Source organism: Rhodococcus sp. BP-241 (genome assembly GCF_019836145.1).
In the GTDB taxonomy this organism is placed as follows: domain Bacteria; phylum Actinomycetota; class Actinomycetes; order Mycobacteriales; family Mycobacteriaceae; genus Rhodococcoides.
The window spans coordinates 1-57671 of sequence record NZ_JABUEI010000014.1 but is presented as its reverse complement, the minus strand read 5'-3'; the positions used below and the strand labels follow the sequence as shown (position 1 = coordinate 57671).

The 57671-nt window shown below is 69.1% G+C and carries 54 protein-coding genes, 1 other RNA gene and 1 riboswitch (1 of these 56 running past the window's edge); of the genes, 27 read left to right on the top strand and 28 right to left on the bottom strand.

All coding sequences use genetic code 11. The features are described 5' to 3' along the window. The 4 genes from HQ308_RS20870 to HQ308_RS20860 all read right to left on the bottom strand — a co-directional run. Nucleotides 1-85, bottom strand: the start of a protein-coding gene (locus HQ308_RS20870) for a hypothetical protein (RefSeq protein WP_222630548.1). 314 nt of this gene lie to the left of the window's left edge; only the first 85 of its 399 coding nucleotides appear in the window; it begins with the start codon at nt 83-85; the stop codon falls past the left edge of the window. Beyond that, on the bottom strand, nt 78-1304 hold the full coding sequence (locus tag HQ308_RS20865) for an ArsA-related P-loop ATPase (RefSeq protein WP_308115850.1): 1227 nt from the start codon (nt 1302-1304) through the stop codon (nt 78-80). The genes HQ308_RS20870 and HQ308_RS20865 overlap by 8 nt, the downstream gene beginning before the upstream one ends. Nucleotides 1305-1333: 29 nt before the next feature. Beyond that, nucleotides 1334-1771 carry an SRPBCC family protein gene (locus HQ308_RS22800; protein ID WP_027505826.1) on the bottom strand — a complete coding sequence of 146 codons (438 nt, stop codon included), beginning with the start codon at nt 1769-1771 and terminating at the stop codon, nt 1334-1336. Between the two features lie 124 nt (nt 1772-1895). Then, a complete protein-coding gene (locus HQ308_RS20860) occupies nt 1896-2273 on the bottom strand; it encodes a polyketide cyclase / dehydrase and lipid transport (RefSeq protein ID WP_222630538.1) in 378 nt (125 codons plus the stop codon). A gap of 135 nt (nt 2274-2408) precedes the next feature. Here HQ308_RS20860 and HQ308_RS20855 point away from each other — a divergent pair, with 135 nt between their 5' ends. Then, nucleotides 2409-4217, top strand: a complete 1809-nt coding sequence (locus HQ308_RS20855) for a long-chain fatty acid--CoA ligase (protein WP_027505824.1) — start codon at nt 2409-2411, stop codon at nt 4215-4217. Here the strand turns inward: HQ308_RS20855 and HQ308_RS20850 are convergent. From HQ308_RS20850 to HQ308_RS20830, 5 genes are all read right to left on the bottom strand, one after another. Further along, on the bottom strand, nt 4205-5329 hold the full coding sequence (locus HQ308_RS20850; RefSeq protein WP_222647744.1) for a glycosyltransferase family 4 protein: 1125 nt from the start codon (nt 5327-5329) through the stop codon (nt 4205-4207). The two genes, HQ308_RS20855 and HQ308_RS20850, sit on opposite strands and share 13 nt — an antisense overlap. A gap of 26 nt (nt 5330-5355) precedes the next feature. Continuing rightward, on the bottom strand, nt 5356-6672 hold the full coding sequence (locus HQ308_RS20845) for a hypothetical protein (RefSeq protein ID WP_308115848.1): 1317 nt from the start codon (nt 6670-6672) through the stop codon (nt 5356-5358). Beyond that, on the bottom strand, nt 6642-7643 hold the full coding sequence (locus HQ308_RS20840; protein WP_081821287.1) for a C40 family peptidase: 1002 nt from the start codon (nt 7641-7643) through the stop codon (nt 6642-6644). Before HQ308_RS20840 ends, HQ308_RS20845 begins: the two co-directional genes overlap by 31 nt. Before the next feature lie 290 nt (nt 7644-7933). Then, on the bottom strand, nt 7934-8503 hold the full coding sequence (locus HQ308_RS20835) for a C40 family peptidase (protein ID WP_027505820.1): 570 nt from the start codon (nt 8501-8503) through the stop codon (nt 7934-7936). Nucleotides 8504-8519: 16 nt separating this feature from the next. Then, a riboswitch (cyclic di-AMP (ydaO/yuaA leader) is annotated at nt 8520-8685 on the bottom strand. Between the two features lie 113 nt (nt 8686-8798). Further along, nucleotides 8799-9089 carry a hypothetical protein gene (locus HQ308_RS20830; RefSeq protein WP_261769350.1) on the bottom strand — a complete coding sequence of 97 codons (291 nt, stop codon included), beginning with the start codon at nt 9087-9089 and terminating at the stop codon, nt 8799-8801. Between the two features lie 175 nt (nt 9090-9264). On the opposite strand from HQ308_RS20830, the gene HQ308_RS20825 reads away from it, so the two are divergent. Together HQ308_RS20825 and HQ308_RS20820 are read left to right on the top strand one after the other, a co-directional pair. Then, nucleotides 9265-11007: a DEDD exonuclease domain-containing protein gene (locus HQ308_RS20825; RefSeq protein ID WP_231476318.1), complete on the top strand. Its 1743-nt coding sequence runs from the start codon at nt 9265-9267 to the stop codon at nt 11005-11007. Between the two features lie 64 nt (nt 11008-11071). After that, entirely contained in the window at nt 11072-11347 is a 276-nt protein-coding gene (locus HQ308_RS20820; protein ID WP_027505818.1) for an Lrp/AsnC family transcriptional regulator, read from the top strand. 1 nt (nt 11348) lies between these two features. On the opposite strand, the gene trpD is transcribed toward HQ308_RS20820, so the two are convergent. Both trpD and HQ308_RS20810 read right to left on the bottom strand, forming a co-directional pair. Next, complete coding sequence (gene trpD / locus HQ308_RS20815; protein WP_222647742.1) at nt 11349-12392, bottom strand: anthranilate phosphoribosyltransferase; 1044 nt, start codon at nt 12390-12392, stop codon at nt 11349-11351. An 11-nt stretch (nt 12393-12403) separates the two neighbouring features. Then, nucleotides 12404-12895, bottom strand: a complete 492-nt coding sequence (locus HQ308_RS20810) for a hypothetical protein (RefSeq protein ID WP_027505816.1) — start codon at nt 12893-12895, stop codon at nt 12404-12406. Nucleotides 12896-13182: 287 nt separating this feature from the next. On the opposite strand from HQ308_RS20810, the gene HQ308_RS20805 reads away from it, so the two are divergent. The 4 genes from HQ308_RS20805 (at nt 13183) to HQ308_RS20790 (ending at nt 17704) form a co-directional block, all read left to right on the top strand. After that, a complete protein-coding gene (locus HQ308_RS20805) occupies nt 13183-13797 on the top strand; it encodes a heme-copper oxidase subunit III (RefSeq protein ID WP_027505815.1) in 615 nt (204 codons plus the stop codon). 78 nt (nt 13798-13875) lie between these two features. Beyond that, the gene (locus HQ308_RS20800) at nt 13876-14757 is read left to right on the top strand and encodes a c-type cytochrome (RefSeq protein ID WP_056446281.1); all 882 of its coding nucleotides are present in this window, start codon (nt 13876-13878) and stop codon (nt 14755-14757) included. After that, nucleotides 14754-15989: a ubiquinol-cytochrome c reductase iron-sulfur subunit gene (locus tag HQ308_RS20795; protein ID WP_081821261.1), complete on the top strand. Its 1236-nt coding sequence runs from the start codon at nt 14754-14756 to the stop codon at nt 15987-15989. The genes HQ308_RS20800 and HQ308_RS20795 overlap by 4 nt, the downstream gene beginning before the upstream one ends. Continuing rightward, nucleotides 15986-17704 (top strand): cytochrome bc complex cytochrome b subunit, encoded by a 1719-nt coding sequence (locus HQ308_RS20790; protein WP_222647740.1) that lies wholly within the window; start codon nt 15986-15988, stop codon nt 17702-17704. Before HQ308_RS20795 ends, HQ308_RS20790 begins: the two co-directional genes overlap by 4 nt. A gap of 255 nt (nt 17705-17959) precedes the next feature. Here HQ308_RS20790 and HQ308_RS20785 read toward each other — a convergent pair whose 3' ends face one another. The 4 genes from HQ308_RS20785 to HQ308_RS20770 form a co-directional block, all read right to left on the bottom strand. Beyond that, on the bottom strand, nt 17960-18310 hold the full coding sequence (locus HQ308_RS20785; protein WP_222647738.1) for a hydrolase: 351 nt from the start codon (nt 18308-18310) through the stop codon (nt 17960-17962). Continuing rightward, nucleotides 18280-18846 (bottom strand): alpha/beta fold hydrolase, encoded by a 567-nt coding sequence (locus HQ308_RS20780; protein WP_222647737.1) that lies wholly within the window; start codon nt 18844-18846, stop codon nt 18280-18282. The genes HQ308_RS20785 and HQ308_RS20780 overlap by 31 nt, the downstream gene beginning before the upstream one ends. Before the next feature lie 229 nt (nt 18847-19075). Continuing rightward, the gene (locus tag HQ308_RS20775) at nt 19076-19492 is read right to left on the bottom strand and encodes a cytochrome c oxidase subunit 4 (RefSeq protein WP_027505813.1); all 417 of its coding nucleotides are present in this window, start codon (nt 19490-19492) and stop codon (nt 19076-19078) included. 6 nt (nt 19493-19498) lie between these two features. After that, nucleotides 19499-20545 carry a cytochrome c oxidase subunit II gene (locus HQ308_RS20770; RefSeq protein ID WP_371831725.1) on the bottom strand — a complete coding sequence of 349 codons (1047 nt, stop codon included), beginning with the start codon at nt 20543-20545 and terminating at the stop codon, nt 19499-19501. A 295-nt stretch (nt 20546-20840) separates the two neighbouring features. Between HQ308_RS20770 and asnB the strand changes: the two genes are divergently transcribed. Continuing rightward, a complete protein-coding gene (gene asnB / locus HQ308_RS20765; protein ID WP_027505811.1) occupies nt 20841-22766 on the top strand; it encodes an asparagine synthase (glutamine-hydrolyzing) in 1926 nt (641 codons plus the stop codon). Nucleotides 22767-22780: 14 nt separating this feature from the next. Here asnB and HQ308_RS20760 read toward each other — a convergent pair whose 3' ends face one another. From HQ308_RS20760 to HQ308_RS20750, 3 genes are all read right to left on the bottom strand, one after another. Then, nucleotides 22781-23755, bottom strand: a complete 975-nt coding sequence (locus HQ308_RS20760; RefSeq protein ID WP_027505810.1) for a carbohydrate kinase family protein — start codon at nt 23753-23755, stop codon at nt 22781-22783. 166 nt (nt 23756-23921) lie between these two features. Further along, the gene (locus HQ308_RS20755; protein WP_027505809.1) at nt 23922-24302 is read right to left on the bottom strand and encodes an iron-sulfur cluster assembly accessory protein; all 381 of its coding nucleotides are present in this window, start codon (nt 24300-24302) and stop codon (nt 23922-23924) included. 97 nt (nt 24303-24399) lie between these two features. Continuing rightward, entirely contained in the window at nt 24400-25449 is a 1050-nt protein-coding gene (locus HQ308_RS20750) for a glycerate kinase (protein ID WP_222647735.1), read from the bottom strand. An 85-nt stretch (nt 25450-25534) separates the two neighbouring features. On the opposite strand from HQ308_RS20750, the gene HQ308_RS20745 reads away from it, so the two are divergent. The 4 genes from HQ308_RS20745 to cobS are packed head-to-tail and all read left to right on the top strand — an operon-like array spanning nt 25535 to nt 28582. After that, nucleotides 25535-26203, top strand: a complete 669-nt coding sequence (locus HQ308_RS20745; protein ID WP_027505807.1) for a DUF3043 domain-containing protein — start codon at nt 25535-25537, stop codon at nt 26201-26203. Between the two features lie 11 nt (nt 26204-26214). Then, the gene (locus HQ308_RS20740; protein WP_308115847.1) at nt 26215-26781 is read left to right on the top strand and encodes a bifunctional adenosylcobinamide kinase/adenosylcobinamide-phosphate guanylyltransferase; all 567 of its coding nucleotides are present in this window, start codon (nt 26215-26217) and stop codon (nt 26779-26781) included. Next, nucleotides 26775-27830: a nicotinate-nucleotide--dimethylbenzimidazole phosphoribosyltransferase gene (gene cobT, locus HQ308_RS20735; RefSeq protein ID WP_037185716.1), complete on the top strand. Its 1056-nt coding sequence runs from the start codon at nt 26775-26777 to the stop codon at nt 27828-27830. The genes HQ308_RS20740 and cobT overlap by 7 nt, the downstream gene beginning before the upstream one ends. Before the next feature lie 5 nt (nt 27831-27835). Continuing rightward, the gene (gene cobS, locus HQ308_RS20730; RefSeq protein WP_222647761.1) at nt 27836-28582 is read left to right on the top strand and encodes an adenosylcobinamide-GDP ribazoletransferase; all 747 of its coding nucleotides are present in this window, start codon (nt 27836-27838) and stop codon (nt 28580-28582) included. Nucleotides 28583-28586: 4 nt separating this feature from the next. Here cobS and HQ308_RS20725 read toward each other — a convergent pair whose 3' ends face one another. Then, nucleotides 28587-29690 carry a branched-chain amino acid aminotransferase gene (locus tag HQ308_RS20725; RefSeq protein WP_027505804.1) on the bottom strand — a complete coding sequence of 368 codons (1104 nt, stop codon included), beginning with the start codon at nt 29688-29690 and terminating at the stop codon, nt 28587-28589. A 33-nt stretch (nt 29691-29723) separates the two neighbouring features. Then, nucleotides 29724-30839 carry a glycine cleavage system aminomethyltransferase GcvT gene (gene gcvT, locus HQ308_RS20720; RefSeq protein ID WP_222647733.1) on the bottom strand — a complete coding sequence of 372 codons (1116 nt, stop codon included), beginning with the start codon at nt 30837-30839 and terminating at the stop codon, nt 29724-29726. A 105-nt stretch (nt 30840-30944) separates the two neighbouring features. Between gcvT and HQ308_RS20715 the strand changes: the two genes are divergently transcribed. Beyond that, nucleotides 30945-32453, top strand: a complete 1509-nt coding sequence (locus HQ308_RS20715; RefSeq protein ID WP_222630518.1) for a leucyl aminopeptidase — start codon at nt 30945-30947, stop codon at nt 32451-32453. 22 nt (nt 32454-32475) lie between these two features. On the opposite strand, the gene HQ308_RS20710 is transcribed toward HQ308_RS20715, so the two are convergent. Further along, nucleotides 32476-32808, bottom strand: a complete 333-nt coding sequence (locus HQ308_RS20710; protein ID WP_222647732.1) for an oxidoreductase — start codon at nt 32806-32808, stop codon at nt 32476-32478. A 310-nt stretch (nt 32809-33118) separates the two neighbouring features. Between HQ308_RS20710 and sucB the strand changes: the two genes are divergently transcribed. The 5 genes from sucB (at nt 33119) to HQ308_RS20685 (ending at nt 38672) form a co-directional block, all read left to right on the top strand. Then, nucleotides 33119-34957 (top strand): 2-oxoglutarate dehydrogenase, E2 component, dihydrolipoamide succinyltransferase, encoded by a 1839-nt coding sequence (gene sucB, locus HQ308_RS20705; protein WP_222647730.1) that lies wholly within the window; start codon nt 33119-33121, stop codon nt 34955-34957. 138 nt (nt 34958-35095) lie between these two features. After that, nucleotides 35096-35983 (top strand): TIGR01777 family oxidoreductase, encoded by an 888-nt coding sequence (locus tag HQ308_RS20700; protein WP_056445658.1) that lies wholly within the window; start codon nt 35096-35098, stop codon nt 35981-35983. 24 nt (nt 35984-36007) lie between these two features. After that, nucleotides 36008-36775 carry a lipoyl(octanoyl) transferase LipB gene (gene lipB / locus HQ308_RS20695; RefSeq protein WP_222647729.1) on the top strand — a complete coding sequence of 256 codons (768 nt, stop codon included), beginning with the start codon at nt 36008-36010 and terminating at the stop codon, nt 36773-36775. 24 nt (nt 36776-36799) lie between these two features. Beyond that, nucleotides 36800-37837, top strand: coding sequence for a lipoyl synthase (gene lipA / locus HQ308_RS20690; RefSeq protein WP_027505797.1), 1038 nt, complete (start codon nt 36800-36802; stop codon nt 37835-37837). Nucleotides 37838-37919: 82 nt separating this feature from the next. Further along, the gene (locus HQ308_RS20685) at nt 37920-38672 is read left to right on the top strand and encodes a DUF4191 domain-containing protein (RefSeq protein WP_056445665.1); all 753 of its coding nucleotides are present in this window, start codon (nt 37920-37922) and stop codon (nt 38670-38672) included. A gap of 61 nt (nt 38673-38733) precedes the next feature. Here HQ308_RS20685 and HQ308_RS20680 read toward each other — a convergent pair whose 3' ends face one another. Then, complete coding sequence (locus tag HQ308_RS20680; protein WP_027505795.1) at nt 38734-39207, bottom strand: RDD family protein; 474 nt, start codon at nt 39205-39207, stop codon at nt 38734-38736. Between the two features lie 226 nt (nt 39208-39433). Between HQ308_RS20680 and glnA (HQ308_RS20675) the strand changes: the two genes are divergently transcribed. The 5 genes from glnA (HQ308_RS20675) to HQ308_RS20655 all read left to right on the top strand — a co-directional run bounded on the left by glnA (HQ308_RS20675) (nt 39434) and on the right by HQ308_RS20655 (nt 44740). Next, nucleotides 39434-40870: a type I glutamate--ammonia ligase gene (glnA, locus tag HQ308_RS20675; protein ID WP_027505794.1), complete on the top strand. Its 1437-nt coding sequence runs from the start codon at nt 39434-39436 to the stop codon at nt 40868-40870. A 238-nt stretch (nt 40871-41108) separates the two neighbouring features. Then, nucleotides 41109-41759 (top strand): ABC transporter permease, encoded by a 651-nt coding sequence (locus HQ308_RS20670; RefSeq protein ID WP_027505793.1) that lies wholly within the window; start codon nt 41109-41111, stop codon nt 41757-41759. Continuing rightward, nucleotides 41752-42957 carry an ABC transporter ATP-binding protein gene (locus tag HQ308_RS20665; protein ID WP_056445669.1) on the top strand — a complete coding sequence of 402 codons (1206 nt, stop codon included), beginning with the start codon at nt 41752-41754 and terminating at the stop codon, nt 42955-42957. Before HQ308_RS20670 ends, HQ308_RS20665 begins: the two co-directional genes overlap by 8 nt. Further along, a complete protein-coding gene (locus tag HQ308_RS20660; RefSeq protein WP_027505792.1) occupies nt 42954-43766 on the top strand; it encodes an ABC transporter permease in 813 nt (270 codons plus the stop codon). Before HQ308_RS20665 ends, HQ308_RS20660 begins: the two co-directional genes overlap by 4 nt. Further along, on the top strand, nt 43766-44740 hold the full coding sequence (locus tag HQ308_RS20655; protein ID WP_027505791.1) for a glycine betaine ABC transporter substrate-binding protein: 975 nt from the start codon (nt 43766-43768) through the stop codon (nt 44738-44740). The genes HQ308_RS20660 and HQ308_RS20655 overlap by 1 nt, the downstream gene beginning before the upstream one ends. An 87-nt stretch (nt 44741-44827) precedes the next feature. Here the strand turns inward: HQ308_RS20655 and HQ308_RS20650 are convergent, their stop codons facing one another. The 3 genes from HQ308_RS20650 to HQ308_RS20640 all read right to left on the bottom strand — a co-directional run bounded on the left by HQ308_RS20650 (nt 44828) and on the right by HQ308_RS20640 (nt 51051). Next, nucleotides 44828-47842, bottom strand: coding sequence for a bifunctional [glutamine synthetase] adenylyltransferase/[glutamine synthetase]-adenylyl-L-tyrosine phosphorylase (locus tag HQ308_RS20650; RefSeq protein ID WP_222647728.1), 3015 nt, complete (start codon nt 47840-47842; stop codon nt 44828-44830). Nucleotides 47843-48017: 175 nt separating this feature from the next. After that, nucleotides 48018-49358: a type I glutamate--ammonia ligase gene (gene glnA, locus HQ308_RS20645; protein WP_027505789.1), complete on the bottom strand. Its 1341-nt coding sequence runs from the start codon at nt 49356-49358 to the stop codon at nt 48018-48020. 103 nt (nt 49359-49461) lie between these two features. Then, a complete protein-coding gene (locus HQ308_RS20640; RefSeq protein WP_308115846.1) occupies nt 49462-51051 on the bottom strand; it encodes an alpha/beta hydrolase in 1590 nt (529 codons plus the stop codon). Nucleotides 51052-51185: 134 nt separating this feature from the next. Here HQ308_RS20640 and panB point away from each other — a divergent pair, with 134 nt between their 5' ends. The 4 genes from panB to HQ308_RS20620 all read left to right on the top strand — a co-directional run bounded on the left by panB (nt 51186) and on the right by HQ308_RS20620 (nt 55051). Then, the gene (gene panB / locus HQ308_RS20635; protein ID WP_222647725.1) at nt 51186-52022 is read left to right on the top strand and encodes a 3-methyl-2-oxobutanoate hydroxymethyltransferase; all 837 of its coding nucleotides are present in this window, start codon (nt 51186-51188) and stop codon (nt 52020-52022) included. Nucleotides 52023-52091: 69 nt separating this feature from the next. Then, entirely contained in the window at nt 52092-52508 is a 417-nt protein-coding gene (locus HQ308_RS20630) for a hypothetical protein (RefSeq protein ID WP_308115845.1), read from the top strand. A 2-nt stretch (nt 52509-52510) separates the two neighbouring features. Further along, nucleotides 52511-53476 (top strand): prolyl aminopeptidase, encoded by a 966-nt coding sequence (pip, locus tag HQ308_RS20625; protein ID WP_027505785.1) that lies wholly within the window; start codon nt 52511-52513, stop codon nt 53474-53476. A gap of 39 nt (nt 53477-53515) precedes the next feature. Then, nucleotides 53516-55051: a CYTH and CHAD domain-containing protein gene (locus HQ308_RS20620; protein ID WP_222647723.1), complete on the top strand. Its 1536-nt coding sequence runs from the start codon at nt 53516-53518 to the stop codon at nt 55049-55051. A 66-nt stretch (nt 55052-55117) separates the two neighbouring features. Here the strand turns inward: HQ308_RS20620 and HQ308_RS20615 are convergent, their stop codons facing one another. The 3 genes from HQ308_RS20615 to rnpB all read right to left on the bottom strand — a co-directional run bounded on the left by HQ308_RS20615 (nt 55118) and on the right by rnpB (nt 57629). Then, a complete protein-coding gene (locus HQ308_RS20615) occupies nt 55118-56533 on the bottom strand; it encodes an RNB domain-containing ribonuclease (RefSeq protein ID WP_222647722.1) in 1416 nt (471 codons plus the stop codon). Nucleotides 56534-56549: 16 nt separating this feature from the next. Next, the gene (locus HQ308_RS20610; protein ID WP_037185713.1) at nt 56550-56735 is read right to left on the bottom strand and encodes a hypothetical protein; all 186 of its coding nucleotides are present in this window, start codon (nt 56733-56735) and stop codon (nt 56550-56552) included. Nucleotides 56736-57205: 470 nt separating this feature from the next. Further along, nucleotides 57206-57629: RNase P RNA component class A (gene rnpB, locus HQ308_RS20605), an RNA gene on the bottom strand. Between the last annotated feature and the right edge of the window lie 42 nt (nt 57630-57671).

The window sequence follows — 57671 nt, the reverse complement described above, 5'->3', positions numbered from 1 at the left end:
GGCGCAGCACCGGCTCGACCCGGTCGATGAGCAACTCGGCCAGCACCCGGAGCTCGGCCGCCAGGTCCCGCCGGCCCTCATCCATCGCCGGACTCCCCCGGTACGTCCGTCTTCTGCAGGTTCTCCGGCCACAGCGCCGGGTCGGGGGCGAAGGTCACGGACAGCACGCCGTCGTCGACGCCGGCACCGGTGACCACGCACCGACGCAGCACCGACGCCAACCGCAGTCGTCGTCGACTGCCCTGCGCACTCACGATCACGTCGTCCTCCACCCGACCCACCGCCACCGAGTCCGTGTCGACGAACGGCAGCGGGACGTCCATCACGTACACCGAGTCCAGGCCCTGCCCGGACTCGTGCCGCACCCGCGGCGACAGCGCGGGCAGCGCGCCGCCGTGTCCGGCCGCCACCTGCCCGTTCAGGTCGGCCGCGACGGCCCCCAGAGCAGTCGACCCTACCGGCTCGGTGGGCTGGGCCGACACGACGTCGACGCGGAGGTCGCCCACCGCGCCGCGGAACTCCGCCAGCGCCGCGCGATGCTCCGCGTGCGCCCGGTCCATCCAGAACACGCCGGGATGCGTGCCCAGCACGGACGACGGCGCCCCGGCCCCGAGGTCCGGGATCACCCCCACGGCCACCACACGATCGACGCGGACGCCGTGGAAACTGGTGACGGCCACCAGCTCTCGCGCCGTTGCGAAGGACCGCGCGGTCGGACGCGAGACTACGACGGCATAGGTCCGTCCGTCGTCCTCGAGCACGGCGGTGACCGACGTCGCCGCCGCCACGACACGATCGACGAGCTCCACCAGGACGGCCGCGCGGACGTCCTGGCCCGTCGAGGCCACGACGCGGGCATGACGTGGCCAGATGCGTTCGACGTACCCCGCGACAGCTCCGGGGGTCGCGACGATCTCCCGCCAGGACATCGGTCCGGGGCAGTCGACGATCACGTCGTCCCACTCGCCGCTGTCGGCGACGCGCACCACCTCGAGCAGCGCGGTGAGCGGCTCGGCGCCCGGCAGCGACGTCAGCTCCTCGGGATCCGGCAGCGTCGGACCGGCGCCGTGGTCGTGGCGTCCGGCCATCGCCAGAGCCGTGGTCAGCAGGCGGTACTGCGATTCGAGAACGGCCGAGGGGTCGATGCGCAGCACCTCGACGGCGACGTCGGGCACCAGGTCCGACGGATCCGCGCCGTCGACGGACGCGAGAAGCACACGCCGACCGGCGCGGTGTGCGTCGACGGCCAGGGCCGCGGCGACGGTGGACTTGCCCGCACCGCCGGCTCCGACGACGAACGTGATCCGCGCGGCGGTCTCGGGAACGCGATCGCTCAGCCTTCGACTCGCTTCTTCAATTCCTTCAACGCGGTGTCGGTGATGACCTTCTCCGCCTTGCGCTTGAACAAGCCGATCATGGGAATGGCGAGATCGACCGTCAGTTCGTAGGTCACCTCGGTGCTTCCGGCACCTTTCTCGGTGAGCACATAGGACCCGACCTGGGACTTCTGCATCTCCCCCGCGACGAGCGTCCACGACACCGCGGTGCCGTCCGGCCGCCAGTCGTACTCGAGCTCGTAGGTGTCCTTGACCATGCCCGCGTCGAGCACGAACCGGACCCGGCGAGCCCGGCCGGACTCCCCCTCCTCGAGGATCTCGACCGACTTGGCCGCGGTGACCCATTCCGGATACCTGGGGAAATCGGCGATGACCGCCATCACCTCGTCCGGCGCCGCTCCGACGACGATCGATTTCGTGGTCTTGTCTGCCATGGAACTCGTTCCCTCCGCGCCGCGTGCCGTCACCTGATCGGCGTCCGTGTACCCACATGATCGACCGTCCGGTGGCACCGCCCGAACGGCGGGGTCGGTTCCTGTCGCCGCGAGTACCCGCGAGTCAGGACCGAAGCCCCGGGACCGGCGGTTCTCCCGCCGCCCGCCCGGCCTCGAGGAGCGCCTTGATCTCGAACGACATCTGCTTGCCCAGTACTCGTCGGCGGTGGGTGGACGGTTCCTGCACTCCGTCGGTCGGCTCCGCGTGCAGGAAGTAGTGGAGTACGACGCCGTCGAGCATCGGCTCGAGCCACACCTCCATGGTTCCCCGGAGCTGTCCCGCGACGACCCATCGGACACCCTTCTCGGCCCGGTCCTCCTGGACCGTGACGGTGAGACCCGGGAACCAGGCCCGCCATCGACGGGTGTCCGACACGAGCGCCGCGACGTCCTCGGCCCGCGCCGCGACGAACGTCTGGTCGGCGACCTGCACACTGCTCATGCGGACCAGAATCCCACGTGCCCTCGTCGACGGCGTCGACGACCTCGGTCGACGAGCACGTGCCGGTGACATCCGGGGAATGGACAGGATTACTGTGAAGCCTCGTCCGAAACCGCTACGACATCGGAGGAATCCGTGCGCGAGTTCACCGTCCCGGCACCATTCACCATCGAGGACGACGCGTCGGTGGTCGACGCCGTGTTCGCGCACGAGAAGACTCGGCCCGACGTCGTGGTGTACCGCCGCGCCACCCGCGACGGGTGGTCGGACGTCCGCGCAGCGGACTTCGCGGCCCAGGTTCGCGCGGTGGCCAAGGGGCTCATCGCATCCGGCGTGAAGCAGGGCGACCGGGTCGCCCTCATGTCGTCGACCCGCTACGAGTGGCCCCTGCTCGACTACGCGATCTGGTCCGCCGGCGCCGTCACGGTTCCGGTGTACGAGACGTCGTCGTCGGACCAGGTGCGGTGGATCCTCGAGAACTCGGGCGCCGCCGCGATGATCGCCGAGACGGTGGCCCACACGAACATCCTCACCGACATCCTTCCCGTGCTGCCGGGTGTCGCGACGGTCCTGCAGATCGACGCCTCCGCCGAGCGGCCCGGCGCCATCGACGTCCTCACCGACGCCGGTGCCCAGATCACCGACGCGACGGTGGCCGACCGCGTCGCGGCGCTGCGCTCCTCGGACCCGGCGACGCTCGTCTTCACCTCCGGCACCACGGGACGGCCGAAGGGCTGCGTGCTCACGCACTCCAACCTGATCGCCGAGTCCCGCGGTATCGCCGCCAGTTCCATCGGCCGCATGCTCACCGAGGGACGCACCACCCTGATGTTCCTGCCGATGGCCCACGTGCTGGCACGTGCGGTGTCCATCGCCGCCTTCGACCAGGGCGCGACACTCGGGCACACCCACGACATCCCGCACCTCGTCGACAACTTCGGCTCGTTCCGACCGCACTTCATCCTCAGCGTCCCGCGCGTGTTCGAGAAGGTGTACAACACCGCGCGTCAGAAGGCTCACGGCGACGGCAAGGGCAAGATCTTCGACGCGGCCGCCGACACCGCCGTCGCCTACAGCGCGGCGCGGGACACCGGTGGCCCGTCGATCGTGCTGCGCGCCAAGCACGCTCTGTTCGACCGTCTGGTCTACGGCAAGCTTCGCGCAGCGCTCGGTGGGCAGTGCGAACTCGCCATCTCGGGCGGCGCCCCGCTGGGTGAGCGCCTCGCGCACTTCTACCGCGGCATCGGTGTGACCATCTACGAGGGTTACGGCCTGACCGAGACCACCGCTGCGGCAGCGGTGAACACGCCGGACGAACAGCGCATCGGCACCGTCGGAAAGCCGTTGCCGGGCAACGCCGTCCGCATCGCCGACGACGGCGAGATCCTGCTCAAGGGCGGCGTGGTCTTCGAGGGCTACTGGAAGAACGACGACGCCACCGCCGAGGCGCTGACCGACGGGTGGTTCCACACCGGCGATCTCGGCGCCGTGGACGAGGACGGCTTCATCGCCATCACCGGGCGCAAGAAGGAGATCATCGTGACGGCGGGTGGCAAGAACGTCTCACCCGCCGGCCTCGAGGACTCGCTGCGGGCCAGTGCGCTCATCGGTCAGGCCATGGTCGTCGGTGACCAGAAGCCGTTCATCGGCGCGCTCATCACCATCGACCCCGACGCATTCCCCGGCTGGAAGCAGCGCAACGGCAAGGACGAGGGCGCCACCGTCGCCGACCTGACGAAGGATCCCGACCTCGTCGCGGAGATCGATGCTGCCGTGGCCGAAGCCAACAAGACGGTCTCGCACGCGGAGTCCATCAAGAAGTACCGGATCCTGCCGGCGGACTTCACCGAGGAGGGCGGCGAGCTGACCCCGACGATGAAACTCAAGCGCGCCGTGGTCCAGAAGTCCTACGCGAGCGACATCGAGGCCATCTACAGCAAGTGAGCCAGTCGGGCGGCGAGGTCGTCCCACCGCCACTCGGTGGAGACGAACTCGCGTCCCGCGGCCCCCATCGCCGCGGCGCGGTCACGATCGGACAGCACGTCCACGACGGCGCGCCGGACGTCGTCGACCGAGGTGCCGTCGACGGTTGTGCCGGTGACGCCCTCGACGACGGTCTCCGGCGCTCCACCCGACCGGCCCGCGACCACCGGCACGCCGGACGCGGACGCCTCGAGGAACACGATGCCCAGGCCCTCGACGTCCAGACCGGCACCGCGGGTGCGACACGGCATGGCGAACACGTCGGCGAGGGTGTGGTGTGCCGCCAGTTCCTCGGCCGGCACCGACCCCGTGAACACGACGTGATCCGCCACCCCGCACGACTGCGCCAGAGCCCGCAGGGTGTCGCCGTACGGACCGCCGCCGACGACGACCAACACGGCCCCGTCGATCTCCGCACGAATCCCCGGTAGCGCCCGGATCAGCATGTCCTGTCCCTTGCGCGGCACCAACCGCGACAGGCACAGGACGGTCGGCCGATCACCCAGGCCGTAGCGCGCGCGCAGTGTCTCCCGTGCCGACGTGTCGGGCGCGAACACGGTCGAGTCGACCCCCGGCGGCACGTGTTCGAGGGCCGCGTCCGCCCCGAAGGCCGCGGCGAATCGGCCGCGCGTGTAACGGCTGACGAAGGTGACGACGTCCGCCGTCGAGCCGATACGACCGAGCACCTGCCGCGCCGCCGGCAGCATCGACCAGCCCACCTCGTGACCGTGGGTGGAGGCCACGACGCGCTCGGCTCCGGCACGGCGCAGGTGCGGTCCGAGCACGGCGAGCGGAGCAGCGGCCCCGAACCACACCGTGTCGCACTGTCGGTCGGCCACCAGCCTGGCCGCCCGACGGGCAACGTCCGGTGTCGGAAGCATCAACGTCGTCGGGTGCCGCACCACCTCGAAGGGCTGCTCCGCGTCGAACCGCACGTGGGAGTCGCCACGCCACCGCGGTGCGTAGACCACCAGTTCGTCCGCGGGCAACAGCTGGGCGAAGGTGTGCAGATACGACTGGATGCCGCCGCGCCGCGGAGGAAAGTCATTGGTCACCAGCAGCGTTCGACGCATGGGACCACCGTAGACGGAGACCGCCGTCAGCTCTGCCCGGCGGCCTGTTCCGCCACCCACTGCCCCCACTGCGCGAGGAAGTCGACGGTGCCGAAGCCCAGCGTGGCCGAGAAGACCGAATCGGTCACGGTGGGATCGGTCGGTCCGGCCGCGAAACGGTCGTACAGCTGCCGGAGCACCGGCTCCCCGAACCGGTCGGCGACGAACGAGGCCACCGACCAGGCGGACTCGTACGCGATCGATCCGCGACTGCCACCCGCGGCGAAGTCCGAGTCCTCCGGGAGGACCCTGGGCGGTCCCGCCGCGCGGACCACGGCCGCGAGGGTGGGCGCGATCTCGTCGAAGGACAGTCCCGAGCCTCGATAGCCCGAGTAGTCGGCGAAACCCTCGAGCATCCACAGGGGCGCGTCCTCCCCGGTGACCGCGCGCATGGCCACGTGGGTGAGCTCGTGGCGCAGCACGGTGCAGCGGGTCGAGTCGGTGAGCCGGTCCGGCGCAGTCGGGCCGAAGACGATGCGCTGGCCGGTGACCAGGCCCCCGCGGACCGGATCCGCGATCGTCGAGGCCGCGACATCGGTGGACGTGAATCCGTCTGCCGCACTGATGAACTCGGCATCGGAACCGGTGACCGTCAGGACCGCGCGGCGAGACCATCCGAGCCCGGCGAACTCGGTCACGGCCGCCACCGCGGAGGGCAGCTCCGCCGCGAGGTCGTCGATGAAGGCGCGCTGCGCCTCGTGACCCACGACGAGCGACGTGGTCGACCCGGTGGCGACTCGCTCCGTGACCACCGGCCCGAAGTCCCACGGGCCACGCCACGTGGTGCGCCCGTACTGCGGCAGGTCGGCATCGGAGACCAGACGCCACGTGTCGCCCCGACGAGCGACGACGAGTGCGATGTCGCGACTCGTGGAACCGATGTCGGCGTCGGCCCAGGCGTAGCGCAGTGCGACGTTCGGCGCCCACACCTCGGTGGCCGCGAGTGCATCCGCCCGATCGACCGGCACCGGAGTCTCCGGACCCGGAGTGAGCTCGTAGCCGAAGTCGGACAGCGGCAGACCGCGCAGCGCCTGCGCGCGGGCGATCTCGCGATCAGCGAATCCCGGGTCCGCGTCGGAGTCGATCAACTCGCGCAGCGCGGCCTCGTCGTCGGAGCGGAGTGCGGCCGTCCAGGAATCGAGCAGTGCCGTGACACCGACGGTGCGGGCGTCCGGGCCCGCAGTCGTCGTGGGCGTCTGCTCGTCGGGTGCCGACGGCGAACACGCCACCAGAAGGGAGAGAACCAGGCCCAGCGCCGCCAGGGCGCGGACCGTCAGTAGCGGCGAGCGCCGTAGAAGGGCCACGATGCCATCGACTCGACACGAACGGGAACACCGAAGGTCGATGCATGGACCACGTTGCCGTTACCGGCGTAGAGACCCACGTGCGATGCGTCGGGATAGAACAGGACCACGTCGCCGGGCTGGAGGTTCGCCTTGTCGACGGGGGTGCCGCCGGCGGCCTGCGCCTGACTCGACCGCGGGAGAGTCTTACCGATCTGCTTGTAGGCCCACACCACGAGGCCCGAGCAGTCGTACCCGTCGGGGCCGGTCGCACCCCACACGTACGGCTTGCCGATCTGCGTGAACGCGGCCGACAGTGCTCCGGCCTGCGATCCCGGCGGGAGGGCGCCGAGGATGGCGGAGGGATCGAAGCCCGGCGGGAACGCGGCGCCGGCCAGCCCCTGCTTCTCCGTGTCGGACAGCGAACCGAACGCGGCGACGACATCGGCGATCTCGCTCTGCAGACGGCTCTGCTTGCCCTGCAGGTCGTCGCTGACAGCCTTCGCCTGCTCCGTGGCCACCCGGGCCGCGTCGGCGGACTGCTGTGACGCCGCCTCGGCTGCCGCTGCGGCGTCGCTGGCCTCCCGGAAGGTGCCGACGGTGGCGGCCGCGTCGGTGGAGATGATGTCGAGAGCGGACATCTGGTCGAGCAACTGCTGCGGGGAATCACTGACCATGACCGCGAAGAGCCGGTTCGTCCGAGCGCCCTGGTAGTTGGCACGGGCGATCTTGTCGACGGCGGGCCGCACCGTGTCGATCTGCGCCGTGGCCGCGTCGAGGGCGGCACGGTCGGCGTCGTGTCGAGCGTCCGCCTCCTGCTGGGCGGCGAGCTTCGCGTCGAGCTCGATCTGGGCGTTGTGCATCGCCTCGGTGGTCTGCTCGGACTCGCGCGAGAGATCGGTGAGCTTCGTGACCGCCTCGGAGGCGGACGCGCCGGGAACCGGGTCGGCGCCGGCGGGACCGGCGGGGAGGACGGCGATCGCCGCTGTCATCGCACTCGCGATCACCAGTCCACGCAGTCTCGTACGAGAAGTGGGACGAACGCGGGGGTGGACCGATGACGGCACGATGAACGGTTCTCCGATCTGGACGAGTCCGGGTCGCTCGGCGGCGCGGATGATGGCCGAGGACGTCACGGAAAGATTACGACGCGAACGATGATTCTGTCCACGAAGCCCGAGAACCCGTCGAAAACGGCGGATTCACCGACTGACGCCGCACGGAACCGACCGGGAGATCGGTTTCGTGCGGCGTCAGGGTGTCGAGCGAAGGTGTCGCTGCGTCAGGCGTAGCGACGTGCGCCGTCGAAGGGCATCGACGACAGCGGAGCGATCTTGACGGGCTGGCTCTCGGTGGACGCGTGGACGACGTTGCCGTTGCCCACGTACATGCCGGAGTGCGAGCCGCCGTAGAAGGACACGACGTCGCCGGGCTTCAGATCCGCCTGCGAGACGGGCACGCCGGCCGCGGCCTGGTCGTAGCTCGTGCGGGGAAGCTCGATACCGGCCTGCTGGTACGCCCACTTCATGAGACCGGAGCAGTCGAACGCACTGGGGCCTGCGGCTCCGTAGACGTACGGTGCGCCGACCTTGCTCTCGGCTGCCTGCACGGCGACCTGCGCGGCGCTGGACTGCGGTGCGGCCGGGCCGGGAAGCGCGGGGACCTGCGGCATGGGGGGAAGCTGGCTCAGGATCTGGTCCGGGACCTCGAAGGTGCCGATACCGGGGATCTCCACCGGTGCCGCGAAGGCGGGGGCGGCGGGGATGGCGACAGCGCCTGCGGTGAGCGCGCCGGCGACGAGAACGTTGCGGACCGGCCGCGAGGCAGTGCTGGGTTTGCGGTGTTTCGCCACGAAAAGATGTGCTCCGTTTCTTCCTGATATCCGCCGACCGAGTTAGCTGACGGGTTCGGGCTGGGAAGATCAGCCCTACCCGACGAGCCGCTGGTGCGACTGCGACGGGATTCACCCCGGTGTAACGGTGGGTTCCCGGTACGACCACCCGGAAGAGGTGGCCGATTAGGCGGTGACCTTGCGGCGCAGTCCCTGGTGGCTCTGCTCGACTCCGCAATGTCTCGGAAAGATTACGAAACGGCATCCCCGATGTCGAGCCCAGCCGACTCGTGTCGCGAAACGATCACGGTCCGACTCACCCCGCGGCGTGCTCCGGCCCCGCAGCGGGTCGGTCGTGGCCGGTCTCCTGCGGTGAGGGAATTTCTCTGCCTACCAACCGCAACCGGGGCACCAACCCGCTTTCCGCCAGAACGGCCATCGCCTCCTGTTCGTCCTGCTCGAGACGCATTCTGCGCGTGGCGAAGGGGGTGTCACGCGGGCCGCCGGCCGACGCCGCGGGCATGCCCGGCACCCCCAGCAACACCGAGACGACACAGTCCGAACACGCGTCTCCGCGCACGGTGCACTCGCCGCAATCGACAATCATGTGATCTCCGTCTCATTGTGGTTCACGGTCTCTCGCCGTGATGTTCAGCCCGGATCACACCCGATCCGACGCTCGATCACGCCTCGGAAACGGACGCTAACGACGTGCACCGACACGGCGTGCTCGTCGTGGACGGACCGGGTTCCTGTCGGTGGGACCACCTACGGTGACGCACGTGACTGATGGGGCGACTGTGGTGTCGGGGCATGCACGCGGTGTGCAGCTCGCATTCGACGAACTGGACCAGTCGTTGCGGGACACGACCTTCGTGGTGGTGGACCTCGAGACCACCGGAGGCCGACCGGGCGAGGACGCGATCACCGAGATCGGTGCCGTCAAGGTTCGCGGCGGCCGGGTGATCGGTGAGATGGCGACGCTCGTGGACCCGGGCCGGTCCATTCCGCCCGCCATCGTCGCGTTGACGGGCATCACCGGTGCGATGCTTCTCGACGCCCCTCGTATCGAGCGGGTCCTTCCCACCTTCGTCGAGTTCGCCCGCGGCAGCGTGCTGGTGGCGCACAACGCGCGCTTCGACACCGCGTTCCTCCGCGCGGCGGCGACGCGAATGGATCTGGCGTGGCCGTCGTTCCGGGTGCTGTGCACCGTCACGCTCGCCCGGCGGGTGCTCACCCGTGACGAGGCGCCCTCGGTCAAGCTGTCCTCGCTCGCCACCCTCTTCCAGGTGTCCACCAGGCCCACCCACCGGGCTCTCGACGACGCACGGGCCACGGTCGACGTGCTGCACGGGCTGATCGAACGGGTGGGCAACCAGGGCGTCCACAGCTACGCCGAACTCGTCGACTACCTGCCGACGGTGTCCTCGGCGCACCGCGCCAAACGCACGCTCGCGGCGGGCCTTCCGCACGCCCCCGGTGTCTATCTCTTCCGCGGACCGTCCGACGAGGTGCTCTACGTCGGCACCTCGCGCAACCTCCACCGCCGCGTCCGGAACTACTTCACGGGATCCGAGACCCGCGGACGCATGAAGGAGATGGTCGCCCTCGCGACCCGGGTCGACCACGTCGAGTGCAGCCATGCCATCGAGGCCGGCGTGCGCGAACTGAGGCTCATCAGTGCGCACACGCCCCCGTACAACCGTCGATCGAAGTACCCCCGCAAGGGCTGGTGGCTGACCCTGACGAGCGAGGCGTTCCCGCGCATCTCCATCGTCCGGACACCGGCGCCCGGCGCGCTCGGACCGTTCTCCGTTCGCGGGGCGGCCGCCGAGGCCGCCGCTCTCGTCGCCGAGCACACGCGGTTGCGCTCCTGCACCCACCGCATCGCCGCCTCGGCGGTGCACGACTGTTCCACCGAGGCCGTCGGTGGATGCACGGCGGCGACGGCGAGCCCGCTCACTCCCGAGGAGTACGCCGACGCGCCCGTCGCCTTCCGCGCTCTCACCGAGGGTGCCGACGCAGCGGTGCTCGATGCCGTCGCCGCCCGGATCGACGCACTGTCCGAGGATCTGCTCTTCGAGTCCGCGGCCCGCCTGCGCGACCGCGCGGCCACCCTGTTGACGGCCCTGCGGTCGGTGCAGCGGCTGCAGGCACTCGCGGCCATCGAGCAGTTGATCGCCGCGCGCCGCGCCGACGACGGCGGGTGGGAGTTCGTCGTCGTCCGGCACGGACGTCTCGCCAGTGCCGGTCGTTCTCGCCGCGGCGTCGCGCCCATGCCCGTGGTGGAAGCACTCGTCGCCGGTGCGGAGACCGTCGTGCCGGACGCCACTCCCCTACGCGGTGCCACGCCGGAGGAGGTGGCGCTGATCGCGCGGTGGCTCGAGTCGGGTGGCGTCCGCATCGTCGACACCACGGACGGATGGTGCGAACCGGCGCACGGAGCGGGGCGATGGGCACAGTGGTGCGCCGCCGTGCGCGACGTCGGACGCCGCGAGAAGGAACGCACGATGGCCTGGGGATGACCGCACGGCCGAGAACTAGGCTGACCCGCAGTTCGCCCTCTCACGACAGTTCGGAAGGTTCACCATGATCACCGCCATCGTTCTGATCCACGCCGAGGTGCACTCCATTCCGGAGACCGCGCGTGCCGTCGCCGACGTACCGGGTGTGTCCGAGGTGTACTCGTGCGCCGGCGACGTCGACCTGATCGCCGTGGTCAAGGTGCGTACGCACGAGGAGATCGCCGAGGTGATCACCGAGCGCGTCAACCGCGTCACCGGCGTGGTGCGGACAGACACGCACATCGCGTTCAAGTCCTACTCGAGCGCCGACGTCGACGCGGGCTTCTCCATCGGCGAGTGACTCAGGCCGACGTGAACGCCGCCCACCGCGTCAGCAGGGTCTGAGCGGCTCCGTCGTCCACCGCGGCGGCTGCCGTGGTCAACGCACCGGCCATCGCGTCCTCGAGCGAACCGTCGACGCCGCGGAACGCCGCGATGGCACCTGCTGCATTGAGCAGCACCGCGTCCCGCACGGGGCCTCGTTCGCCGCCGAACACCCGACGCGCCACGTCCGCGTTGTGTGCGGCGTCCCCGCCTCGGAGGGCGTCGAGGGACACCCGCTCGATACCGAGATCGCGTGGATCGAGCACCGCGTGGTCGACGACACCGTTCCGGACGATGCGCACCGAGGTGGTCGTCGACGTGGTGATCTCGTCCAGCCCGTCGTCGCCGCGCACCACGAGGACGGAGTTGCCGCGCGCCGCGAACACGCCCGCGACGACGTCGATGAGATCGTCGAACGCGCATCCCACCAGACCGGCGCGCGGACTCGCAGGGTTCGTCAGCGGCCCGAGGACGTTGAAGGCCGTGGGGATGCCGATCTCCTTGCGAGGCGCCGCAGCGAAGCGCAGCGCCGGGTGGAACACGGGCGCGAAGCAGAACCCGATGCCCAGCTCGGCGACACTCGCCGCGACCCGCTCCGGCCCCTGGTCGATACGCACGCCCAGCGCTTCCAACACGTCGGCTCCGCCGCTCTTGGACGAGGCGGCCCGGTTGCCGTGCTTGACCACCCGGATTCCCGCGGCCGCCACGACCACCGACGCCATCGTCGAGATGTTCACCGTGTGGGACCGATCGCCGCCCGTACCGACGATGTCGACGACGTCGTCGTCCACGGGCACGCGCTTGGCGTGGCCGAGCATCGAGTCGGCCAGTCCGCGCAGTTCGTCCGACGTGGGGCCCTTCATCTTGAGGGCGACACCGAAGGCAGCGATCTGGGCCGCGGTGGCGTTGTCCGACATGATCTCGTCCATCGCCCACGCCGTGTCGGCACCCGTCAGGTCCTGGCGTGATGCCAGGGCCCCGAGGACCTGTGCCCATGTACGCGTGCCATCCCCAGCGCTCATGAGCGGGAAGCCTAGTGCTCCGGCGATGCGTCCTCGGCAGCCGGCTGGAGGGCGTCCCAGCCCAGTACCACCCCGTCGCGCCGTTGGGCCAACCCCGCCATCCGTGAACGTTCCTGCGAGCAGTGCAGCGCGTCGAGCACCTGCACCCGCTGCAGCACCAGGACGGTCGCGTCGGAGACACCGCCGGGCAGATGCCCGGGAGTCTGCGCCATGGGACCTGCGGTCGCCTCGCTGTATCCGTCCTGCGCCGCCACCGACACCGCGTCGGCGATCTGATCGGCGGGGAGGAGCAGGTGGTGGCGCAACACCACGTCGTCGTCCGCGGACCAGAGGGGGTCCGTGTGCGCCGCGCGCTCGAGGGTCGTCGAGCACGCCTCCACGTCGTCGAAGCACGACGCGACCACGACGAGGTCGGTGCGAGTGGGGTCGAGGGGCTCCGGAGCCGCCCGGCCGAACAGCCGCTGCCACCACCGTGTCCGCCCACGACCAGAGCCCGAAGTCATGTCACGACAGTGCCAGATGCCGCTGGAACCGGTCCCGGAGTCGCTCGGGAGGCATCGAGTCTGAAGCTCGGGTCGAGACTCCGGCGTGCGGGATACATCACGGGCGCGGGGGTCGACGGAACCCGGTCCGACGTGCACAGACGAGTACTATTGAACAGAAAGTCCAGGAAGACGGGCCGACCGGACCACGAGGAGGCATTCTGTGTCACGCGCGCGCGAACGATGCTCGACTCGCCAATACCGCCCCGGCTATGCCATCCGTACTACGACGAGTCATACTTCTCGATGTGACGAGCGCAGTAGGTACTTCGGGATCCGCCATCACCCAGCGTGTCCACTCGCTGAACCGACCGAACATGGTCAGCGTGGGCACCATCGTGTGGCTGTCCAGCGAGTTGATGTTCTTTGCCGGCCTCTTCGCGATGTATTTCGTCGCGCGGGCTCAGGCCGCTCCCGGCCAGTGGCCGCCGGAGCCGACCGAGCTCAACCTGACGCTGGCCGTCCCCGTGACCGCGGTGCTCATCGCATCGTCCTTCACCTGCCAGCTGGGCGTGTTCGCCGCCGAGCGTGGCGACGTGTTCGGACTGCGCCGCTGGTACACGATCACTCTGGCCATGGGCGCGTTCTTCGTCGCCGGCCAGGGCTACGAGTACTACCACCTCGTTCACGAGGGCACCTCGATCTCGAGCAGCGTCTACGGCTCCGTCTTCTACATCACCACCGGCTTCCACGGCCTGCACGTGATCGGCGGTCTGATCGCCTTCGTCTTCCTGATCGCCCGCACCCTGGTCAGCAAGTTCACGCCGGCTCAGGCCACCGCCGCCATCGTCGTGTCGTACTACTGGCACTTCGTCGACATCGTCTGGATCGCGCTGTTCGCGACGATCTACTTCATCCGCTGACCGAGCAGGCGTCGAATACCCGATGACAGCCTCATCGGTCGCATCCGACAAGCCGTCCCGACACGACAAGGGATACAGATGAGTTCCTCTCCCCCCGCCACTCCCGACGACGACGGCACTGTCGTGTCCGCCGGTACGCCAGACGCCTCGGCGACCAAGGCGCGTCGCAAGCGTCGTACCCGTCGCCGGGTCAGTGGCGCCATGGCGCTGTTCATGGGTCTCGTCGGCGCGGGCTTCCTCGCCGCCGCCCTCACCCCCGACGCCCAGGTCGCCACCGCGCAGGAAGACAGCGCGGCCATGGTGCGCGAAGGCCAGCAGATCTACGACACGTCCTGCGTGACGTGCCACGGCGCCAACCTCCAGGGTGTCCAGGACCGCGGACCGTCCCTCATCGGCGTCGGCGAAGCAGCCGTCTACTTCCAGGTCTCCTCCGGTCGCATGCCGATGGCGCGCAACGAGGCCCAGGCCGAGCGGAAGCCCCCGAAGTACAACCAGTCGCAGGTCGACGCTCTCGGCGCCTACATCCAGGCCAACGGCGGCGGACCCACGGTGGTGCGCACCGACAACGGTGAGATCGCGCAGGACTCACTCCGTGGCGGCGACATCGCCCGCGGCAGCGAGCTCTTCCGCCTCAACTGCGCGTCCTGCCACAACTTCACCGGTCGCGGCGGCGCGCTGTCCTCGGGCAAGTACGCACCCACACTCGACCCGGCGAACGAGCAGCAGATCTACCAGGCGATGGTCACCGGCCCGCAGAACATGCCCAAGTTCTCGGACCGCCAGCTCACGCCCGAAGAGAAGAAAGACATCATCGCGTACGTCAAGTCCTCCTCCGAGACGCAGCCTCCCGGTGGATACGGACTCGGCGGCTTCGGCCCCGGTACGGAAGCCATCGCCATCTGGGTGGTCGGCATCGGAGCGGTCGTCGCAGCAGCACTGTGGATCGGAGTGAGGTCATGAGCGACGACAACCGCAAGGACGACGGCGTGCCCGGCGATCCGAACAAGTTCCCCGAGGGCTTCGACCCGGACCGCAAGTACACGGACGAGGAACTGGCCGCCATGAGCCGCGACGAGCTCGTCGCACTCGGCACCAACCTCGATCACGTGGACGTGGCGTTCCGTCGCGCACGCTGGCCCGTCCCCGGAACCAAGGCCGAGAAGCGCGCCGAGCGCAGCGTCAGCCTCTGGTTCTTCCTCGCGGGTGTGTCGGCCGTGGCCTTCATCGCCATCTACCTGTTCTGGCCGTGGCAGTACGCCGGCATGGGCGAGGACAGCTACGGGCTGTACAGCCTGTACACACCGCTGATCGGTCTCACCATGGGTCTCGCGATCATCGGTGTCGGCGTCGGCGCCGTGCAGTTCACCAAGAAGTTCATCCCCGAAGAGGTGTCCATCCAGGACCGCCACGACGGTGGATCGAGCGAGGTGGACAAGAAGACGGTCGTCGCCGAACTCAGCGACTCCTTCGACACCTCCACGCTGGGTCGACGCAAGATGATCAAGCGCAGCCTCGTCTTCGGCGGCGGCGCGCTCGGCGTCATGTCGATCCTCCCGCTCGGCGGTCTGATCAAGAACCCGTGGGCCGAGGGCGACGAGTCCTCGCTCTGGGTCTCGGGTTGGACGCCGAACTACGAGGGCGAGACCGTCTACCTGCGTCGCTACACCGGACGCGTCGACGACATCGTTCTGGTCCGCCCGGAGGATCTCGACGCCGGCGCCATGGAGACCGTCTTCCCGTTCCGTGAGTCGGAGCGTGGAAACGAGGAGGAGCTCTCGCACGCACTGAAGGGCATCCGCAACGCGGTCATGCTCATCCGTCTGCGCACCGAGGACGCCGACCGCACCATCAAGCGGAAGGGCCAGGAGAGCTTCAACTACGGCGACTACTTCGCCTACTCGAAGATCTGCACCCACCTCGGGTGCCCCACATCGTTGTACGAGCAGCAGACCAACCGGATCCTGTGCCCGTGCCACCAGTCGCAATTCGACGCGTTGGAGTACGCCAAGCCGATCTTCGGACCGGCCGCCCGCGCTCTTCCGCAGCTGCCCATCACGGTCAACGACGAGGGCTACCTCGTCGCCGCGGGCGATTTCATCGAGCCGCTCGGACCCGCCTACTGGGAACGTCCGGCCGGAGTACACGAGCAGGAGAGCGCTTCTGCTGCGTCGTCATCGGAAGGTTCACGATGAGTCCATCCATCGCCACGCTCGCTGCGAAGCAAGCCGAGGACGTCGACTCCCGCTATCACCTCTCAGCGGGTATGCGTCGTCAGATCAACAAGGTCTTCCCCACCCACTGGTCGTTCCTGCTGGGTGAGATCGCGCTGTACAGCTTCGTCATCCTGCTGCTGTCCGGTACGTACCTGACCCTCTTCTACGACCCTTCCATGACGGAGACCACCTACCAGGGCGCCTACGCTCCCCTGCGCGGTGTCGAGATGACCAAGGCGTACGCCACCACGCTGGACCTGTCCTTCGAGGTGCGCGGCGGTCTGTTCATCCGTCAGATCCACCACTGGGCAGCTCTGCTGTTCGCCTGCTCGATCATCGTGCACATGATGCGCATCTTCTTCACCGGTGCGTTCCGTCGCCCGCGTGAGGCGAACTGGGTCATCGGCTCGCTGCTGCTCATCCTGGCGATGTTCGAGGGCTTCTTCGGCTACTCGCTCCCCGACGACCTGCTGTCCGGTACCGGGCTGCGCGCCGCGTTCTCGGGCATCACGATCTCCATCCCGGTCATCGGAACGTGGATGCACTGGCTGATCTTCAACGGTGACTTCCCCGGCACGCTGATCATCCCGCGCCTGTACGTCGCGCACGTGCTGCTCCTGCCCGCCATCATCCTGGCGCTCATCGCAGCTCACCTCGCGCTCGTCTGGTACCAGAAGCACACGCAGTTCCCCGGCCCCGGCCGCACCGAGACCAACGTGGTGGGTGTCCGCATCCTCCCGGTCTTCGCGGTCAAGTCCGGCGCCTTCTTCGCCATGACCTTCGGTGTCCTCGCGGTCATGGGTGGAGTACTGCAGATCAACCCGGTGTGGGCCCTGGGCCCGTACAACCCGTCGCAGGTCTCGGCCGGCTCGCAGCCCGACTTCTACATGATGTGGACGGACGGCCTGGCTCGACTGTGGCCCGCGTGGGAGCTCTACATCGGCAACTACATGATCCCGGCCGTCTTCTGGGTCGCCGTCATCATGGGTGCGGTGTTCGCGATCATGATCGCGTACCCCTGGATCGAGAAGCGCTTCACCAAGGACGACGCTCACCACAACCTGCTGCAGCGTCCCCGCGACGTTCCGGTGCGTACCGCGGTCGGCGCCATGGCGATCGCCTTCTACGTGGTCCTGACGCTCAGCTGCGTCAACGACATCATCGCGTACAAGTTCTCGATCTCCCTGAACGCGATGACTTGGATCGGCCGCATCGGCCTCGTGGTCCTGCCTCCGATCGTCTACCTGCTGACCTACCGCTTCTGCATCGGTCTCCAGCGCAGCGATCGCCAGGTGCTCGAGCACGGCATCGAGACGGGTGTCATCAAGCGTCTGCCCCACGGCGCTTACGTCGAGATCCACCAGCCCCTCGGCCCGGTCGACGATCACGGCCACCCGATCCCGCTCGAGTACCAGGGTGCTGCGATCCCGAAGAAGATGAACAAGCTCGGTTCCGCCGGCAAGCCCGGCTCGGGCAGCATCTTCACTCCGGACTCGGACGAGGAGCACCGGCTGCACGAGCGTCTGTCGCACGAGGGTGAGCACGATCAGCTCACCATGCTCCGCACCTACCAGGCGAAGATCCTGTCGCAGGGCAACGGGCACTCGAACGGCAACGGCTCGTCCAACGGCCACTCGAACGGCAACGGCTCGTCCAACGGCAACGGTCACGGACCGGAGTCCAACGGGCACTGAGCGACCCGCTGAACGGTAGAAGAGGCGCCACCCACTCGGGTGGCGCCTCTTCTCGTCTGTCCCCTCCCCCACCGCTCGTTCCCGCACCCGTCGTCGCTCGGCGAGGCGGGGTGTCAGCGCAGTCCGAGATCCGCGCCGGCGGATCGGGATGCCACCCACCCCTCTTGTGTGCAGTGATCCGCGCCCACCGCGGATCACTGCACACGAACGCCCCGCTCCAGCAGATCCGGTGCAGTGGACCGTGTGGAGCGCGGGCTACTGCACTGGATCCCACCGCTCCGCCGAGGCGAGGAACGGCAACAGCGCGTCGACGAGGTGGTGCGGGGCCTCCTCGGCCATGTGGTGTCCCGAATCGATGCCGTGCCCCACGACGCCCGGCGCCCATGCACGCCAGATGGTCAACGGGTCGCCGTACAACTCCTCGAGGTCGTCCCGTGTGGACCACAGCACCTGCACCGGCACGGCCAACGTCCTTCCCTGCGCTCGGTCGGCGCGTTCGTGGTCGGCGTCGACAGTGAGTCCCGCTCGATAGTCCTCGAGCATCGCGTGTACGACATCGGGATCGTGGATCGCCGTCAGCCACTCACGGTGGTTCTCCACTCCCATGAGGGCCGGATCGCCGCGGTACCACGAAGAGGGATCGGCAGTGATGGCGCGCTCGGGGAGGTCGGGCTGGGCGTAGAAGAACCAGTGCCACCATCGGGTCGCGAATCGACTGTCCGCCCGGTCGAGGTGCTCGCTGACGGGATGCAGTCGAGCAGGGACAGCGCGGCCACGAGGCTCGGGTGGTCGAGGGACAGGCGCAGGGCCACGTAACTTCCACGGTCGTGACCGACCACGGCGAAGCGTCGGTGCCCGAGTGCGGCCATCACCTGCACCATGTCCGAGGCCATCGCCCGCTTCGAATGTGCGGAGTGGTCGGGTGTCGGCGCCGGGCCCTGCGAGCGGCCGTACCCGCGCAAGTCCGGGCAGACGACCGTATGTCCTGCGTCGACCAGCAGTGGGGCAACACGGTGCCACGTCGCCGACGTACGCGGGTGCCCGCGCAGCAACAGCACCGGGAGATCGCCCGCGCCGCAGTGCCGGGTGAGGATCGACGCGGCCTCGACCTCGATCATCGATTCGTCGAAGTTCTCGAACACGTCGTCATCATCGCGCGAGCGGCCGGCAGGGCACCAGTTCCCGCACCCTTCCTCGCGTCACGCATGCGTGTTGCTCGGCAAGGCGACGTGCGACGTGCGACGTGCGACGGCGCAGCGTGGGTACGGGAACACCCGGGGGCGCGAGAAGCCCACCAGAGGGGCGCAATCCCACCCCACCGACGCCGAACGCCCCCGACCACAGGCCGGGGGCGTTCGGGGTGGAGCTGTGTCAGTGCTTCTCGGGTCCCACGTGGTACTCGAAGACCAGTCCGGCTGCGGCGGCGATGATGGCGAGGGCGCCGACCGCGAGCATCCAGGGCTCGTAGAACGCGAATGCCAGGGCCATGAAGGCGGCGCATCCGGCGAGGATGATGGGCCAGAAGCTACCGGGGCTGAAGAAGCCCAGGTCGCCTGAACCGTCGGCGATCTCCGCGTCGTCGTAGTCCTCGGGACGGGTGTCCAGTCGACGAGCGACGAACCGGAAGTACGTTCCAACGATCAGCGTCAGGCCCGCCGAGAGGGCGATGGCGGTGAGGCCGGCCCACTCGATGCCGGTCCGCGAGAAGCCGGTGAACACGCCGTAGAGGATTCCGACGAGGATGAAGAACCCGGTCAGGATCTCGAAGAGTTTCGCTTCGATCTTCATGGGATGTCAGTTTCCTTCTGCCACGGTCGCAGCCTTGACGGTGCGGTCGGTGTTGAACGGCGAGGTGGAGGTCGCGCGAGGCTCTTCGCCGATGGACTCCAGCGCCTGAGCGTTGGTCTGGCCGTCGCGACGCGCCGCCATGTAGTTCTCGAAGGCCTCGGGGCTGACCGCGCGAACCTCGAAGTTCATCATCGCGTGGTACGTGCCGCACATCTCGGCGCAGCGCCCGACGAAGGCACCCTCACGCTCGATCTCGCTGATCTGGAACACGTTGTCGGAGTTGTTCTCGTCCGGGTTCGGCATGACGTCGCGCTTGAACAGGAACTCGGGAACCCAGAACGAGTGGATGACGTCGGAGGACGCGATCTCGAACTCGATGCGCTTGCCCGTGGGCAGCACGAGGATCGGGACCTCGGAGCTGGAGCCGACGGTCTCGACCTCGTTGTAGTGCAGGTAGGACTGGTCGGACTTCTCGCGGCCGAAAAGGGGGCCCGGCTCCTCACCCTCGGGGGTGCCGGCCTCCTCTGCTGCCTGCTCGCGCTCCTGGTCGGTGCCGTCGTACAGCGGCTGCCCGTCCTTGAGGTCGACGGTGCGGTAGCCGAACTTCCAGTTCCACTGGAACGCGGTGACGTCGACGACCACGTCGGGGTTGTCCTGCTTCTCCTGGACGTAGTTCTGCACGACGACCGTGAAGTAGAAGAGGACGGCGATGATGACGAACGGCACGGCCGTGTAGAACAGCTCGAGCGGGACGTTGTACGCGGTCTGGCGCGGGAACTCCGGCGAGTCCTTCTTCTTGCGGTGGAACGCCACCGTCCAGAAGGTCAGGCCCCACACGATGACGCCCATGATGAGCGCCGCGATGACGGACCACGTCCACAGCTCGCGCATCCGCTCGGCCTGCGGCGTGACGCCCGACGGCCATCCGAATCGAAGTACGGAATTGTCGATGCCGCAGCCCGACAGCACCACGGCGGCCACTGCAAGAGAGGCCACCAATCCGACTCGTCGTGTCGTCCGACGACCGGATCCACCACCACGCTGCGCCACGATCACGCCTTCCTGATTGCCAGATGGAGAGTACGAGAACCGTCCGGACGAGCCACCGAAGTCGCTCACACGCACGAGGTACTCGTGTACTACGCAGCGTAGACCAAAGCGGGCTCGGTTCTCGTGTCGGGTCGGGTGCGAGTTGGGCGGCGACACCGGGCCCGGCCGGTCACTTCGGCGTTCCCGCCGCACTGCGGCATACTCGGACCGATGCGCGTCGGGCCGTCGAGGTCCCGGCGACGCCTGTGACCAGGCCCGCTACCGGGCCGACACCCGAACGAAACGAGGCGTACCGACCGTGTGTGGACTGCTGGGACTGCTGACGTCGAACGCATCCGCGGAAGATGTCGTCGATGCCGTCGGCCACGCGTCGCACTGCATGCGACACCGCGGGCCGGACGAGCCGGGAACGTGGCACGACGACGATCTGGCGCTGGGCTTCAACCGGCTCTCGATCATCGACATCGAGCACTCGCACCAGCCGCTCCGCTGGGGCCCCGCGGAGAGTCCGGAGCGCTACGCGCTGGTGTTCAACGGCGAGATCTACAACTACCTCGAACTGCGCGAGACGTTGGCACGCGAGCACGGCGCGACGTTCGCCACCGAGGGTGACGGCGAGGCCATTCTCGCCGCGTTCCACTTCTGGGGCGACGACGCCGTTCGACGCCTGCGGGGCATGTTCGCCTTCGCGCTGTGGGACACCGAGAAGCGGGAACTGTTCCTCGCGCGTGACCCGTTCGGCATCAAGCCGCTGTTCTACTCGACAGGCGCCGCGGGCACCGCGTTCGCGAGCGAGAAGAAGAGCATTCTCGAACTCCTCGAGTCGTTGGGCGTGTCCGACGAGCTCGACCCCCGCGCCCTGGAGCACTACACGGTGCTGCAGTACGTGCCGGAACCCGAGACGCTCCACGCGGGCATCCGTCGCCTGGAGTCCGGCTGCACCGCTCGCCTGACTCCCGGCTCCGAGCCGACCGTCACTCGCTACTTCCGGCCGACGTTCCCGGTGCGTCCCGTCCCGTCGGGCACCGAGGCGGCGCGCTACCGCGAGATCGCCGAGGCGCTCGAGGACTCCGTCGCCAAGCACATGCGTGCCGACGTCACCGTCGGCTCGTTCCTGTCCGGCGGCATCGACTCCACGGCGATCGCCGCGCTCGCCATGCGGCACAACCCGGATCTGGTCACCTTCACCACCGGTTTCGAGCGTGAGGGCTACTCCGAGGTGGACGTCGCGGCCGAGTCGGCCGCCGCGATCGGCGCCAAGCACGTCATCAAGGTCGTCGGGCCCGAGGAGTTCGCCGCGGCGATCCCCGAGATCGTCTGGTATCTCGACGATCCGGTGGCGGACCCGGCGCTGGTGCCGCTCTACTTCGTCGCCAAGGAAGCACGTAAGCACGTCAAGGTGGTGCTGTCGGGCGAGGGTGCGGACGAGTTGTTCGGCGGCTACACCATCTACCGGGAGCCGTTGTCGCTCGCACCGTTCGAGAAGCTGCCACCCTCCCTGCGACGCGCCGCCGGTCGACTGAGTGAGCGCATCCCGGAGGGCACCCGCGGCAAGAGTCTCCTGCACCGCGGGTCGATGAGCCTGGAGGAGCGCTACTACGGCAATGCGCGCAGCTTCAACGATGCGCAGTTGCGGTCGGTGTTGCGCGAGTTCCGGCCCGAGTGGACCCATCAGGACGTGACGGCGCCGATCTACGCGCAGTCCGCCGGCTGGGACCCGGTGGCGCGGATGCAGCATCTGGACCTGTTCACGTGGCTGCGCGGCGACATCCTGGTGAAGGCCGACAAGATCACGATGGCCAACTCGTTGGAGTTGCGCGTGCCGTTCCTCGACAACGAGGTGTTCCGGGTGGCGGAGCAGTTGCCGCTGGAGCAGAAGATCACGAAGTCGACGACGAAGTACGCGCTACGCAAAGCACTCGACGGCATCGTGCCCGATCATGTGCTCAACCGCGCGAAGCTGGGTTTCCCTGTGCCGCTTCGGCATTGGCTGCGTGGCACCGAGCTCTTCGACTGGGCGCACCAGCAGATCGCCGATTCCCAGACCGATCACCTGCTCGACAAGGCCGCGATCACCCGCATGCTGAACGACCACCGCGAGGGACGCAGCGATCACAGCCGCCGGTTGTGGACCGTGCTCATCTTCATGGTGTGGCACGGCATCTTCGTCGAGAAGCGCATCGTGCCGGCCATCGCCGAACCCACGTACCCGGTTCGGCTCTAACCGGCAGACGCGAACTACTGCGGGAGGATCGCGGCGATCTCGGCCGCGGCCTCGTCGCCGTACGCGTCGGTGAGGCGCTTGATCGCGTCGTCACGGACGAGCGTCCATTCCTGGGTGCCGGTGGTCTCGAGCACGAGCACCGCGATGAACGATCCGAGCTGGGCGGCGCGCTCGAGGCCCAGCCCGTTGGCGCGGCCGACGAGGAAGCCGGCGCGGAACGCGTCACCGACACCGGTGGGGTCGACCTTGCTGGTCTCCGGGACCACGGAGACGCGAATGTCCGTGCCGTCGGCGCCGACGATCTCGACGCCGTTCTTGCCGAGCGTGGTCACGCGCAGCCCGACGGTGTCGCGGATCTGGCGTTCGGTCAGCCCGGTCTTCTGACGGAGGAGGCCCCACTCGTACTCGTTGGTGAACAGGTACTCGGCACCCTGGATGAGCTCGGTGGCCTGCGTTCCGTCGAGGCGTGCGAGCTGCTGCGACGGATCCGCGGCGAAGGGGATGCCCAGTTCGCGGCACTCCGCCGTGTGGCGCATCATCGCGGCCGGGTCGTTGGCGCCGACCAGGACGAGTTCCAGGTCGCGACCCTCGGCCACGGTGTGGACGGAGATGTCGCCGGCCTCGGTCATCGCGCCGGGGTAGAACGAGGCGATCTGTGCCATGTCCTCGTCGGTGGTGCAGACGAAACGCGCGGTGTGAGCCGTCTCGGAGAGGGTGACGGCGGAGCAGTCGACGCCGTTGTCCTCGAGCCACGTCTGATACTCGGCGAAGTCGGGACCGACCGAGCCGACGAGCAGCGGTGCGCCGCCCAGAACACCCATGGCGTAGGCGATGTTGCCGCCCACCCCGCCCTTGCGGATGACGAGGTCGTCGACGAGGAAGCTCAGCGAGACGTGTGCCAGCTGATCGGCGAGGAACTGGTCGGCGAACCGACCGGGAAACCGCATCAGATGGTCGGTAGCAATGGAGCCGGACACCGCAATGGTCACGTCCGAGGGCCTTTCGCAGCAGGTGGAGGAGAACTGCTGTGAACCTTACCCGGGTGACGAGTGGGTGAACCCCATCAGACGGACGCCCCGGGACGACGCACCCCGGACACACGTCGTCCCCGGCACCCACGCAGGGTGCCGGGGACGGCGGGAGACTACTCGGGACTCAGTTGAAGGAGTCACCGCACGCGCACGAACCCGTGGCGTTGGGGTTGTCGATCGTGAAGCCCTGCTTCTCGATGGTGTCGACGAAGTCGATCGATGCGCCCTCGACGTACGGCGCGCTCATCCGGTCCACGGCGAGCGTGACGCCACCGAAGTCCTTGACCAGGTCGCCGTCGAGCGAGCGGTCGTCGAAGAACAGCTGGTAGCGCAGCCCTGCGCACCCGCCGGGCTGAACCGCGATGCGCAGCGCCAGGTCGTCGCGGCCTTCCTGATCCAGCAGTGCCTTGGCCTTGGACGAGGCCGCTTCGGTCATCAGGACGGCGTGCGTCTCGGTGTCGGTGGTGGTCACGTCACTGGTGGCGACGTCGTTCTGCACAGTCATGGGTTCTCCCTATCGTTCGTGCCCTCTCGGCGACAACGCCGGCGAACACAGTCAACGGTACTCCCGACCCCGCTATTCCACACGATCGCCGGGGCGGTCACGCCCACGAGCCGGTGCGGGCGACGTCCGCGGCGAGGCCGGTCAGCTGGGCACGCGCGTCCGACATGGCGAGGTCGACCGATCCGGCGAAATCGGTCACCGAGTGCGCCGACTCGATGCCCGCCGCGCGCATGTCGTCCTCGCCCAGACGCACCTGACCGGCGAGGACCACCGTGCGCACACCGTGCTCGCGAGCCGCCCCCGCGAGAGCGGTCACCACCTTTCCGCGCAACGACTGCGAGTCGAACTTCCCCTCGCCCGTCAGCACCACGTCGACCGTCGGCATCACCTCGTGGCGACGGGTGCGCTCGGCCACCAGATCGGCCCCGGACGTGCGGGTCGCTCCCAGCGCGAGCAACGCGGCGCCCAGGCCACCGGCCGCACCCGCCCCCGGCAGGTCCGCCACCGCGCGCTCTGCGACGCGATCGAGCTCGACGCACCAGTCGGCGTTCCGCTCCTCCAGGACACGCACGGTGTCCGCGTCCGCACCCTTCTGCGGTCCGAACACCGCGGCCGCACCGGCCGGACCCAGCAACGGATTGTCGACGTCCGTGGCCGCGACGAGGTCGACGTCCGCGAGAGCCGCGACCGCCGCGTCGGGTCCCCCGAGAGCCTCGATCATGCCCGCGCCGCCGTCGGTCGAGCTGCTGCCACCGAGACCGACCACCACGGTGGTCGCACCACGGGTCAGCGCCTCCGCGACGATCTGCCCCACTCCCCTGCTGGACGCCGCGACGGCCGACTCCGGATCCGGCGAACGACCGAGCAGTCCGAGACCGACGGTCTGCGCGACCTCCACGTAGGCGGTCGCGCCGTCGAGCAACCAGCGCGCGGTCACGACGTCGCCGAGGGGTCCGGACACGGTCGACTCGATCACCTCGCCGCCGTCGGCCGCGAGTGCGTCGACGAACCCGGGTCCGCCGTCGGACTGGGGCGCGAGGATCAGCTCGTCGTCGCGCGCGCTCGACCACCCCGCCGCGATGGCGTCGGCTGCTTCGGCCGCGGTCAGGGTGTCTCCGAAGGAATCGGGGGCGATGAGAACGCGCATCGGAACACTCTAACGAGGAGCGTCGGTCGTGAGAGCCCACGACTGCGGTGTTCGCGTGGTGGTGAACGTCGAATAACCTGTGGGGGTGAAGCTGCCCTTCGGTAAGTCGAGTGAGAAGTCCGACACCCAGACCCCCGTCGACCACGAGTCGACGAGCCTGGACGAGAGCACGGCGCAGACCCGCGGCAACGTCAGCCTCGGCAAGGGCCGTCCGACGCCCTCCCGGCGTGAGGCCGAGGGCCGCCGCCGCGGCCCGGTCGCACCGGCACCGCTGACGGCCAAGGAGGCCCGGGCGCGACGCAAGGCGACGCGGGGCAGCAAGGACGAGCGCAAGGCCGCCTCGGCCGAGCGTCGCGCGAAGGCCGCGGACCAGCGTGCCCGCATGATGGCCGGCGAGGACAAGTTCCTCCTCCCCCGCGACAAGGGCCCCGTCCGCGCCTACGCGCGTGACCTGGTCGACTCGCGTCGCAACTTCGTCGGGCTCTTCATGCCGATGGCCCTGATCCTTCTCGTGGCACTGTTCCTGAGCCCCGAGGTGCAGTCGATCGTCACGCTCGCGCTGTTCATCATGATGATCTTCATGGGTATCGACGGCTATCTGCTCGGCCGCCGCGTCAACAACAAGGTGCGGGACCGTTTCCCCGAGACTCCGGACGGCGGCTTCAAGCTCGGCTGGTACTCGTTCGTCCGCGCGTCGCAGGTCCGCAAGATGCGTGCCCCCAAGCCTCGCGTCGGCCCCGGCGACGCGGTCTGAGCGCACCCGCGGTGACGCGCACGCTCGTCCTCGGAGGTGCCCGGTCCGGCAAGTCCGGCCATGCGGAGTCGTTGCTGGCCGGTCACGCCGAGGTCCGGTACGTGGCCACCGGGCGGCGGAACAGTGCGGACGCCGATTGGGACGCCCGCATCGACACGCATCGACGGACGCGGCCGGAGCACTGGTCCACGGTCGAGATCACCTCGTACGCGGCACTGTCCGAGGCCCTGCGGGACGACGTGCCCACACTGGTCGACGACCTGGGGACCTGGCTCACCGGCGCGCTGGACGATCTGCGCGCGTGGGACTCGCCGCGAGGCACGGTGGTGGGGGCGGTCGACGACCTGGTGACGGCCGTCGACCGGTTCGAGGGTCCGCTGGTGCTCGTCTCCCCCGAGGTGGGTCTGGGCGTGATCCCGGAGTCGCGGGCGGGCAGACTCTTCCGCGACGAGATCGGTGCCGCGAACGCCCGTCTCGCGCAGGTGTGTGACGCGGTGACGTTGGTGGTGGCCGGGTTGTTCGTCCCCCTCAGCCGACCGAGTGACCGACCCACCGACCGATCGAGAGGCACGTGGTGACCGAGAGTTCCGCACTGTTCCGTCCGGTGGATCCACCCGACGCCGAGATCGCCCGCGAGGCGAGAGCCAGGCAGTCGTCGTTGACCAAGCCCGCGGACTCGCTCGGCCGTCTCGAGGACCTCGCCGTGTGGGTCGCGTCGTGCCAGGGCGTGAGCCCTCCGCATCGGTTCGCTCGGGCTCGCGCCGTGGTCTTCGCCGGCGATCACGGCATCGCCCGCGGTGGGGTCTCCGCGTACCCGCCCGAGGTGACGGCGCAGATGGTCGCGAACATCGCCGCCGGCGGCGCCGCGATCAACGCGTTGGCGACGGTGTCCGGTGCGACCGTGCGAGTGGTGGACATCGCGGTCGACGCGGACACCGACGACTCCGTGTCGTCGCACAAGGTGCGTCGCTCCAGTGGGTCGATCGACCGCGAGGACGCACTGTCGCAGGACGAGGTGATCGCCGCCCTGACAGCGGGCCGCGACATCGCCGACGAGGAGGTCGACGGCGGCGCCGACCTGTTGATCGCCGGCGACATGGGCATCGGCAACACCACCCCCGCCACCGTGCTGATCGCTGCCGTCACCAACACCGAACCGGTGGCGGCGGTCGGCCGCGGTACCGGCATCGACGACGCGGGGTGGATCCGCAAGACCGCCGCGATCCGTGACGCCCTGCGGCGTGCGCGTCCCGTCACCCGCGACCCGATCGCACTGCTGCGCACCGTCGGCGGCGCCGATCTCGCCGCGATGACCGGCTTCCTGGTGCAGGCCGCGGTGCGTCGCACACCGGTGCTGCTCGACGGCGTCGTCGTCACGGCGGCGGCACTGGTCGCGAACGATCTCTCGGTCGGCGCCTCGTCGTGGTGGCTGGCCGGCCATCGGTCGACGGAACCGGCACACGCCTTGGCGCTCGCACACCTGCGACTCGATCCCCTGCTCGACCTGTCGATGCGCCTCGGCGAGGGCTCGGGGGCGATGGTCGCGCTGCCGATCCTGTCCGGTGCCGTCGCGACACTCGCCGACATGGCGACGTTCTCCGATGCCGGAGTGAGCACGCGGCCCTGATGTTCCTGGACCCGGTGCGCCTGGCGTTCTCCTGGCTGACGGTGCTGCCGGTGCGTGGTCCGGACGCCGTCGATCGCGACGACGCACGTCGCGCGATCGGGATCGTCCCGCTCGTGGGCCTGGCGCTGGGCGGCGCGGCCGCACTGGTGGTGTGGTCGTGCGCCGCAGCCGACCTGCCGCCCCTGCTCGCGGGACTGCTGGGCGTCGGCATCCTGGCGCTGTTGACCCGCGGAATGCATCTCGACGGGCTCGCGGACACCGCGGACGGACTCGGGTCCTACGGCCCGGCCGAGCGTGCGCTGGCGATCATGAAGTCCGGGTCCACCGGACCGTTCGGGGCCGCGACCCTCGTTCTGATTCTCGGCGTGCAGGCGGTGGCCATGGGCGAACTCGTCTCTCGGGGAGACGCTCTCGCGATCGTGGTCGCTGCCGTCGTGTCCCGGTGCGCCGTCGTGATCGTGTGCCGCCGCTCGGTGCCCGCCGCCACCGGCAGTGGCTTCGGCTCACTCGTCGCGGCGTCGCAGTCACCCGCCGTGGTCACCCTGTGGGTCCTCGTGGCACTCGCCGCCGGGCTGCTCGCCGTCCCCGGCGTCCCGCTGCAGGGAGTGGCAGCCGTCGCGGTGGCACTCGCTGCCGTCACTCTGCTCGCCCGGCACTGCGTTCGGCGATTCGGCGGTCTCGTCGGTGACGTGCTCGGGGCGAGCATCGAGCTGACCACCGCCGTGGTGCTCGTGCTCTGCCTCGTCGGCTGAGCGATCAGTCGCGCAGCGTGCTCATCCAGCCGTGGGTGTCGGCGAAGGTTCCGCGCTGGATTCCGGTGAGTGTGTCGCGCAGCGCCATGGTGACCTCGCCGGGCTCTCCGGTACCGATACGGAAGTCGCCCTCGGCCGACTTCACGCTGCCGACTGGGGTGATCACGGCTGCGGTGCCGCACGCGAAGACCTCGGTGATCTCGCCCGACTCCGCCTTCTTCTGCCACTCGTCCGTGGAGATCTTGCGCTCCTCCACGGCGAAGCCCGCGTCCGTGGCGAGCGCCAGCAGCGAGTCACGCGTGATGCCGGGCAGCAGCGAGCCGGACAGGGACGGCGTGACCAACCGCGCGTCGGGTCCGGAGCCGAAGACGAAGAACAGGTTCATCCCGCCCATCTCCTCGACGTAGCGGCGCTCGAGCGCGTCGAGCCACACGACCTGGTCGCAGCCCTGGTCCGCGGCCTGCGCCTGGGCCAGCAACGAGGCCGCGTAGTTGCCCGCGAACTTCGCGGCGCCGGTGCCGCCCGGCGCGGCGCGCACGTACTCGGTGGAGAGCCACACGCTGACCGGCTTGACCCCGCGCGGGAAGTACGCGCCGGCGGGCGAGGCGATGAGGAGGTAGCGGTAGGAGGACGACGGGCGCACGCCCAGCCCCGCCTCGGTGGCGAACATGAACGGCCGCAGGTAGAGCGCGTCCTCGCCGCCGGCGACGGGCACCCACTCGTGGTCGACGGCGAGCAGCTGCTCGATGGACTCGCGGAACAGCTCCACCGGCAGGGCCGGCATCGCCAACCGCGCGGCCGAGCTCTGCAGGCGCTCCGCGTTCGCGCCGGGGCGGAACGACGCGAGACTGCCGTCGGGCTGTCGGTAGACCTTGAGACCTTCGAAGATGGCCTGGCCGTAGTGCAGAACCATGGCCGCGGGATCCATCGGGAACGGCGCGTAGGGCGTCACCACCGCGTCGTGCCACCCGGTGCCGGCGTCGTAGTCGATGGCCACCATGTGATCGGTGAAGTGCACGCCGAACCCGGGCGCCTGCAACACCGCTGCCCGCGCTTCCGCGGTGGCGGGCGACGGGTGCTCGTGACGCGTGAATTCCAGGCCAGTCATGCCGAACACTCTAAAGCAGCGTGGTGTGGCATCTCACCGCACGTGCGCCTCGACGAACGGCGGCCTGACCACCTCGCACGCGATCGCCCGACCACGCACGTCCACGTCGACCGCGTCACCGATGGCGACGCCCGCCGCGGTGTCGAGCAACGCGAGCGCGATGCCCACCTTGAGGGTCGGCGAGTAGGTGCCGGACGTGGTCGCACCGACCGGTTCTCCGGTGCCGACCGAATTCCCCGGGCGCAGGACGGTCAGATCCGGACGCAGCACACCGCGTCCGACGGCGCGGAGGCCGACGAGGGTGCGGGGTGCGCCCGCCTCCTTCTGCGCCACGAGGGCGTCGCGTCCGCGGAACTCGTCCTTCTTCCAGCCCACCGCCCAGCCGCAGCGCGCTTCCAGCGGACTGATGTCGACGGACAGCTCGTGCCCGTGCAGCGGGTAGCCCATCTCGGTGCGCAGTGTGTCGCGCGCTCCGAGACCGGCGGGCTCGCCGCCCACCTCGCGCACCGCGCCCAGCAGCGCCTCGAACAGCGACGCGGCCGTGTCCCACTGCGGCAGCAGCTCGTACCCGTGCTCCCCCGTGTAGCCGGTGCGACAGACCCGTACCGAGCCGGATCCGAACGCGACGTCCTCGAACGCCATGTAATCGAGGGAGGACGGCAGCCCGACGGCGGCGAGGACGTCGGCCGACCGCGGTCCCTGCACGGCGAGGACGCCGTACTCCCGGTGGGCCGAGCGGACCTCGATGCCGGCCGGGGCACCCTGCGCGAGCACCTCGACCACGGCGGCGGTGTTGGCCGCGTTGGGCACGAGGAACACCTCGTCGTCGGACACGAGGTAGGCGATGAGGTCGTCGACCACTCCGCCGTTCTCGGTGCAGCACAACGTGTACTGCGCCTGGCCGGGCCCGATGCGGTCGAGCGCGTTGGTCAGCACCGAGTCGACGTACGCCGCGGCACCGGGACCGGAGACGACCGCCTTGCCCAGGTGACTCACGTCGAACAACCCCGCGGTGGTGCGCGTCGACGTGTGCTCGGAGACGGTGCCCGCGTACGACACCGGCATCGTCCACCCGCCGAAGGGGGCGAACGTGGCTCCGAGGGCGACGTGCGCCTCGTGGACCGGACCGTGCAACAACTCTTCGCTCATGGTGGGGAACGCTAACTCAGACGAGCCCGGTGTCGGGGTCGGCATACGATCGACTGCGTCGCTCCACCCTCACCGACCGTCCCCGACCATCAGGAGCAGCAGCACGTGAGCAGTCAGTCGCAGCGCACACTCGGACCCGAACTGGTCCTCGCCGGAACCATCGACAAGGCCGTCGAGGTCGTCGTCGTCGGACTCGAGAAGACCGACGACGGTGTCCGCATCGTCGGCGAGGACTTCCTCGGGAACGCCGCCGCAGACGTCCTCGCCGCGGTCACGGCCCTCGGCGCCACCGGCCGGGCCGATCAGGTCACCCGCGTTCCCGCACCCTCGTCCCTGCCCGCCGCCAGCGTTCTCGCCGTCGGTCTGGGCACCGCCGCCGAGCGCACCGACGACGTGCTGCGTCGTGCGGCCGGATCGGCGGCGCGCGCGCTCACCGGCATCGGCCACGTCGCGACGACCCTGTCCGCCGTCGGCCTCGCCGCCGCCGCGGAGGGCCTCTACCTCGGCGCCTACCAGTTCAGCGAGTACAAGCAGAAGTCGGCGCCCAAGGACGACGCGACTCCGATCACGCGGGTGGATCTGCTCGTCGGATCGCCGCGCGACAAGCAGGCTCGCGCCGAACTCGCGCGCTCCGAGGCCGTCGCCGAGGCGGTCGCCACCGCGCGTGACCTCGTCAACACGCCCCCGAGCCACCTCTTCCCGGCCGAGTTCGCCGAGCGCGCCCGTGCCCTCGGGACCGAGGCCGGCCTCACCGTGCAGGTGCTCGACGAGAAGGCACTCGAGCGCGGGGGCTACGGCGGCATCGTCGGCGTCGGCAAGGGCTCGTCCCGCCCGCCGCGTCTGGTCCGGCTGTCCTGGTCCGGCGGAAAGAAGAAGTCCCCCACCGTCGCTCTCGTCGGCAAGGGCATCACGTTCGACACCGGCGGCATCTCGATCAAGCCCGCGGCGGGCATGGAGAACATGACCTCGGACATGGCCGGCGCGGCCGCCGTCGTCGCGACGGTGGTGCTGGCGGCCAAGTTGAAACTGCCGATCGACGTCACCGCGACGGTGCCGATGGCCGAGAACATGCCGTCGTCCACGGCGCAGCGTCCCGGCGACGTGCTGACCCAGTACGGCGGCACCACGGTCGAGGTCATCAACACCGACGCCGAGGGCCGCCTCATTCTCGCCGACGCCATCGTGCGCGCCTGCGAGGACGAGCCGGACTACCTCATCGACACCGCGACCCTCACCGGAGCGCAGATGGTCGCCCTCGGCACACGCACCCCCGGTGTCATGGGCACCGAGGTGTTCCGCGACCGCGTCGCCGCCATCTCGCAGCGCATCGGCGAGAACGCCTGGGCGATGCCGCTGCCGGCCGAACTGCGACCCGATCTCGACTCCCGCGTCGCCGACCTCGCCAACGTCACCAACCACCGGTGGGGCGGCATGCTCGCGGCCGGGCTCTACCTGAAGGAGTTCGTCGCCGAGGGCGTCCAGTGGGCGCACATCGACGTGGCCGGGCCGGCCTTCAACACCGGCGGGCCGCACGGCTACACGAGCAAGGGCGGCACCGGTGTCCCGGTGCGCACCATGATCTCGGTGCTCGAGGACATCGCCGAGCAGGGCTGACCCGCTCGCGCGAGCGGGGAGCTCAGGCTCCCTGCTCGCGCCTCCGGATGATCTTCTGTCGGGCGTCGTGGTCCCGCATCCGCTGGGGATACCCGGTCTTGCGCACGTCGTAGACCGGGATCTTCAGGTCCTCGCCCAGCTTGCGCGCGCCCTTCTCGCCGCCCACCGCGCGGCGGGTCCACTGACCGTCGTTCGCGATCAGCACCACGGTGATCGGAGTGACCGTCGTCTCCGGTTCGACGTAGGCCTCGACGCCGATGCGGGCGGCCGTCCAGTCGGCGAGATGCGCTCTGTCGGACGAGGACGCTCCGCCTCGGGATCGACTCGGGCGCTTGAATCTGTCGAACAGTCCCACGGTGTCTCCTCCATCCGCCGAGCAGTGCACGCGACTCTCGCGTGCACGAAATACACTCAATCCGGTCCACACCATCATCCGGACGGCACGCCGACCCCACCGAGCGCGAACCGTCTCACGAAGTGACAGGATGATCGGGCATCGCGTGAACCATCTCACGGTGCGCGTCACCCGTTACCGGCACAACTCGCCGCGAGAACGGTGCGACGCGGCCACAATGGTCCACGTACCGCGACCGGCTAGACACCACACCCGCTAGCGACCACGAGCCGCTACACCCGTACTACAACTTGTCGAGGAGTCAACAGACATGACCTTCTCCGTCCAGATGCCAGCTCTCGGTGAAAGCGTCACCGAGGGGACTGTCACACGGTGGCTGAAACAGGAGGGGGACACGGTCGAAGTCGACGAACCCTTGCTCGAAGTCTCCACCGACAAGGTGGACACGGAGATTCCGTCTCCGGCAGCGGGTGTCCTGACCAAGATCGTCGCGCAGGAGGACGACACCGTCGAGATCGGCGGTGAGCTCGGTGTCATCGGTGACGCGGACGAGGCACCGTCCGACGGGGACGACTCGAGCAGCGACGACTCGAGCAGCGACGAAGCCGACGCAGGCCCGTCCGACGCCGCCGAGCAGGCGTCCGTCGAGGGCGAGAGCGAGGCCGACGCGCCCGCACCCGAGAGCGACGACGACGGCGGTGCGAGCAGCGGTTCCACCGGTGGCGGCGACGGCACTCCCGTCACGATGCCCGAACTGGGCGAGTCCGTCACGGAGGGCACCGTCACCCGGTGGCTCAAGGCCGTCGGCGACGAGGTCGCCGTGGACGAGCCGCTCCTCGAGGTCTCCACCGACAAGGTCGACACCGAGATCCCGTCCCCGGTCGCCGGCACTCTGCTCGAGATCAGCGCCGAGGAGGACGACACCGTCGAGGTCGGCGGCCAGCTCGCCGTCATCGGTTCCGGTGCTCCCGCGAAGAAGGAGCCCGCGCCCGAGCCCGAGCCCGAGCCGGAGCCCGAGAAGAAGCCGGAACCCAAGGCCGAAGCGAAGCCCGCCGAGAAGCCCGCCAAGCAGGCCGACCCCGAGCCCGCCGGCGAGGTCTACACGCCGGAGCCGAAGTCCGAGAGCAAGTCCGAGAACTCCTCGAAGTCCGAGTCCGAGGCGCCTGCAGGTGACTCGAACGCAAGCGGTTCCAGCCCGTACGTCACTCCCCTGGTGCGCAAGCTCGCCACGGAGAACGACGTCGATCTGAACTCCGTCAAGGGCACGGGCGTCGGTGGACGCATCCGCAAGCAGGACGTCCTCGCCGCAGCCGAGGCGAAGAAGGCCCCGGCCGAGGAGAAGGCCGCTCCGGCTGTCGCAGCTCCCGCCGCGTCCGCCAAGCCCTCGGCACCGTCCACTGCCGGCGTGCGGCCCGAACTCGCGCACCTGCGCGGTTCGACGCAGAAGATCAACCGCATCCGGCAGATCACCGCCAAGAAGACCCGCGAGTCGCTGCAGACGTCGGCGCAGCTCACGCAGGTGTTCGAGGTCGACCTGACCAAGGTGGCAGCACTGCGCACCCGCGCCAAGGCCACGTTCAAGGAGCGCGAGGGCGTCAACCTGACGTTCCTGCCGTTCTTCGCGAAGGCCGTCGTCGAGGCGCTCAAGGTTCACCCCAACGTGAACGCGAGCATCGACGAGGAGAAGAAGGAGATCACGTACCACGACGCCGAGCACCTGGGCATCGCGGTGGACACCGAGCAGGGCCTCCTCTCCCCCGTCATCCACAACGCGGGCGACCTGTCGCTGGCCGGCATCGCACGCGCCATCGCGGACATCGCGGCACGGGCACGGTCGAACGGCCTCAAGCCGGACGAGCTGTCCGGTGGCACGTTCACCATCACCAACATCGGCAGCCAGGGCGCCCTGTTCGACACGCCGATCCTGGTTCCGCCGCAGGCCGCCATGTTGGGCACCGGGGCCATCGTCAAGCGCCCGGTCGTGGTGACCGACGCCTCGGGCAGCGAGTCCATCGGTGTCCGCTCCATGGCGTTCCTGCCGCTCACCTACGACCACCGTCTCGTCGACGGCGCCGATGCGGGTCGCTTCCTGACCACCATCAAGCACCGCCTCGAGGAGGGCGCGTTCGAAGCCGACCTCGGCCTCTGACGCTTCTTCGGTAATCTCGGAAGTCCCCGACACTTCGCAGCCCCGACCTCCGGGAATCTGTGACCTGTCGAACGAGGGGGCACTCGCTGCACACCGTGCAGTGGGTGCCCCCGTCGCCGTCCCAGGAGGCAGTCACTCGTGCGCATCGTCATCGCAGGTTCGTCCGGACTCATCGGCACGTCGCTCGTGGCGGCGTTGCGCAGCGGAGGGCACGACGTCTTCCGCCTCGTCCGCCGTGCACCCGCGGGACCGGACGAGATCGGCTGGGATCCCACCGCCGGATCGCTCGACCCGGAGGCGCTGAAGGGCGCCGACGCCGTGGTGAACCTGTGCGGTGTCGGGATCGGTGACAAGCGGTGGACCGGCGCGTACAAGCAGGCCGTCCGCGACAGTCGCATCGTCCCCACAGAGGTGATCTCCCGCGCCGTCGTCGAGGCGAAGGTGCCGACGCTCGTCAACGCCAGCGGCATCAACTTCTACGGTGACACCGGCGACACCGTGGTCGACGAGACGGCGCCGGTCGGTACGGGCTTCCTCGCCGAGGTGTGTCGCGACTGGGAGGACGCCACGTCCTTCGCGGCCTCGAACGGCGTCCGGGTGGTGTTCCTGCGCAGCGCTGCCGTCCTGTCCCGGCACGGCGGCATGATGGGCAAGCTCCGCCCGCTGTACCTCTTCGCGCTGGGCGGTCGGCTCGGCAGCGGCCGCCAGTACTTCCCGTGGATCTCACTGACGGACGAGGTCCGGGCGATCGTCTTCACCCTCGAGAATCAGGACATCACCGGACCGGTCAACCTCCAGGGGCCCGCACCGGTGACCAACGCCCAGTTCAACAGCGCCATGTCGCGAGCGGTGCATCGCCCGGCACCGTGGATGGTGCCCGGGTTCGCGATCTCCGCGATCATCGGCGAGTTCGCGAACGAGGCCATCCTGCACAATCCGCGAGCCATCCCCGCGGTGCTCGAGAAGCACGGATTCACGTTCGAGCACAACACCATCGGAGAGGCGCTCGCGGACACCGTCGGCTGACCCGGCGGCGTACTCTTCGATGTCATGATCACCCGCTCCGCCCGCGCCGACTCCCGGCCGATGCTCGTGCGTTCGCTCGGCACGATCGACTACCTCGACGCTCTCGAGATCCAGCGCGAGGTCGCCGGCCGTCGTGCCGAGAACGTCGGCGCCGACGAATTGCTGCTTCTCGAGCACCCCGCCGTCTTCACCGCGGGTCGGCGTACGGCTCCCGAGGATCGGCCGCGCGACGGCACCCCCGTCATCGACGTCGACCGTGGCGGCAAGATCACCTGGCACGGTCCCGGGCAGCTGGTCGGCTATCCCATCGTGCGGCTCGCGGAGCCCGTCGACGTCGTTCGGTACGTCCGGCTGATCGAGGAAGCACTCATCGCCGTGTGCACCGATCTGGGCCTCGAGGTCGGGCGTATCGACGGCCGTTCCGGCGTCTGGCTCGCGGCCGGCGAGGTGCGCGGAGCCCGAGATTCTGGTCCGGGACGGCAGCCCGAACGCAAGGTGGCTGCCATCGGGGTCCGCGTGCAGCGGGGTGTGGCTCTGCACGGCTTCGCCCTGAACTGCAATGCGTCCCTGGAGGGCTTCGGCACCATCGTTCCGTGCGGTATCGCGGACGCCGGCGTCACCACACTGTCGGACGAACTCGGCCGCGACGTGACCGTCGACGAGGTCACTCCGGCGGTCACGCAGCGCATCCTGGACGCACTCGACGGTGCCCTGCCGTTGGCGGTGCACGATCTGGACAGAACGCCCGTCGCACCCACGCCACGCTTCACCACGGTGAACTTCGGCGGATGACCCCCCGCGAGTAGCATCGATGCGGTGACCGTCGCACCCGAGAACTCTCCTGCACAAGCTCCGAACGGACGCAAGCTTCTCCGCCTCGAGATCCGAAACGCGGAGACCCCGATCGAACGCAAACCGTCGTGGATCAAGACCCGCGCGAAGATGGGCCCCGAGTACTCCGAACTCAAGGGACTCGTCAAGCGCGAGGGACTGCACACGGTGTGCGAAGAGGCCGGGTGTCCCAACATCTACGAATGCTGGGAAGACCGCGAAGCCACGTTCCTCATCGGCGGTGAGCAGTGCACCCGTCGCTGCGACTTCTGCCAGATCGACACCGGCAAACCTGCCGACCTCGATCGGGACGAGCCGCGCCGCGTGGCCGAGTCGGTGCAGGCGATGGGTCTGCGCTACTCCACCATCACGGGTGTCGCCCGCGACGATCTCGAGGACGGCGGCGCCTGGCTGTACGCCGAGACCGTCCGTGAGATCAAGCGCCTCAACCCCAACACCGGTGTCGAGCTGCTGATCCCCGACTTCAACGCCGACCCCGACCAACTGGCCGAGGTCTTCTCCTCGCGCCCCGAGGTGCTCGCGCACAACGTGGAGACGGTGCCGCGCATCTTCAAGCGCATCCGTCCCGCGTTCCGCTACCAGCGCAGCCTCGACGTCATCACCGCGGCGCGCGACGCCGGCCTGGTGACCAAGTCGAACCTGATCCTGGGCATGGGCGAGACCTACGAGGAAGTCACGCAGGCGATGCAGGACCTGCACGACGCCGGCTGCGACATCCTCACCATCACCCAGTACCTGCGCCCGTCGCCGCGGCACCATCCGGTCGACCGGTGGGCCAAGCCGGAGGAGTTCGTCGAGCACTCCAAGGCCGCCGAGGCCATGGGCTACGCCGGCGTCCTCGCCGGTCCCCTGGTCCGCTCCTCGTACCGCGCGGGTCGCCTCTACGCGCAGGCCATGGCTCACCACGGCCGTGCGATCTCCGAGAACATGTCCCACCTCGAGCACGGCGGCGAGGCGTCCCAGGAAGCCAGCTCGCTGATGGCGCGCCTGGCAGCCCGCTGACCCCACACCCCCAGCGACACCACGCGGCCCGCCGTCCTACCGGATGGCGGGCCGCGCTGCGTCTGCGCCTATCCTGGGAGCCATGGCGAACGGCGGTACAGCAGGCAAGGGCAAGGCCTCGAAAGAGGCGAAGGCCGCGGCGAAGGCAGCACGCAAGCAGGCCTCGAAGGAACGGCGCTCCCAGTTGTGGCAGGCCTTCCAGATGCAGCGCAAGGAGGACAAGCTCCTCCTGCCGCTGATGATCGGATCGGTCGTCGGTATGGCGGTGCTGTTCTTCCTGATCGGGCTGATCTTCGGGATCGAGTGGCTCCTGCTGCCGTTCGGGCTCCTCATCGGTGTGCTCATCGCGTTCGTGATCTTCGGTCGCCGCGTGCAGAAGTCGGTGTACGGCAAGGCCGAGGGCCAGGCCGGCGCCGCCGCGTGGGCACTGGACAACCTGCAGGGCGGGTGGCGTGTCAAGACCGCCATCGCCGGCACCACGCAGCTGGACGCCGTGCACCGCGTCATCGGTCGTCCCGGCGTCATCCTGGTGGCCGAGGGCGCACCGCAGCGCGTGAAGGCACTGCTGGCGCAGGAGAAGAAGAAGACCGCACGCCTCGTCGGCGACACCCCGATCTACGACGTCGTCGTCGGCAACGACGAGGGCCAGGTGCCGCTCTCGCAGCTGCAGAAGTACCTGACCAAGCTGCCGAAGAACATCGACAGCAAGCGCATGGAGACCATCGAGTCACGGCTCTCGGCGCTGGGCGCCCGCGGTGGCCCGGCACTCCCCAAGGGACCGATGCCGGGCGGCGCGAAGATGAAGGGTGTGCAGCGCACCATCAAGCGTCGCTAGTGGCCTCCGGCCCCGTGCGCCTTGTGCGTGTCCAGGGATGCGCAAAAGGCGCACGGGGGGACTACCGGGACATGAGGAGTGCGGTGCCCGTCGCGCGGTCGTGCATGCCGCGGCTGTCGATGTCGGTGATGACGGCGGGCACCACGAAGGCGATGAAGACCTGACGCACCAGCGCGCGCACGACTCCCACGCGGCCCGGAGCGTCGATGCGCGCCACCTGCATGCCCATGCAGAACTGACCGGGCGTGAAGGAGAACAAGCTCACGGACACGAATCCGAGCAGGAACCACACTCCCAGGGTCAGGGTCGACAGGTTGCCCCCGGCGACGCTGCCGCCGAGGAACAGCGCGGACACACCCATCGACATCAGCCAGTCGATGGCCAACGCCGCGACACGCCTCGGTGTCGGCGCGAGCGAACCCGGCCCCACCTTGGGAAGTCCCAGGTACTCGCCCTGGTAGGCCTGCTGCTCGTGGTCACCGTCGGGCAGCGCGGCGGCGGGGCCCGAGAGCCACGATCCGGTCATCCGTGCCATGAGTGTTCTCCATACTGGTGTGAGTGCGGGGCCATTGCTCCAGGATAGGTGTCGCCCCGGCGGGAGGGTCTTCCCACCGGCCACCAGCTGCGACGACGGGACGCGTAACACCGACGAAACACGGACTTGACGGTGAGGCAACACCACTTCCCTACCGTCGGCGTGGCGCAGCTGCCGCACTCACACAGACGTCGCGGACCAGCACTCGACAAGAAGGAGTTCCAGCGTGGATTTCACCACGGCCGAAGAGGTCATCAAGTACATAGCGGATGAGAGCGTCGAGTACGTCGACATCCGTTTCACCGATCTCCCGGGTATCCAGCAGCACTTCTCGATCGCGGCGAAGGCGTTCACCAAGGACACCCTCGAAGACGGTCTCGCGTTCGATGGCTCGTCCGTGCGTGGCTTCCAGTCGATCCACGAGTCGGACATGATGCTGCTGCCCGACTACGGCACCGCTCAGATCGACCCGTTCCGTCACGCCAAGACTCTGAACATGGACTTCTTCGTCCACGATCCGTACACCCGCGAGTCCTACAGCCGCGACCCCCGCAACGTCGCGCGCAAGGCCGAGGAGTACCTCGCCAGCACCGGCATCGCCGACACCGCGTTCTTCGGTCCCGAGGCCGAGTTCTACATCTTCGACTCGGTGCGCTACGACTCCCAGATGAACGGCGCGTTCTACGAGCTCGACTCGAGCTCCGGCGCCTGGAACACCGGCGCCGAGACCGAGGCCGACGGGTCCCCCAACCTCGGCTACAAGGTCCGCCCGAAGGGCGGCTACTTCCCCGTCGCGCCGTACGACCACTACGTCGACATCCGCGACGCCATCTCCACCAACCTGCAGAACGCGGGCTTCGAGCTCGAGCGCGGCCACCACGAGGTCGGCACCGGCGGTCAGCAGGAGATCAACTACAAGTTCAACACCATGCTGCGTGCAGCCGACGACCTGCAGCTGTTCAAGTACATCGTCAAGAACACCTGCTGGCAGCACGGCAAGTCCGCGACCTTCATGCCGAAGCCGCTCTTCGGTGACAACGGCTCGGGCATGCACGTCCACCAGTCGCTCTGGAAGGACGGCAAGCCGCTCTTCTACGACGAGAAGGGCTACGCGGGTCTGTCGGATCTCGCTCGTCACTACATCGGCGGCATCCTGCACCACGCGCCGTCGCTGCTGGCGTTCACGAACCCGACGATCAACTCTTACCACCGCCTGGTGCCGGGCTACGAGGCCCCCATCAACCTGGTGTACTCGGGCCGTAACCGCTCGGCCGCCGTCCGTATCCCCACCACGGGCAACAACCCGAAGGCCAAGCGTCTCGAGTTCCGCGCGCCCGACGCGTCCGGTAACCCGTACCTGTCGTTCGCCGCGCAGATGATGGCCGGCCTGGACGGCATCAAGAACAAGATCGAGCCGCTCGCTCCCGTCGACAAGGACCTCTACGAGCTCCCGCCCGAGGAAGCGAAGAACATCCCGCAGGCACCCACCTCGCTGCCTGCCGTGATCGACCGCCTCGAGGCCGACCACGAGTACCTCACCGCCGGTGGCGTCTTCACCACCGACCTGATCGAGACCTGGATCTCGCTCAAGCGTGAGAACGAGATCGCGCCGGTGAACCTCCGTCCGCATCCGTACGAGTTCCAGCTGTACTACGACTGCTGAGTCACGCTCCACCACGTCGAGCCCGCTCCGGACCCTGTCCGGCGCGGGCTCGCGTCGTTTCCGGGACGATTCGGGAACGATGCGGACACGACTCGACCGAAAGCTGGATTGAAATCCGAACTTTCGGGGTAGACACGGGTGTCCGTTGTGTTCCGGGTGACGATCCACCCGGCCGCCGGACGTCGTGGCACCACCACAGTCGCGTCTCTCCTGTTGCCGAGCGAAGGATCTGCACCTGATGGATGCTCTGTGGGACTTCATCGTCGGCCGCCGAAGGCAGCTCGCGATCGATTCCTATCTTCACGTCTCCGCCGTCGTCCAGTGTGTCGTCATCGCGACCATCCTGGGTGTCGCCATCGGAGTTCTCGTCTACCGCAGTCCCGCCGGCTCCGCCGTCGCCACCGCTCTCGCGAGCACGGTGCTCACCATCCCGTCGTTCGCGCTGCTGGGACTGCTGATTCCCATTCTCGGTCTCGGCGTCAAGCCGACCGTCACCGCGCTGGTGCTGTACTCGTTGCTGCCGATCATCCGGAACACTGTGGTCGGACTCGACGCGGTGAATCCGGCGGTCAGCGATGCGGCACGCGGTATCGGCATGAGCCGAGCCACCGTGTTGCGTCGCATCGAGATTCCTCTCGCGTGGCCGTCGATTCTCACGGGGATGCGCGTCAGCACCCAGATGGCGATGGGCATTCTCGCCATCGCCGCGTACGCCAAGGGCCCCGGCCTCGGCAATCTCCTGTTCTCCGGCCTCGCCCGCGTCGGCAGCCCCACCGCAGTTCCCCAGGCCCTCACCGGCACCGTCCTGATCGTCATCCTGGCGCTGATCCTCGACGGGATCTACGTCCTGATCGGCAAACTCACCACCTCGAGGGGTATCCGTGACTGACACGACTCGCACCACCACCGGAGCAGAGATCGTCCTCGAGGACGTGACGAAGTCCTACCCCAACCAGAAGGCCGCCGCGGTCGACCACGTGTCGCTCACCATTCCCGCGGGTGAGGTCGTCGTGTTGGTGGGACCGTCGGGCTGCGGCAAGACGACGACGATGCGGATGATCAACCGCCTCATCGAGCCCACGTCCGGCCGGATCACGATCGGCGGCAAGGACGCGCTGTCCATCGATCCGAACGAGCTGCGACGCACCATCGGCTACTCGATCCAGCAGGCCGGCCTGTTCCCGCACATGACGATCGCGCAGAACGTCGGCATGGTCCCCGGGCTCATCGGGTGGAACAAGAAGAAGATCTCCGACCGCACCGACGAGATGCTCGATCTGGTCGGACTCGATCCGGGCCAGTACCGCGAGCGCTACCCGCGCCAGCTCTCCGGTGGGCAGCAGCAGCGCGTGGGTGTGGCCCGCGCTCTGGCGGCCGACCCCCCGGTGCTGTTGATGGACGAGCCGTTCGGTGCCGTCGACCCCATCACCCGCGGCCTCCTGCAGGACGAGCTGATGCGCCTGCAGGCCGAGCTGGGCAAGACGATCGTCTTCGTGACACACGACTTCGACGAGGCCGTCAAGCTGGGCGACCGGATCGCCGTCCTGGGCAACCAGTCCCGCATCCTGCAGTACGACACCCCCGAGGCCGTGCTGGCCAATCCCGCCGACGAGACGGTGGCCGGCTTCGTCGGCGCCGGTGCGGCTCTCAAGCAGCTCACCCTCATGCGTGTGCGCGACATCGAGCTCAGCGATGTTCCCGCCTTCGGTGAGGACGAGCCAGTCGAGACGATGAACCGGGCGCTCGGCACCGATCCGGAGGCGTGGGGTCTCATCCTCGACTCCCGGAAGCGGCCCATCCGGTGGACCGACCGTCGTCACCTCGCCGGCGTGGGCAGCCTCCGCGACGTCGGTGTGCCGATCGGTGAGCTCGTGTCGATCCAGTCCACGCTGCAGGACGCGCTCGAGGCCTTGCTCGCCGAGGGCAACGCGACGGCGACCGTGACGGGCAAGCGCGGCGAGTACGTCGGCACCGTCACCATCGAGGCACTGATCGACACCATCAAGACCATCCGTTCGCAGCACGCGCACGACCACGACGACGTGGTCGACGCGGGCGCGGCGTCCGTCTCGGGCGCGTCGTCGTGACGGCGTCGGTCGAGGCGTCCGTCGTCGACGATCCCGCCGACGCAGAGGGCGATGCGAAGTCCGCGGCCAGGGCAGCGCGGCGAGCCGAACGGATCCGTCTGGTCGTCCAGCCCGCACTGGTTCTCGTCCTCGTGGTGGTCACGCTGGTCTACGCCCTCACGCGTGATCTCACGGCGACGCAGGCGGCGACGATCAACGTCGCCACGATCTCCCAGCGCGTTCTCGAGCACGTCCTGATCACGTTCGTCGTGACGGCACTCGTCGTGCTGATCGCGGTGCCCCTCGGAATCATCCTCACTCGCAACGGCTATCGACGACTCGCTCCCGTCTTCATCGGTATCGCGAACATCGGTCAAGCAGCGCCTGCCGTCGGCCTGCTCGTCCTGTTGTTCCTCGCGACCGGCAGCACCGGGTTCTGGGTCGGTGTCCTGCCCATCGCGTTCTACTCGCTGCTCCCGGTGCTGCGGAACACCATGCTGGGGTTCCAGCAGGTGGACGCCAGTTACATCGATGCCGCACGCGGACAGGGCATGTCGGGCTCCGGCATCCTGTGGCGCATCGAGTTCCCACTCGCGGTGCCGTACATCCTCGCCGGCCTGCGCACCTCTCTCGTGCTGGCGGTCGGTACCGCCACGCTGAGCTTCCTCGTCGGCGCCGGCGGCCTCGGCGTGCTCATCGACACCGGGTACAAGCTCAATCAGCCGCTCATCCTCGTCGTGGGCGCCGTGCTCGCGGTGGCGTTGGCGTTGCTCGTCGACTGGTTGGGCGCTCTCGCCGAGGCCTTCCTCGGACCGAAAGGACTGCGCTGATGCGCCGTACCCTGATCGCACTGTGCGCGGTCTCCACCCTCGCCCTCACCAGCTGCGGGCTGCAGTCCGGCAGCGCGGTGCCCCTGGCCGTCGAACCCGGAAGCATCACGGCGCAGCCGGGTCTCGAAGGTGCCGAGCTCACCGTCGGTTCCAAGGACTTCACCGAGCAGATCATCCTCGGCTACATCCTGGAGTTCGCGCTCGAGGCGGCGGGGGCGAACGTCCGCGACCTGACCAACATCTCGGGATCCAACAGCACGCGGCAGGCCATGATCAGCGGCCAGGTCGACGTCACCTACGAGTACACCGGCACCGGCTGGATCAACTACCTCGGCAACGAGACTCCCATTCCCGACGCGACAGAGCAGTACGACGCGGTGCGCGACGCGGACAAGGCGAACGGCATCGTCTGGGTCAACCCGGCGCCGATGGACAACACGTACGCACTCGCGATGAACCAGCAGACGGCGCAGGAGACCGGCGTGAAGACGCTGTCCGACTACGCCGCCCTGGTGCAGCGTGATCCCGCCGCCGCGGCGGTGTGCGTGGAGACCGAGTTCAACTCCCGCCAGGACGGTTTCCCCGGCATGGCGGCGGCGTACGGCTTCGACGCGAACGCGGTGAACCGCCAGATCCTGCAGACGGGCATCATCTACCAGGCGACGGCGGACGGCTCGCAGTGCAAGTTCGGCGAGGTGTTCACCACCGACGGCCGCATCAAGGGCCTCGACCTGGTGGTCGTCGAGGACGACAAGCTGTTCTTCCCGCGCTACAACGCGACGGTGAACCTGCGTCAGGAGATCGCCGACCGCTACCCGGAGATCGCGGAGATCACCGCGCCGGTGTCCGCGGCGCTCACCATCGACGCCATCACCGAGCTGAACAAGCAGGTCGACGTCGACGGCCGGGAACCCGCCGAGGTGGCGCGTGACTGGATGGTGCAGCAGGGTTTCGTCACCGCCGGGGCCGACTGACACCGAGGTACACATACTGCACAGAAGACGACCCCGCCCGGCACAGTCGGCCGAGCGGGGTCGTTCTCTGTGCAGAACCGGTACGGGTCAGGAACCGAACGCGCGTTCCACCACGGCCTTGGCCCGACGGGTGACGCGCAGGTAGTTGTCGAGGAACTCCCCCGCGTCGCCACTGGGCCAGCCGGCCACCTGCGCGACGGCCGACAGCACCTTGCCGGGAGCCGGTAACTGATCGGTCGGCTTGCCGCGCACCAGGACCAGCGCGTTACGGGCCTTCGTGGCCGTGAGCCACGCCTGGCGCAGGAGGTCGACGTCGCCCGGGCTCATGAGCTCCGCGGCGCCGATCGCGTCGAGGCACTCCAGGGTCGACGTGTTGTGCAGCGCCGGAATGCGGTGGGCGTGACGCAGTTGCAGCAACTGCACGGTCCACTCGACGTCGGCCAGTCCCCCGCGCCCCAGCTTGGTGTGCGTCTTCGGGTCGGCTCCCTTGGGCAGTCGCTCCGCGTCGACCCGGGCCTTGATGCGCCGGATCTCGCGGACGGCGTCCTCGGAGACTCCGCCCTCGGGGTACCGGATGCGGTCGGCCATGAGCAGGAACCGGATTCCCAGGTCCTGATCGCCGGCGACCTGGTGGGCGCGGAGCAGGGCCTGCACCTCCCACGGCTGCGCCCACTGCGAGTAGTACGCGTCGTAGGCCGAGAGTGTGCGCACGACAGGCCCGTTGCGCCCCTCGGGACGCAGTCCGGTGTCCACCTCCAGCGGCGGGTCCTGGCTCGGCGAACCCAGGAGCTTGCGGACACGATCGGCGATGGCGTTGGCCCACTTGACGGCGTCGCTGTCGTCGGCGCCCTCGGCCGGCTCGCACACGAACAACACGTCGGCGTCGGACCCGTAGCCCAATTCACCACCACCGAGTCGACCCATGCCGATGATGGCGATCGACGCGGGAGCGGTGCCGCCGCGCTCGGCGACGGACGCACGGACCGCCGCGTCCAGGGCGGCGTTGATGACCGCTGCCCACACCGAGGACAGCGCCCGGCACACCTCGGGGACCTCGAGCAGTCCGAGGATGTCCGCCGAGGCGACCCGCGCCAGTTCGTAGCGACGCAGGGACCGCGCCGCCGCGACCGCGCGTACCGGATCGTCGTAGCGCGCAGAGGACTTCAGGATGGCGCCGTACGTCTCGATGGGATCGACGTCGAGCAGTTTGGGGCCGGTCGATCCGTCGGCGAAGAGCCGGATGACCTCCGGCGCGTTGACCAACACACCGCGCAGGTACTCCGACGACCCGAGCACCTGCATCAGGCGCTGCGCCACCGGGCCCTCGTCGCGGACCAGCCGCAGGAACCAGGACTGCTCGGCGACCTCCTCCGACAGCCGTCGGTAGGCCAGCAGGCCCGCGTCGGGATCCGGTGTGTCGCCCAGCCATTCGAGCAGCGTCGGCAGCAGCAGCGACTGGATGCGACCCTTGCGCGCACCCATGCCGACGAGTGCGCTCAGGTGTCCGAGCGCGTTCTGTGGAGCCGAGTAGCCGAGCGCCGAGAGCTGCCGGATCGCGGAATCCGAACTGAGGCGCAGCGAGTCGCTGTCCAGCCGGGCCACCGATTCGAGCAGAGGGCGATAGAACAGCCGAGCGTGCAACCGCCGGATCCGCTGCGCGTTGCGACGGATCTCCTGGCGCAGAACGCCGGTCGCGTCGTGGTTGCCGTCGGGACGCATGTGGGCGGCGCGGGCGAGCCAGCGCATCGCCTCGTCGTCGTCGTCCGGCGGCAGGAGGTGCGTGCGCTGCAGCTTCTGCAGCTGCAGCCGGTGCTCGATGAGGCGGAGGAACTCGTAGGACGCGGTGAGGTTGGCCGCGTCGTCACGCCCGATGTAGCCGCCGGTGGCGAGAGCGGACAGCGCGGCGACGGTACCGCGTTCGTGGAGGGAGTCGTCGGCTCGTCCGTGCACGAGTTGCAGCAGCTGGACGGCGAACTCGACGTCACGCAGGCTGCCGCGCCCCAGCTTGATCTCGCGCTCGCGCAGCTCGGCCGGCACCATCTCCTCGACGCGGCGGCGCATCGCCTGCACCTCGGGGACGAAGTCCTCGCGCTCACTGGCCACCCACACCATCGGCGTCACCGCGTCGACGTAGGCCTGGCCCAGCTCGGCGTCACCGGTCATGGCGCGCGCCTTGAGCAACGCCTGGAACTCCCAGGTCTTCGCCCACCGCTGGTAGTACGCCAGGTGCGAGTCGAGAGTGCGGACCAGTTCGCCCTGCTTGCCCTCGGGACGCAGTGCGGCGTCGACCTCGAAGAAGGCGGACGAGCCGATGCGCATCATCTCGCCGGCCATGCGGGTGGCGAGGGAGTTGGAGGGTTCGGCGACGAAGACGACATCCACGTCGCTCACGTAGTTCAGTTCCTGCGCACCGCACTTGCCCATCGCGATGACCGCGAGTCGGACCGAGCAGGGCCCGTCGGGGAACGTGACGGTGACGGCCACCGACAGTGCCGCGGTGAGCGCCGCGTCCGCCAGATCGGACAGCTGACGACCGACCACCTCGTAGGGCACGACGGGCTCGTTCTCCACGGTCGCCGCGAGATCGGCGGCGGCCAGGATCATGAGGTGGTCGCGGTACGCCGTGCGCAGCGCGATGATGGCCTTGGGTCCGGTCAGCTCGGCCCGGAACACCTGACCGAGGGCGTCGTCGCCCGTCTCCGCGACGGCACCGACGCTCGCGAGCATCGAGTCGCGCAGCTCGTCGGCCGTGGGCAACGACTCCGTGCAGGTGGTGAGCAGGCGCCACTTCTCCGGCTCGGACACCAGGTGGTCACCGAGAGCGCTGGACGATCCGGCGAGAGCGAACATGCGGCCGCGCAGACTCTTGTCGGTGCGCAGGCGGGCGTCGAGGTCGGACCAGTTGTCACCGAGATCCTCGGCGAGGCGCGCGAGGGTGCGCAGCGCGAGATCGGCGTCGGGCGAGCGCGACAGGGACCACAGCAGCTCGGTGCTGTCCTCGTCGGTCCAGCCCAGGAGCGACAGGTTCGCCGGGGCCGACGCCTCGACGAGACCGAGCCGTCCGGGGCTGGGCACGGTGGAACGGGAACTGGGCGGAATCACGGGCGAGCCTCCACCACGGTGTACGAGTCGACCGCCGGGTCGGCGTCAGCGAACGTCGGGTGGACGAACCGCGGGTCGACGAATCTCGGGACGGTGGTGCATTCCGACATGTTCATGGCGTGTCGACGTTACTCGACAGCCCCGTCCACTCGACAATCGCGCAGTCGCGCCGGCCCTACAGACCCAGGTAGGTCTTGAGCTCGAACGGCGTCACGTGCGAACGGTACGACTCCCACTCACGACGCTTGTTGCGCAGGAAGTAGTCGAAGACGTGCTCGCCGAGCGCCTCGGCCACCAGCTCGGAGCCCTCCATGGCGGCGAGCGCCTCGTTGAGGCTGCTGGGCAGCTCCCGGTAGCCCATGGCGCGGCGTTCGGCGGAGGTCAACGACCACACGTCCTCCTCGGCCTCGGGCGGCAGCGTGTACCCCTTCTCCACACCGCGCAGTCCGGCCGCGAGCAGCACGGCGAAGGTGAGGTACGGGTTGCACGCCGAGTCGGGGCTGCGGATCTCGACGCGGCGAGACGACGCCTTGTTCGGCGTGTACATCGGAACGCGTACCAGCGCAGAGCGATTCGACGGACCCCAGGACGCCGCCGTGGGGGCCTCGCCGCCGTGGATCAGACGCTTGTAGGAGTTGACCCACTGGTTGGTGACCGCGCTGATCTCGTTGGCGTGCTCGAGGATGCCCGCGATGAAGGCCTTGCCGGTCTCGGACAACTGCATGGGGTCGTCCGGGTTGTGGAAGGCGTTGGTCTCGCCCTCGAACAGACTCATGTGCGTGTGCATGGCCGAGCCGGCCTGATCGCTGAACGGCTTGGGCATGAACGTCGCACGCACGCCCTCGTCGATCGCGACCTCCTTGACGAGGTAGCGGAAGGTCATCACGTTGTCGGCCATGGACAGGGCGTCGGCGTAGCGCAGGTCGATCTCCTGCTGACCGGGCGCGGCCTCGTGGTGGCTGAACTCCACCGAGATGCCCATGGACTCGAGGGCGTCGATGGCGTGACGCCGGAAGTTCGGCGCCTCGTCGTGGACGGCCTGGTCGAAGTAGCCGCCGTTGTCCGCGGGGACGGGGGGCCGACCGTCGTCGGGCAGTTCCTTGCACAGGAAGAACTCGATCTCGGGATGCACGTAGCAGCTGAATCCGAGGTCTGCGGCCTTGGAGAGCTGGCGACGCAGCACGTGCCGGGAATCGGCCCAGGACGGCGACCCGTCGGGCATCGCGATGTCGCAGAACATGCGGGCGGAGTGCTGCTCGCCCTTGCTGGTGGTCCAGGGCAGGATCTGGAACGTCGTGGGGTCGGGCTTGGCCACGGTGTCGGCCTCGGAGACTCGCGAGAAGCCCTCGATCGCCGAGCCGTCGAAGCCGATGCCCTCCTCGAACGCGCCCTCGAGTTCGGCCGGAGCGATGGCCACGGACTTGAGGTAGCCGAGCACGTCCGTGAACCACAGACGGACGAACCGGATGTCGCGCTCCTCCAGAGTGCGAAGCACGAATTCCTTTTGGCGATCCATGACCGTCAGGCTAGGCACGTTGCATTAAATCCGTGTTACATCGTGAAACCGGTCGCACTTTCTGGACCTCACAGCGCGGTGGCGACGACTGTGAGGTCACGGCTCAGCAGCGCAGACCTGCTGGTGGAGGCATCAGGTCGACGAGGTAGGCGGACACGGCGTCGTCGATGCAGGCGATCCCGGCGAACGAGGCGGTGTGCTGATTTCCCTCGTAGGTGATCAGCGACGAGCCCAGCTGCGCGGCCAGAGCGACCCCGGCCTCGTACGGGGTGGCGGGATCGTCGGTGGTCGAGACCACCACGGTCGGTGCGAGTCCCGGTATCGAGACCGGCCCCGGGTCGGCTGCCGAGGGGACCGGCCAGAAGGCGCACGGCTCGAGCGGCGCGGTGCCGTTGCCCCGGCCGTCGTCCAGGAACGGCGCGGCGGCGCGGAACCGGGCGTCGAGCGCGCCCTCCTCCGCCCGGTCGGTCACCCGCGGATCGTCGACGCACCGCACGGCGGTGAACGCGTCGTTGGTGTTGCTGTACGTGCCGTCGCTCAGGCGCCCGTTGTAGAGATCGGCGAGCGAGAGCAGGATGTCGCCCTGACCGTTCTCCAGCTGAGTCAGTCCGCGCCGCAACGGTCCCCACAGTTCGGTGCTGTAGAGCGCCTGCTGCACTCCGGTCACGGCGTCGTCGTAGCTCAGCGAGCGGGCACCCTCCGGCCCGGTGAGCTCGGTGCTCGCGGGCCGGTCCACCAACGGATCGACCAGGGCCCGGAAGGAACGCACGGCTCCCGCCGAGTCGGTACCGAGTGGACAGTCGGACCGCCCCGCGCAGTCGGCCGCGAAGGCGTCGAACACCGACTGGAAGCCTGCGCCCTGGGCGACCACCTCGTCGGCCGCGTTCGCAGCGGGGTCGAGAGCGCCGTCGAGCACCATCGCGCGAACGTTCTCGGGGAAGAGTTCGGCGTAGGTGTAGCCCAGCCGCGTCCCGTACGAAAATCCGAGATACGTCAGCTGATCGTCGCCGAGCACCGACCGGACGACGTCCATGTCCCGCGCGACGTCGGCCGACGTGAGGTGTTCGAGCAACACCGGATCGTTGCGCTCGGCGCACCGCGCGGCGTAGTCCTGATTCTCCTTCTCGGTCTCGGCGATGCCGGCGGGCGAGGTGTCCACGTCGTTGTCCGCACGCTCGGCGTCGAACTCCCGCGGAGTGTCGCAGCGCACCGCCGGCACCGACGCACCGATGCCCCGAGGGTCGAATCCGATGACGTCGAAGGACGATTCGACGGCGGTACCCCGCGCCACGGTCGCGGTGGAGAGGCCCGATGCGCCGGGTCCGCCCGGATTGACGAGCATCGAGCCCACCTTCTCCCCCGTCGCCGCCGACCGGGACAGCGCCAGCGAGGCGGTGGGCCCGGCGGGATCGTCGTAGTCGATCGGCACGGTCACCCGGCCGCACTGCAGGCTCGGGTCCAGCTCGGACCCGTCGGTCACGAATCCCTCGCACGATCCCCACGTGACACGCTGCGCCCGAAAGGCGTCCAGCGTCGACGGTTGATCGGCACGCGTCTCCGTCGTCGTGACGGGCACGGACCCACCCTCGTCGTCGGTGGGAGTGCCGCCGACATCGGAGCCGCACGCCGCGGCCAGCACTGCGAGAACCGAGAGGGAGACGGCGAGACGGACGGACGCGCGACGTGAGGACACCTCTCGATGGTGGCACGGCGTCGTGTGTGACCAAGCGCACTCGTGCCGCGGAACCCGGCGGTGGCAGACTGAACCCGTCATCACCTCTACCCGGGGACCCGCCGAGCGGGCCTCGAGGACGAAAGGGACGCTCGATGTCTGCTGCTGAGACCCCGCTGTACGGATCCGCACCCACGGGCCGCAAGACCCGCACCCACCACCTGCAGGCGATGAAGGCCTCCGGCGACCGCTGGAGCATGCTCACCGCCTACGACTACTCGAGCGCGCGCATCTTCGAGGAGGCCGGCATCCCCGTCCTGCTCGTGGGCGACTCGGCCGCCAATGTCGTCTACGGCTACGACACCACGGTGCACATCGACATCGCGGAGCTCATCCCCCTGGTCCGCGGCGTGGTCCGCGGCGCCCCCAATGCACTCGTGGTCGCCGACCTGCCGTTCGGCACCTACGAGATCTCTCCGCAGCAGGCCGTCGAGACCGCTGTCCGCTTCATGCGCGAGGGCCAGGCCAACGCGGTCAAGCTCGAGGGCGGCGAGCGTGTCGCCCCGCAGATCGCCGCCATCACCGCCGCCGGTATCCCCGTGATGGCGCACATCGGCTTCACCCCGCAGAGCGTCAACGGCCTCGGTGGTTTTCGCGTGCAGGGCCGCGGCGACGCGTCCGAGCAGCTCGTGGCCGACGCCATCGCCGTCCAGGAGGCTCGCGCCTTCGCCGTCGTCATGGAGATGGTGCCCGCCGATCTCGCCGGCCAGGTGACGCGCAAGCTGACGATCCCCACCGTCGGCATCGGTGCCGGTCCGGAGTGCGACGCCCAGGTTCTCGTCTGGCAGGACATGGCCGGTTTCACCAGCGGTCGCACCGCCAAGTTCGTCAAGCGTTTCGGCGACGTCGGCGACCAGCTGCGCGCCGCGGCGTCGAACTACGCCGCCGAGGTGCGGTCGGGGGCCTTCCCCGCGCAGGAGCACAGCTTCTAGGACTGCGACCCCTGGCGAGCGACGCGGGCGAGCCGGTCGGGGAAGCACCCGGGTGGCACACTCGGGGCCATGATGATGCGACATGGACTCGCCGCGGCGGGTGTTCTGGCAGCAGCGACCGTGACCCTGACGTCGTGCGCAGGCGGGACGGACACCACCACTGCGTCGACGACGACGGCCGCTCCCACGACGACCACGTCGGCGGCTGCGGCCACCCCGACGGTGTCCGAGGATCAGGCTCAGTCGCTGTGCACCGACCTCGAGGCACAGCTGTCGAACTGGCGCGTGCAGGGCCCGACCGTGGGCCGCGGCGGCCTGAACATCCTGGTGCAGACGTGGGCGGCACGCTACGGACTGAACGCCGCGGTGATCCAGAACCGCGGGATCGTCGACACGGCCGCGACCGACGCGTGCTCGGACGTCCGGAGCCAGGTCGTCGACATCCTCGAGATTCCCGATCTCGCGTCGGGCCTCGTGGGGCTGTGACGATGACGGCGCGCCGGTCCCTCTACCCCGAACTCGACCCGCACGACTCGGGGATGCTCGACGTCGGCGACGGGCAGCACCTCCACTTCGAGGTCAGCGGCAACCCCGACGGCACTCCGGTGGTGTTCGTGCACGGCGGACCGGGCGGCGGCACGGGTCCCGATCAGCGTCGCTACTTCGATCCCGAGGCCTACCGGATCGTGCTGTTCGACCAGCGCGGGTGCGGTCGGTCCACGCCGCACGTCGCCGACGGCGCCGATCTCTCCGTCAACACCACCGGACACTCCATCGCCGACATGGAGGTCCTGCGTGAGCATCTCGGCATCGACACGTGGTCGGTGTTCGGCGGGTCGTGGGGATCGACGTTGTCGCTCGCGTACGCCCAGGCGCACCCGCACCGCGTCACGTCACTGGTGCTGCGCGGCATCTTCCTGCTGCGTGAGTCGGAGATCGACTGGTACTACCGCGGCGGCGCAGGACACCTCTTCCCAGAACTGTGGGAGAAGTTTCTCGCCCCGATCCCGGCGGCGGAGCGCGACGGCGACCCCGTGGAGATCTACCACCGACTCCTTCACTCGTCCGACCCGGAGACCGCGCTGAACGCGGCGGTCGCGTGGTCCACGTGGGAGGGCGCCACCAGCACCCTGCTCCCGAAACCGGAACGCGTGGAGCAGAACTCCGAGGCACGGTTCGCACTCGCGTTCTCGCGCATCGAGAATCACTACTTCGTGCACCAGGGGTTCCTGGAACAGAATCAGTTGCTGGCGAACATGGACTCCATCGCCCACATCCCCGGTGTCATCGTGCAGGGCCGTTACGACGTGGTGTGCCCGGCCACGAGCGCCTGGGATCTGCATCGATCCTGGCCGTCGTCGACACTCCACATCGTCGACGACGCCGGGCACTCCGCCGCGGAACCGGGAATCATCCATCACCTCGTCGAAGCGACGGACTCCTTCCGCCGCTGACGAACCGGCCGTTCACCTGCAGGTGGTAAAGATGTCACCATGAGTTCAGGTGGTGCGGATGCGCACACGGAGATCGAGGCCAAGTTCGACGTCGGCATGGACACGCCGGTTCCCGAGCTCACGGGGGCGAAGTCGATCGTGTCCGCGTCCGCGCCGGAGCTGACACACCCGGTCTCCACGTACTTCGACACCCCGGATCTCGACCTGGCGCGTCGACGCATCACGGTGCGTCGACGGACCGGAAGCTCCGACGCGGGATGGCACATCAAGATGCCCGTCTCGTCCGACGAGCGTCTCGAGCTGCGGAGCCCGCTGTCCGCGGGCGGCAACACCGCTCGCGTGCCGGCCGAGGTCGCCGATCGTGTGACGGCGCACGTGCGAGGCAAACCGCTCGTGCCCGTCGCGAGCATCGAGACCCGCCGCATCGTCACCGTAGTGGCCACGAAGCGGCACCAGACCGCCGCGGAGCTGTGCGACGACACCGTCACCGCCCGGAACCTGTTGGACGACACCACTGTTCGCTGGCGTGAATGGGAGGTGGAGCTGATCGACGGTGACCGCCGCACCCTGGAGAAGGTGAGCACCTACCTGCTCTCCCACGGCGCCGACCCCGGTTCCTCACCGTCGAAGCTCGCACGGGCGCTCGGATCCCGCCTGGCGGATCTCCGGACCGGCGATGCCACGCCCGACGGCACCGCCGGGTCCGCGCTGCTCGCCGCCCTGGCCACCGACGTGTCCGCTCTCCTCGCGGCGGATCCGCGTGTGCGGGAGAACGACGACGACGCGGTGCACGCCATGCGCGTCGCCACGCGGCGACTGCGCAGCGTGCTGCGGTCCTACCGCGACCTGCTCGACCGACCGTCCGTCGACGCGGTCCGTGGCGAACTGTCCTGGCTCGCCGACATTCTCGGCACCGCTCGCGACGCCGAGGTGCTGGCGGCCCGCTACGACGCGTCGCTCTCGGCGCTGCCGTCCGACGCTGTGCGCGGTCCCGTGGTCGAGACCCTCGTCGGCACCCAGCGACGGTTGTACACGCTCGCGCACGAGGAGATCGTGCGGGAGTTGAGCGGCGAGCGCTACTTCGCCCTGCTCGACGCACTCGATGCACTCCTGGCAGCACCCACCGTCGGTCCGTCGGACGGCCGCGCGGACAAGGTCTTCCGGAAGGTGCTTCGCGGCCAGTACCGCACGATCGCCCGAGCCGAGGCTCACGCGGCCGCGCTCACCGGCGACGAGCGTGCCGAGGCTCTGCACGACGTGCGCAAGAACGCCAAGAAGCTGCGCTACGCGGCCGAGGCAGCGGCGGGCGCACTCTCGGACGGAGCAGTACGCACGACGGCCGCCGACGTCGCGAAGGCAGCGAAGAAGGTGCAGTCCGTCCTCGGCGACGTCCAGGACAGTGCGGTGTCGCGCGCCACGATCCTGACCGAAGCCGCCTCCGCGGCCGAGCGAGGCGAGGACACCTTCACCTTCGGTGTCCTGTACGCGAACGAGGGACACGACAGCGCGGACGCGCTGGAGCCGCTCCCCCGCGCGTGGACGAAGCTGCGGCGCCGCGCAGCCTCGCTCGGCTGACAACCTGAGCGGCCTACCCGACCACCGACGACCGGCCTCCGGCCTACCCGACGACCGGCCTCCGGCCTACCCGACCGAGAACTCCACTCGCCGGGTCGCGACGTCCACCGGCCCCACCCGCACGGTGACGGTCGTGCCCTCGGCCGGGTCTCCCGAACACCGGCCGACGACGGTGTACTCGGGAACGAAGACCTCGGCGGGCCGCTTGTCGGTTCGTCCGCGCAGCACGACGGCCGAGACGGTGTCGCCGACGCGGTCCGCCAGCACCCTGGCCTCGACGAGGTCGATACACGCACGGTCCACCTTCGACGCCAGCGAATCGCTGCGCCGCATCGCGTCGGGCAGCTCTGCGAACTCGGCGAGCACCCAGTCGGGGACAGCGGTTCCGGCACAGTGAGCGAGACACACCTCGGTGGCGTACCTGTCGACGCGCCGACGTAACGGCGCGGTGACGTGGGCGTACGGGCCACCGATCCCGGAATGGTCCGGCTCCTCGGGTGTCTCACCGTCGAAGGCGACGTACGCGGCGCCGCGCAACAGCGTGGTCGCCTCGGTCATCACGGCGAGAGTCGTGGGAGCCGCCGGGTCCAGGCCGGCAAGAACCTGGCCGGGCGAGGCACCGGTCGGCCACTGCAGGCCCAGTGCCCGCACCACCGCCCGCAGTGCCTCGACGTCCGACGCGCCCGGCGGCGGGAGAGTGCGCAGGATGCCGACCTTCGCCTCGAGCATGATCGCGGCGGCGCACATTCCGGTGAGCAGGGACATCTCGGCGTTCCACGCGTCGGCCTCGGTGCGCGGCGCGATCTCGAGGCGCCATCCGCCGCGGTCGGAACCGTCGGCGACGACCTCCTGTTCGGGCAGCGCGAGCTCGATGGCTCCGCGCTCGACCGCGAGGGCCCGCCGCGCCCGACCGAGATCCTGCAGCGCCGTCAGCGACGGATGCACGGTGCCGGAGTCGACAGCCGACTGCACCTCGGCGTAGGTGAACCGTTGCCGTGAGCGCACCGTCGCCGGCTCGACGTGCCAGGACGTCGCCGTCCCCGCGGGGTCGGTGTCGATGGTCCACAGCGCGGCCGGCCGTACCCGGTCCGGCAGGAGGGACGACGAATCCTCGGACATCTGCCGAGGGTGCAGCGGCACGCTGTCGTCCGGGAGGTAGAGCGTCTGTCCACGGCGGCGCACCTCCTCGTCCAGCACGCTTCCCGGCGTGACGACCGCACCGACGTCGGCGATGGCGTAGTACAGGCGGAAACCCGCGTCGGTGCGGTGGACGACGAGAGCCTGGTCCAGATCCATCGACCCGGGCGGGTCGATGGTCACGAACTCCAGGTCGGTCGCGTCGCGCCGCGTCGGACGAGAGTCCGCCACCGGGACCGCGTCGGGCGGGTACCCGGTCGGCAGGTCGAACTCGGCGCGCACAGCCGAGAAGTCGACACCGTCGACCCGAGGCGCAACGGCCCGCCTCGATACCGACGCGGTCACGAGCGCGCCGATGCGGTCACGAAGACCAGGTGTCGTCGGCGTCGTCCGCGGCCTTGTTACGCTCCGCGGCGATCTCGAGGGCGCGCTCGGCGGTGGCCCTGTCGGGGTAGGGGCCCATGCGGTCCATCGCACCGGCCTCCTTGCCCTGCACGACAGCCTTGTCGCTGATACGGAAGTACCACTGATCGTCGTCGTCACTCATGATCGACAGTGTGCCCCAGATCCGCCCCGACGGAACAGACTTCGCGTTCTGCGGCCTCGTGATTCACGGTCGGCGACGCGCCGACCGCACACACCGCGGGACCAGCGGCCGCGTTACACTTCTCGCATGTCCGGGTACACACGCCGGACCGGAGCCGGACCACGCACCCGATAGGAGTACGACATGTCGACCCTTCTCTTCGATCAACTGTTGCCGCTGATGGGCCATGACGCCGCGACGTACTGGGCCACCCTGCTGGTGGTCGACCCCATCTGATCCACTCTGCTCACGAACGGCTCCGCCCTCATCGAGGACGGGGCCTTTCGTCGTTCAGGAGGACTCGATACGTGGCGGCGGGCCGACGCTTCCCGTAGTTTCCTACCGCCGGCCCGCCGAGACTCACTGTAGAGGACATCGAACGTATGTTCTAGTCCGCCCTCCGACGTAGCGGTCCGTGCTGGTCGTGTGCGCGGACGAGTCGGCGTGTAAGCCGGATCCTGTCCCCGGGACGAATCCCGGGTGGCGACCATCCATCTGGGCACACCGTCGCCGGGTACCTCGAGCGATCAACCCGCAGGCTCGGGCGAGCAGCCCTCGAACACCTGCGCAGACGCACCACCGCGAACGGCGGTGCGACCTTCGATCTTGCTCCGGGCGGGGTTTACCGAGCCACCCCGGTCACCCGGGGTGCTGGTGCGCTCTTACCGCACCGTTTCACCCTGACCGACCGATCCGAGGACCGGTCGGCGGTCTCTTCTCTGTGGCACTGTCCCGCGAGTCGCCTCGGGTTGCTGTTGGCAACCGCCCTGCTCTGTGGAGTCCGGACTTTCCTCGGCTCGAAGCTTGACGACGCCGGTCGTCAGTTCTCCGTGCCGCGGCCGCCCGGCCAACTCGTCCGCCCCGTCATGGTAGCCGCTCCGCCACCCCCGTCCCACC

Bases quoted from the DNA above. Each gene is read 5' to 3' on its own strand.
- HQ308_RS22800 (WP_027505826.1), bottom strand. From the start codon at position 1,771: ATGGCAGACAAGACCACGAAATCGATCGTCGTCGGAGCGGCGCCGGAC.
- HQ308_RS20860 (WP_222630538.1), bottom strand. From the start codon at position 2,273: ATGAGCAGTGTGCAGGTCGCCGACCAGACGTTCGTCGCGGCGCGGGCC.
- HQ308_RS20850 (WP_222647744.1), bottom strand. From the start codon at position 5,329: ATGCGTCGAACGCTGCTGGTGACCAATGACTTTCCTCCGCGGCGCGGC.
- HQ308_RS20840 (WP_081821287.1), bottom strand. From the start codon at position 7,643: ATGACAGCGGCGATCGCCGTCCTCCCCGCCGGTCCCGCCGGCGCCGAC.
- HQ308_RS20830 (WP_261769350.1), bottom strand. From the start codon at position 9,089: ATGATTGTCGATTGCGGCGAGTGCACCGTGCGCGGAGACGCGTGTTCG.
- HQ308_RS20820 (WP_027505818.1), top strand. From the start codon at position 11,072: ATGATCACCGCCATCGTTCTGATCCACGCCGAGGTGCACTCCATTCCG.
- trpD (WP_222647742.1), bottom strand. From the start codon at position 12,392: ATGAGCGCTGGGGATGGCACGCGTACATGGGCACAGGTCCTCGGGGCC.
- HQ308_RS20810 (WP_027505816.1), bottom strand. From the start codon at position 12,895: ATGACTTCGGGCTCTGGTCGTGGGCGGACACGGTGGTGGCAGCGGCTG.
- HQ308_RS20800 (WP_056446281.1), top strand. From the start codon at position 13,876: ATGAGTTCCTCTCCCCCCGCCACTCCCGACGACGACGGCACTGTCGTG.
- HQ308_RS20795 (WP_081821261.1), top strand. From the start codon at position 14,754: ATGAGCGACGACAACCGCAAGGACGACGGCGTGCCCGGCGATCCGAAC.
- HQ308_RS20790 (WP_222647740.1), top strand. From the start codon at position 15,986: ATGAGTCCATCCATCGCCACGCTCGCTGCGAAGCAAGCCGAGGACGTC.
- HQ308_RS20785 (WP_222647738.1), bottom strand. From the start codon at position 18,310: ATGGGAGTGGAGAACCACCGTGAGTGGCTGACGGCGATCCACGATCCC.
- HQ308_RS20775 (WP_027505813.1), bottom strand. From the start codon at position 19,492: ATGAAGATCGAAGCGAAACTCTTCGAGATCCTGACCGGGTTCTTCATC.
- HQ308_RS20755 (WP_027505809.1), bottom strand. From the start codon at position 24,302: ATGACTGTGCAGAACGACGTCGCCACCAGTGACGTGACCACCACCGAC.
- HQ308_RS20750 (WP_222647735.1), bottom strand. From the start codon at position 25,449: ATGCGCGTTCTCATCGCCCCCGATTCCTTCGGAGACACCCTGACCGCG.
- HQ308_RS20725 (WP_027505804.1), bottom strand. From the start codon at position 29,690: ATGACTGGCCTGGAATTCACGCGTCACGAGCACCCGTCGCCCGCCACC.
- gcvT (WP_222647733.1), bottom strand. From the start codon at position 30,839: ATGAGCGAAGAGTTGTTGCACGGTCCGGTCCACGAGGCGCACGTCGCC.
- sucB (WP_222647730.1), top strand. From the start codon at position 33,119: ATGACCTTCTCCGTCCAGATGCCAGCTCTCGGTGAAAGCGTCACCGAG.
- lipB (WP_222647729.1), top strand. From the start codon at position 36,008: ATGATCACCCGCTCCGCCCGCGCCGACTCCCGGCCGATGCTCGTGCGT.
- HQ308_RS20685 (WP_056445665.1), top strand. From the start codon at position 37,920: ATGGCGAACGGCGGTACAGCAGGCAAGGGCAAGGCCTCGAAAGAGGCG.
- HQ308_RS20680 (WP_027505795.1), bottom strand. From the start codon at position 39,207: ATGGCACGGATGACCGGATCGTGGCTCTCGGGCCCCGCCGCCGCGCTG.
- HQ308_RS20670 (WP_027505793.1), top strand. From the start codon at position 41,109: ATGGATGCTCTGTGGGACTTCATCGTCGGCCGCCGAAGGCAGCTCGCG.
- HQ308_RS20655 (WP_027505791.1), top strand. From the start codon at position 43,766: ATGCGCCGTACCCTGATCGCACTGTGCGCGGTCTCCACCCTCGCCCTC.
- glnA (WP_027505789.1), bottom strand. From the start codon at position 49,358: ATGGATCGCCAAAAGGAATTCGTGCTTCGCACTCTGGAGGAGCGCGAC.
- panB (WP_222647725.1), top strand. From the start codon at position 51,186: ATGTCTGCTGCTGAGACCCCGCTGTACGGATCCGCACCCACGGGCCGC.
- HQ308_RS20630 (WP_308115845.1), top strand. From the start codon at position 52,092: ATGATGATGCGACATGGACTCGCCGCGGCGGGTGTTCTGGCAGCAGCG.
- pip (WP_027505785.1), top strand. From the start codon at position 52,511: ATGACGGCGCGCCGGTCCCTCTACCCCGAACTCGACCCGCACGACTCG.
- HQ308_RS20620 (WP_222647723.1), top strand. From the start codon at position 53,516: ATGAGTTCAGGTGGTGCGGATGCGCACACGGAGATCGAGGCCAAGTTC.
- HQ308_RS20610 (WP_037185713.1), bottom strand. From the start codon at position 56,735: ATGAGTGACGACGACGATCAGTGGTACTTCCGTATCAGCGACAAGGCT.